The organism is Methylobacterium sp. 2A (genome assembly GCF_009806555.1).
Lineage (GTDB): Bacteria > Pseudomonadota > Alphaproteobacteria > Rhizobiales > Beijerinckiaceae > Methylobacterium.
Genome location: NZ_VUOK01000005.1, coordinates 54385 through 111429 on the forward strand (window position 1 = coordinate 54385; position 57045 = coordinate 111429).

Genomic DNA, 57045 nt, shown 5'->3' on the forward strand with positions numbered 1-57045 from the left:
CCGCTTCAGCCGCACGGGCGGCGCCGAGTAGATCCAGGCCAGCACCAGCCCGAACAGGGCGGCCCCGAGGATCCAGGGACCGAGCGCCGCGGCCACGGCCAGCGACAGCCCGGTCCAGGCGAAGGCGAGATAGAGGCCCCAGCGGCCGGGGATGCGCCCGGAGGGGATCGGCCGGTTCGGCTCGTTGATCGCGTCGACGTGGCGATCGAACCAGTCGTTGGCCGCCTGGCTGGTGGCGCAGACCAGCGGCCCGGCGAGCAGCACCCCGGCGGCGATCACCGGCCACTGGCCGTGCGCCGGCTGACCCGACGAGATCACGCCGCAGGCGAAGGCCCACATCGGCGCGAACCACGTGATCGGCTTGAGCAGCTCGATGACTGCGCTCGGGGCGGGCGTGGCGGCCATGCGGAGAAGGCTACCGGGCGCCGCAAAAGTGTCAAGACAGATTTACACGACGCGGCGGAACGTCCGAGCGGTTTGTCCTGCGAATACATCCAGAGATTGCGAATACAATATGCAGATGGTCGCGCGATCGCGTGTGCCGACGGGGAGGTCGATGCGGTCGGAGGGCGCGTCCATGGCGGCCGAGGGCGGCCAAGGGTGCGGTCCGAATCCGCGCGTCGCCGGCTTCTTTTGCGGCCCCCAGCTCCGTAGGTTCGCCGGCACGGAACGGCACCGCTTCTCTCCTTCAGGGAGATGCGTGCATCCGGAAGCCCGCACGGGAGAGGAGCCCCCCCGCGATCACTCCGCCTCGATCGGCCCGTCCAGATCGCCGACGCCGTAGCGGCGCATCTTGGCGTAGAGGCCCTGCCGACTGAGGCCCAGCATCTCGGCGGCCGAGGCCCGGTTGTCCCGGGTGATCCGCAGGGCCGCCTCGATGCACAATTTCTCGATCAGGTCGGTCGTCTCGCGCACCAGCGTCTTCATCGAGACCCGGCCGACCAGTTCCGCCATCTGCTCCACCGAGCGCGGCACCTCCCGCCCGCCGGCGAATCGGCCCTCGGCGATCCGGCGCGGGGCCGGACGGATCGCGAAGCCCAGGCAGGGGCGGGCGCCCGCCACCGAGACGGCGGCGACCTCCACATCCTCCAGGCCGCCATAGGCGCCGCGGATGACGGTCGCGAAGCGCCGCACCGCGCCGTGATCGGCGAGCGTCGCGAACAGGGCCTGCGCCTCGGTCTCGTCGCGGCCGAGCCAATGATCCACGGTCCGTCCGCGAACCTGCCCCTCGGTGGCGAGCTGAGCCAGTTCCAGGAAGGCGGCATTGGCGGTCAGGATCCGCCGGCCCGGATCGGTGACCACGAACCCCTCGGGCATCGCCTCGATCACCGTCTGGGTCGGCACCTCCTGGCCGGTCCCGGCCTCGGCGGTCGCCGTGTCGGCCACGAGGCGCATCAGGGCGCTGGCGCCACCCTCGCCCCGGAACAGCGAGACCGAGACGCAGACCTCGCCGCGCCCGTGCGGCAGGGCGGCCCGGATCTCCCCGGCCTGCCCGGTCGCCCGCAGGGCGGCGAACTGCGCCTCCAGGGCCCGCGTGCTGCTGGCGTCGAACAGCTCCACCACGTCCTGGCCGGCGACCCGCTTGGCGGGGCGGCCAAGCAGGCGTGCGGCGGCCGGGTTCGCCTCGGCCACCCGCCTCGTCCCGGCATCGACCACCAGAACCGGCTCGCCGGACATCTGGAACAAGAGACGGTAGCGGGTCTCGACCGCGCGCAGGCGCTCGTAATCCCGCTCCAGCGCCTGCTGAGTCTCCATCAGGCGGCGCTGGAGGGCCGCCACCGCCCGCATGTCGCGCCCCAGCACGAGGATCGGGCCGCCCTTCGCCGGGCGGATCGACGCGTAGCGGATCGGCAGGTCGATGCCGCTGGGGGAGGGATGGTTGACCTGGCGCCAGCGGGTGATGCCCTCGGGACCGGCGTCGCGCAGCAGGGCGTCGACCTTCGGCCGGCTCTCGACCGTCACGGTGTCGACCCAGCGCCGGCCCAGCCAGCCGGGGATGTTCTCCGCCTCGAGGTCGGTGCCGACCGAGGCGTCGCGGATCACGCCGTCAGCGTCGATCACAAGGGAGAGATCGGCGGACGCCGCGACGATGCGCCCGACCGCCTCGCCATCGAGGTGGCCGGCCACCTGGTCCAGGACCGCGGGCGGTCCCGGGGGGGTGGAGTGAGGCTGAAGCGTCACGATCACCGTGATGTGAGGGGGTGGATGACAACCCTTTCAACAGGCCAATGCCCGTCTGTCCAGCAAAGCTTCCGCGGCGGCGGGGGCTGAACATGCGTCGAGGGCGCAGGCATCGGCCCCCACGATGCTCGCCTCGCCGCCATGGCGCGCGAAATAAGGCCCTCCGACCAGGATCCGGACCCCCGGATTGCGGGAGGCGCGCCGCACCTCCGCCACGGTCTCAGACAGGGCGGGCAGGAGGACGTCGCAGGAGAGCGACAGGCCGACAACCTCGAACCAGTCGGTCGCCAGCAGGGCGAGGGGATCGAGGCCGGGTGCCGGCACCGCCGTGGTCACGTCCCAGCCGGCCTCCCGGAAGAAGCTCGCCACGACCGAGAGCCCGAATCGATGCGTCTCGCCGGGGCAGGGCAGGAGCAGCACGCTGCGCCCGCCGACCGGGGCCGCCTCGCTCTCCAGCTCAAGGCAGAGGTGCCGGCTGATGGCCTGCAGCCGCCCGAGGGCCTCGGTCACGGCCAGGAAATCGCAGGCATCCTCCTCCCACAGGGCTCCGAGATGCCGGGCCGCCGGGGCGAGCAGGTCGAGGAGCAGCCGCGCCAGCGGCAGGCCGCCATCCCGCAACGCCGCGATCTCGCCGTCGAGATCGACCGGCCCGGGAGCCAGGAGGAGGGTGCTGAAGGCGGCGATCTCCTGCGGCGTCACCGCGCGGTCGGCCGGCGCCCGGCGCCCGGCGCCCGGGCGGTGGGCCAGCATCAGCCGGGGCAGGATCTCGCCCTCGATCACCCGGGCGAGGACGTCGGGCAGCGGGCGCACCGGCTCGGACCATGCCAGGGGTTGGTCGCGGAAGGCCGGTGCGACATCGCCCACCGCGCCGCACCCGGCCGCAGCCAGTTCCAGGTGCTCGCCGAAATGCCTCCAGTGTCCCATCGGCACCCTCCCTGAAACGGCCCCGGTCCGACGAACCGGCAGCTCCGCTCACACCTTCGGGTGCGGGATTACTCGCCCGTCTATTCTTCGTCTTTGTCTGGCGCGCGACGCGATCTGCCAAGTCACCGGCCTATCGCCGGCCAATCTGTCGCCGAGCCAGACGATACGCTTCTTGACGAACTTGGCAATCATCTAGGACCAAGAAAAACATCACAGATCAGTGTCAGGACGCCGAAGCGTCAAGCGCACTTGACACTTCCGGGATCGGCGACCTAGCCTCTGACGACGGCGCGGCCCCGGGCTCCGCCGAGATCAGGGGAGCGGATGCATGGGTCCCGCGGACCGGCCGGCACGACCGCTCTACACGCAAGCCGAACGGCACCGGCGCGACACGTCGCCCTGGACCCTGGTGCAGGGCGTCCTGGCACCCCTGCAATTCGCGATCTTCCTGGTGAGTCTGGTGCTGGTGCTGCGCGCCCTGGCGACCGGCGCGGGGCTGGCCGCCGCCGAGACCTCGGTCGTGGTGAAGACGCTGGCGCTCTACGCGATCATGGTCACCGGCTCGATCTGGGAGAAGGCGGTGTTCGGCCGCTTTCTGTTCGCGCCGGCCTTCTTCTGGGAGGACGTGGTCAGCATGCTGGTGCTGGCGCTCCACACCGCCTACCTCGCCGCGCTCGCCACCGGCGCCCTCGGGGGCGACGCGCTCCTCGTCCTCGCGCTCGCGGCCTACGCGACCTACGTGGTCAATGCCGGCCAGTTCGTGCTGAAGCTGCGGGCCGCGCGCCTTCAGGGTTCCGGCACGGCCGCACCGCGCCTCGCGGAGGCGCTGTCGTGAACGCGCCGCTCACCCATTCGCCCGGCTGCGGCGGGATCGACCTGCATCAGGAGCAGGGCCAGCGGGCCGTGTTCTGCGGGCTCACCGGCATCGTCTGGCTGCACCGGAAGATCCAGGACGCGTTCTTCCTCGTGGTCGGCTCGCGCACCTGCGCACACCTGATCCAATCGGCCGCCGGCGTGATGATCTTCGCCGAGCCGCGCTTCGCGACCGCGATCATCGACGAGCGCGACCTCGCCGGCCTCGCCGACGCCAACGAGGAGCTCGACCGGGTGGTGACCCGGCTGATCGAGCGCCGGCCGGACATCAAGCTCCTGTTCCTGGTGGGCTCCTGCCCGTCGGAGGTGATCAAGCTCGACCTGTCCCGGGCGGCGCAGCGCCTCTCGGGGCGCCTGAACCCGGTGCGGGTGCTGAACTATTCGGGCTCCGGCATCGAGACGACCTTTACCCAGGGCGAGGATGCCTGCCTCGCGGCCCTGGTGCCGGACCTGCCCCGCGAAACCGAGACGGCCGCGCCGTCGCTCCTGATCGTCGGGGCACTGGCCGACGTCGTCGAAGACCAGTTTTTTCGGATTTTTGCCGTGATGGGCATCGGCGACGTCCGGTTCCTGCCCGCCCGCCGGGCCGGCGCGATGCCGGCGGTCGGCCGCAACACCCGCTATCTGCTGGCCCAGCCGTTCCTGACCGAGACCGCCCGCGCCCTCGACGAGCGCGGCGCCCGCCGGCTCGCGGCCCCGTTCCCCCTTGGCGCCGAGGGCACGACCGGCTGGCTGCTTGCCGCCGCCGAGGCATTCGGCGTCTCGGACGATGCGTTCGAGCGCGCCACGGCTCCGGGCCGCGCCCGCGCCGAGACCGCGCTGGCGCCCCATCGCGAAAAGCTCGGCGGCAAGCAGGTGTTCTTCTTCCCCGATTCGCAATTGGAGGTGCCGCTCGCCCGCTTCCTCGCCCGGGAACTCGGCGCCGCGCTCGTGGAGGTCGGGACGCCCTACCTGCACCGGGGGCATCTCGCCGCCGAGATCGAGCTCCTTCCCGCGGGCACGCGGGTGACCGAGGGGCAGAGCCTCGACGACCAGATGGACCGCTGCCGGGCGGCCCGGCCGGACCTGACCATCTGCGGCCTTGGGCTCGCCAACCCGCTGGAGGCGGAGGGGCTGTCGACCAAGTGGTCGATCGAGCTGCTGTTCACGCCGGTGCAGGGCTACGAGCAGGCCGGCGACCTCGCCGCGCTGTTCGTGCGCCCGCTCCGGCGCCGCGCCCTGCTGGAGGTGTAGCGCCATGCAGCTCACCCTCTGGACCTACGAGGGCCCCCCGCATATCGGCGCGATGCGCGTCGCCACGGCGATGTCCGGGCTGCACTACGTGCTGCACGCGCCGCAGGGCGACACCTACGCCGACCTGCTGTTCACGATGATCGAGCGGCGCGACACGCGCCCGCCCGTCACCTACACGACCTTCCGCGCCCAGGATCTCGGCCGCGACACCGCGGAGCTGTTCAAGAACGCCGTCGCGGCCGCCCATGCGCGGTTCCAGCCGCAGGCGATGATCGTCGGCGCCTCCTGCACCGCCGAGCTGATCCAGGACGATCCGGGCGGCCTCGCCAAGGCCCTCGACCTGCCGATCCCGGTGATCCCGCTGGAGCTGCCCGCCTACCAGAAGAAGGAGAACTGGGGTGCGTCGGAGACCTTTTACCGGCTGGTCCGCGCCCTCGCCGGCCCGCCCGCGCCGCGTCCGGTGCGGGAGCCCGGAGAACGTCCGCTCTGCAACATCCTCGGGCCGACGGCGCTCGGCTTCCGCCACCGGGACGACCTGATCGAGATCCGCCGGCTGCTGGATGCGCTCGGCGTCGGCGTGAACGTCGTGGCGCCGCTGGGGGCCACGCCCGCCGATCTCGGCCGGCTCCGGGAGGCCGACTTCAACGTCGTGCTCTATCCCGAGACCGCCCGGTCGGCCGCGGAGTATCTCAAAAAGAATTTCGGGCAGCCGTTCACGCACGCCATCCCGATCGGCGTCGGGGGTACCCGCCGGTTCGTGGAGGAGGTGGCGGGCCTCGCCGGGATCGATGCGGCGCCCGTGCTCGACGGCCCAGGCTCTCGCCTGCCCTGGTACGCCCGCTCGGTCGATTCGACCTATCTCACGGGCAAGCGCGTGTTCGTGTTCGGCGACGCCACGCACGCGATCGGCATCGCCCGGGTCGCCGCGAAGGAACTCGGCTTCACGATCGTCGGGCTCGGCACCTACGGCCGGGAATTCGCCCGCGAGGTCCGCGCCGAGGCGGCCGGGCACGGCATCGAGGCGCTGATCACCGACGATTACCTCGACGTCGAGGCGGCGATCCGCGCCGCCGCGCCGGAGCTGGTGCTCGGCACCCAGATGGAGCGCCACGTCGCCAAGCGGCTCGGCATCCCCTGCGCGGTGATCTCGGCGCCGATGCACGTCCAGGATTTCCCGGCCCGCTACGCCCCGCAGATGGGCTTCGAGGGCGCCAACGTCCTGTTCGACACCCTGGTCCATCCGCTGATGATGGGCCTCGAAGAACACCTCCTCGGCATGTTCCGGGAGGATCCCGAATTCCACGATGGCGTCGGCCCCTCGCATCTCGGCGGCAAGTCCTACGGGACTCCGGCGGACGCGGTGCCCGAGGCCGCGGAACGGGCGCCGGCCGGCCCCCCTCCGACGCCGGCGCCCGTTCCGATTCTTTTGGACCATGCGGCCACGTGGTCACCCGAGGCCGAGAAGGAATTGAAAAAGATCCCGTTCTTCGTGCGCGGGAAGGCACGCACCAACACCGAGACCTTCGCCCGGGAGCGGCACCTGCCGCTCATCACCCTTGAGACCCTCTACGACGCCAAGGCGCATTATGGCCGTTAGGGCGCTCCCCGCCGGCGCGGCCGGCCCGTCGAAGGCGGACGCCGCGCGGCGCCGGCCGCCGATCCGCGTCGTCATCGTCACGCTCGACAATCACTTGGCGAGCGCGGTGGAGCGGGCGCGCCTGCGCCTCCGGTCCGAGATGCCCGGGCTGGTGCTGGGCTTCCACGCGGCCGCCGAGTGGGACAACGATCCCGCGACGCTGGAGGCCTGCCGGGCCGACATCGCCAGTGCCGACATCGTGCTCTCGGCCATGCTGTTCATGGACGAGCATGTCCGGGCGATCCTGCCGGCGCTGGCGGCCCGGCGCGAGGCCTGCGACGCGATGGTCGGCTGCCTCTCGGCCGGCGCGGTGGTGAAGACCACGAAGCTCGGCCGCTTCGACATGAGCGGCACCAAGCGCAGCGCCCTCGACTTCCTCAAAAAACTGCGCGGCAAGCCCGGCCAGCAGGGCAATGCCGGCCGGCAGATGGCCCTGGTGCGCAAGCTGCCGAAAATCCTGCGCTTCATCCCGGGCTCGGCCCAGGACGTGCGCGCCTATTTTCTCACGCTGCAATACTGGCTTGCGGGCTCCGACGAGAACGTCGCCGCCCTGGTGCGCTTCCTCGTCCACCGCTACGCGGCCGGCGAGCGGGCGGCCTGGCGCGAGGGTCCGGCGGCGCCCGCGCCCCTCGATTACCCCGAGACCGGCCTCTACCACCCGCGCCTGCCCGGCCGGATCGGCGCCGATCCGTCGCGGCTGCCGCGCCTCGCGGGCGCCAAGGGCCGGATCGGCCTGCTGGTGATGCGCAGCTACGTGCTCGCCGGCAACACCGCCCATTACGACGGCGTGATCGCCGCCCTGGAGGCGCAGGGCCTCGACGTGGTGCCGGCCTTCGCCAGCGGCCTCGACAACCGCCCGGCGGTGGATTCCTTCTTCATGCGGGACGGGCGCGCCTGCATCGACGCGCTGGTGTCGCTCACCGGCTTCTCGCTGGTCGGCGGCCCCGCCTACAACGACGCCGCCGCCGCCGAAGCGATGCTGGCCCGGCTCGACGTGCCGTACCTCGCCGCCCAGGCGCTGGAATTTCAGACGATCGAGCAGTGGGAGGCGGGCGACCGCGGCCTGTCGCCGGTCGAGGCGACCATGATGGTCGCGATCCCCGAACTCGACGGCGCCACCGCCCCGATGGTGTTCGGCGGCCGCTCCGCCAATTCCGGCGCCGACAACGCAAGGGACATGCGGGTGCATCCCGAGCGGGCCGCGCGCCTCGCCGAGCGGGTCGCCCGGCTGGTCTCGCTCCGCCGGACCGCGAGGCCTGAGCGGAAGCTCGCCGTGGTGCTGTTCAACTTCCCGCCCAATGCCGGCGCCACCGGCACGGCGGCGTTCCTGTCGGTCTACGCCTCGCTGCTCAACACCCTGAAGGGCTTGGCGGCGGACGGCTACACGGTCGAAGTGCCGGAGAGCGTCGACGCCCTGCGCGAAAAAATCCTCGACGGCAATGCCAAGCGCTACGGCACCCAGGCCAACGTCCACGCCCGCATCCCGTCCGAAGACCACCTGCGGCGCGAGCCCTACCTCGCCGAGATCGAGGCGCAATGGGGTCCGGCGCCCGGCCGCCACCAGACCAATGGCGGCGAGATTTTTGTCCTCGGCGCGCAATTCGGGAACGTCTTCGTGGGTGTGCAACCCGCCTTCGGCTACGAGGGCGATCCGATGCGGCTGCTGTTCGAGCGCGGCTTCGCGCCGACCCACGCGTTCTCGGCCTTCTACCGCTACCTGCGCGAGGATTTTGGCGCCGATGCCGTGCTGCATTTCGGCACCCACGGGGCGCTCGAATTCATGCCCGGCAAGCAGACCGGCCTGTCCGAATCGTGCTGGCCGGAACGGCTGATCGGGGCGCTGCCCAACGTCTACCTCTACGCGGCCAACAACCCGTCCGAAGGGACGCTCGCCAAGCGCCGCTCGGCGGCGACGCTGGTGAGCTACCTGACCCCCAGCCTCGCGGCGGCCGGCCTCTATCGCGGGCTGCTCGACCTCAAGAGCTCGATCGAGCGCTGGCGCGGCCTCGGCCCCGAGGCGGGGGGCGAGCGCGAAACGCTGGCCCGCCTGATCCAGGACCAGGGCGCGGCGGTCGATCTCGTGGCGGCCGCGCCGGCCTGGAGTGGCGATCTCGGCGCCCATGTCTCCAGGCTCTGGACCGCCTTGCAGGAGCTGGAACAGACCCTGATCCCGCACGGGCTGCACGTGGTCGGGCAGGGGACGCCGGAGGAGGAGCGGATCGACCTGCTCCTCGCGCTCGCCGAGTCGGCGCACGGCGTGCGGCCCGAGCGGGCCGGGATCGCGGCGCTGGTGGCCGGGCAGGGCGCCGAGGCGGCGCTGAAGGCCTCCGGCCTCCCCGCCGACGAGACTGCGCGCGCAGCGTTTGCGAGCCTTGCTGAGACCGACCGGCTTCTGTCCGACGACCACGAGGTGCCGGCGCTGCTGCGGGCGCTCGACGGCCGCTTCGTGCCGCCGGTGGCCGGCGGCGACCTGCTGCGCAACCCGGCCGTGCTGCCGACCGGCCGCAACCTCCACGGCTTCGACCCCTACCGCCTGCCCTCGGCCTTTGCGGTGGCCGACGGCGCCCGGCAGGTCGCCCGGATCCTCGAACGCTTCGCCGCCGACGGGAAACCCTGCCCGGAGAGCGTCGCCCTGGTCCTGTGGGGCACCGACAACCTCAAGAGCGAGGGCGGCCCGATCGCCCAGGCGCTGGCGCTGATCGGCGCCGCACCGCGCTTCGACGGCTACGGACGGCTCAGCGGCGCCGAGCTGATCCCGCTGGACACCCTCGGCCGCCCGCGGATCGACGCGGTGGTCACCCTGTCGGGAATCTTCCGCGACCTGCTGCCGCTCCAGACCAAGCTTCTGGCAGAGGCGTCCTTCCTGGCAGCCACCGCCGACGAGCCGCTCGAACAAAACTACGTGCGCAAGCACGCTTTGGCGATCCAGGCCGAGCAGGGCTGCGACCTGGAGACGGCGGCGCTCCGGGTCTTCTCCAACGCCGAGGGCGCCTACGGGGCCAACGTCAACCACCTCGTCGATTCGGGGAACTGGGACGACGACGCGGAACTCTGCGAGACCTTCGCGCGCCGCAAGAGCTTTGCGTATGGCCGCACCGGCCGCCCGGCACCGCAGCGCGCCCTGATGCAGGCGGTGCTCGCCTCCGTCGACATGGCCTACCAGAACCTCGACTCGGTCGAGGTCGGCGTCACCTCGGTCGACCACTATTTCGACGGACTCGGCGGCATGGGCCGGGCGGTGGCCCGGGCCAAGGGCGCGTCGGTGCCGATCTACATCAGCGACCAGACCCGCGGGGAGGGGCGCGTCCGCTCCCTGGAGGAGCAGGTGGCGCTGGAGACCCGCACCCGGATGCTCAACCCGAAATGGTACGAGGGCCTGCTCGGCCACGGCTACGAGGGCGTCCGCCAGATCGAGACGCACCTGACCAACACGGTCGGCTGGTCGGCCACCGCCAACGCGGTCCAGCCCTGGATCTATGAGCGGATCACCGAGACCTACGTCCTCGACCCCGCCATGCGCGAGCGCATGGCGTCCCTGAACCCCACCGCCTCCGCCAAGGTCGCCCAACGGCTGATCGAGGCCCACCGCCGCGGCTTCTGGACCCCCGACGCAGCGATGCGCGACGCCCTCGACCGGGCCGAGGAGGAGCTGGAGGACCGCCTGGAAGGCGTCACCGCAGGAGTCGCCGCATGAACATCGCGATCCGTAATCCAGTCGTCGCCCGGAAGGAGGAGGGAAGCCTTCAGGTCGCCCTCGATCCCGACCTCAGAATCGAGACCGCCAAGGTCTTCGCGGTCTACGGCAAGGGCGGGATCGGCAAGTCGACCACCTCGTCGAACCTGTCGGTGGCGTTCTCGAAGCTCGGCAAGCGGGTGCTGCAGATCGGCTGCGATCCCAAGCACGACTCGACCTTCACGCTGACCAAGCGCCTCGCCCCCACGGTGATCGACGCTCTGGAGGCGGTGAACTTCCATTCGGAAGAACTGCGCGTCGAGGATTTCGTCGTCGAGGGCTACAACGGCGTGATGTGCGTCGAGGCCGGCGGCCCGCCCGCCGGCACCGGCTGCGGCGGCTACGTGGTCGGCCAGACGGTGAAGCTCCTCAAGGAGCACCACCTGCTGGAGGATACCGACGTCGTGGTGTTCGACGTGCTGGGCGACGTGGTCTGCGGCGGCTTCGCCTCGCCGCTCCAGCATGCCGACCGGGCGCTGATCGTCACCGCCAACGACTTCGACTCGATCTTCGCCATGAACCGGATCGTGGCGGCGATCCACGCCAAGTCCAAGAACTACGGCGTGCGGCTCGGCGGCGTCATCGCCAACCGCTCGGCCAAGACCGACGAGATCGACCGGTTCAACGACGCGGTCCGGCTCAAGCGGCTCGCGCACTTCCCCGATCTCGACGTGGTCCGCCGCTCGCGCCTCAAGAAGTCGACGCTGTTCGAGATGGAATCTTCGCCGGAACTCGACGCCGTGACCGCCGAGTACATGCGGCTCGCCGAGACGCTCTGGGCCGGCGCCGAGCCCTGCGAGGCGATCCCCATGAAGGACCGCGACCTGTTCGAGTTTCTGGGGTTCGACTGATGGCCAGCGCCAGCTACGAATCCCGCCGGGGCGAGCTCACCACCTATTTCGATCGCACCGCGGTCGAGGCGTGGTCGCGCCTGACCTCGGACGCCCCGGTGAGCCGGATCCGCGCCACCGTGCGGGCCGGGCGCGACGCCATGCGGGCGAGGCTGCTCTCCTGGCTGCCAGTCGACATGACCGGCCTGCGGCTGCTCGATGCCGGCTGCGGTACCGGGGCGCTCAGCGTCGAGGCGGCGCGGCGGGGGGCCGAGGTCGTGGCGATCGATGTCTCGCCGACGCTGATCGGGCTGGCGCAGGAGCGGCTGCCGGCGATGTCCGGCGCGGGGCGCATCGAGTTCCGGGTGGGGGACATGCTCGATCCCGGGCTCGGGCGGTTCGACCACGTGGTGGCCATGGACTCGCTGATCCACTACCGCGCCGCCGACATCGCCCGGGCACTGGCTGTGCTGGGTGCGCGCACGGATGGGTCGGTGCTGTTCACCGTGGCGCCGCGCACGGCTTTGCTGACGCTGATGCACGCGGCCGGAAAATTTTTTCCGCGCGGCGACCGCTCGCCGGCGATCGTGCCGGTGACCGAGGGCGGATTGCGGCGGCGGATCTCTTCAGAGCCTGCGCTCGACGGCTTCGTCTGGGCGCAGAGCCACCGGATCAACAGCGGGTTCTACCTGTCGAACGCGGTGGCGCTGACGCGCACTCTCCCTCCCCCCTCTGCGGGGGAGGGTACCCTGCGCAGCAGGGGGGGAGAGGGGAAGCCGGCTTCCGGAAGGGGAGAGTGCCTTCATGAAGGCCGCGCCGGTTCCTGCACCGTCGCTCCCCTCTCCCGACCCCTGCTGACGCAGGGGCCACCCTCCCCCGCAGAGGGGGGAGGGAGCCCATCGGGGGCGGGGGTGCGATCATGACCGCATCCCAAAACCTCACCCGCGCCCTGATGCGCCTCGGCCCGGCGGTGCTTCCCTTCGCGGATGCCGCCACCGTCGAGCTGCCGCTGGGGCGTCTGCTCCGCCTCGCCCTGTTCCAGGTCACCGTCGGCATGGCGGCGGTGCTGCTGATCGGCACCCTCAACCGGGTGATGATCGTCGAACTCGGCGTCCCGGCCTGGATCGTCGCGATGATGCTGGCGCTGCCGCTGGTCTTCGCCCCCCTGCGGGCGCTGGTCGGCTTCCGCTCCGACACGCACCGCTCGGTGCTGGGCTGGCGGCGCGTGCCCTATATCTGGTTCGGCACGCTGCTCCAGTTCGGCGGGCTGGCGATCATGCCGTTCGCCCTGCTGATCCTGTCGGGCGACACGACCGGGCCGCTCTGGGTCGGCGATCTCGCGGCGGCGCTGGCCTTCCTGCTGGTCGGTGCGGGCCTGCACACCACCCAGACCGTCGGGCTCGCCCTCGCCACCGACCTCGCCCCCGCGCATGCCCGCCCGAAGGTGGTGGCTTTGCTCTGCGCGGCTCTGCTGTTCGGCATGATGGCGAGTGCCGTGATGTTCGGCCTGTGCCTCGCCCATTTCTCGCCCGTGCGCCTGATCCAGGTGATCCAGGGCGCGGCGCTCGTCACCATCATCCTCAACGGCTTCGCCCTGTGGAAGCAGGAGCCGCGCGATCCGAGCCGCACCCGGGAGGCACCGCAGCGCGACTTCCGGGCCTCCTGGCGGGCCTATGCCGGGCAGGGCACCGCCCGGCGGCGCCTCGTGGCGATCGGTCTCGGCACGGCCGGCTTCTCCATGCAGGACATCCTGCTCGAACCCTATGGCGGCCAGATCCTGCACCTCTCGGTCGCCGCCACCACGGCGCTGACCGCGTTGCTGGCCGCCGGCGGCGGGCTCGGCCTGCTGATCGCCGCCCGCTGGCTCAATCGCGGCGGCGATCCGTTCCGCGTCTCGGCGGTCGGCGTCGGGATCGGCATCCTGGCCTTCTCGGCGGTGGTGTTCGCCGCCCCGCTCGCCTCGGCCGACCTGTTCGCGGCGGGCGTCAGCCTGATCGGGCTCGGCGGCGGCCTGTTCGCCCACGGCACGCTCACCGCCTCGATGAACCGCGCCGGCCCCGAGGATACCGGCCTCGCCCTCGGCGCCTGGGGCGCCGTGCAGGCGACCGCCGCCGGCCTGTCGATCGCGGCGAGCGGCCTCGTGCGCGACGTCGGCGGCGCCATCGCCCAGTCGGGGGTGCTCGGCGAGGGCATGAACGAGCCCGCCATCGGCTACCTCATCGTCTACCACATCGAGATCGCCCTGCTGTTCGCGGCCCTCCTCGCGCTCGGGCCGCTGGTGCGGGAGGACGCGCGGGCAGAGACGCAACTCCGGCTCGGCGGCGATCTTGCCGGCCGGGCGGCCTGAGACACGGGGAGGTCCACCATGCCAACCGGCGCACTTACGGGTTACGTCGACGTCGCCCAGGTCGTGCTCTACGCCTTCTTCCTGTTCTTCGCCGGGCTGGTCTTCTGGCTGCGCCGGGAGGACCGGCGCGAGGGCTACCCCCTGGAGAACGAGGCGGTCGGGCGCCGCAAGGCGGTCGATCCGATCCTGATCCCCCGCTCCAAGGCGTTCCACCTGCCGGGCGGCGAGACCACCTACGCGCCGCAGGCCGTGCATGGCCGCGACGACGTCGAGACCGGCATCCCGGCCCGCAAGGTCGAGCCCTGGCCGGGCGCCCCCTACGAGCGCACCGAGGCCTCGCTCCGGGCCGGCGTCGGCCCCGGCTCCTGGGTGCTCCGCCACGACGTCCACGACAGGACGTGGGACAACGAGATCCGGATCGTGCCCCTGCGGGTGGCGACGAATTTCGTCATCCACGAGGACGGCCCGAACCCGATCGGCATGACGGTGTTCGGCACCGACAACGCCGTGGCGGGAATCGTCAGCGACGTCTGGGTCGACCGCGGCGAGTCGCTGATCCGCTACTACGAGGTGGAACTGCCCACGGGCGGGCGCCGCCTGATGCCGACCACCTTCTGCCGGGCCGGCGGCTTCACCAAGACGGTCAAGTCCGAGGCGCTGCTCGCCAGCCAGTTCGCCGACATCCCCGAGACCCGCGACCCCGACAGCGTCACCTTCCTGGAGGAGGAGCGGATCATGTCGTATTTCGGCGCCGGCACGCTCTACGCCACGCCGGCCCGGGCGGAGCCCCTGCTATGAGCGGCGACTTTCTCCCCGAGGGCACCCCGCGGGGCCTGCCGGGCCCGCTGCCGGCGGGCGAACGCATCCTGTGGCAGGGCGCGCCCACCACCGCGGGCCTGCTGGTGCGGGTGTTCCACGCCCGCCTCGTGGTCGCGTGGTTCGCGGCCTGCGCCCTGGCCTTCGGCCTCGCCGCGGGGTCGTCCGGCGCGGCGCTGACGGTGGTGCTGCCGACCCTGGTGATCGGCGCGGGCGGCGTGGCCCTGCTCGGGCTGCTCGCGTGGCTGACCCACCGCACCACGCTCTACACGATCACCAACCGCCGGATCGTGCTGCAGGCCGGCATCGCCCTGCCGGTGACCCACAACCTGCCCTTCGCGCAGATCGACTCCGCGGCGATGCGCGCCTTCACGGACGGCACCGGCGACCTTCCCCTGCGGTTGCGGCCTGGGCTGCGCATCGCCTACCTTCAGCTCTGGCCGCATGCCCGGCCCTGGCGGCTCGCGCGGACCGAGCCCATGCTGCGCTCCGTGCCGGGGGCGGACGCGGTGGCGGCCCTGCTGGCGCAGGCGCTCGCCGCCCATGCCGACGGCGCTGCGCCGCCGGTCCGGGTGGCCCGTCTGGGCCAAGCGAACGAAAATGCCGGCCACCTCGTCGCGGCCGAGTAGGGAGGGGACGATGGGCGAGCGGGCGGATCACGCCGGCCAGACACCGGTTCGGGTTGCCGCGGGACCGGCGCCGGCCCTGCTGATGATCGGCGCCGGGGCGCTGATGGGCTTCTCCATGCTGGCGGTCCTGATCGGCAGGAGCGAGGGCGTGGGCCTCGTCGCCCTGCCGGCCGCCAAGCCGGTGGCGCAGCTCGAATTCCGCGCCGAGGACCAGGCCGACGGCTCGATCGCCCTGCGCAACGTCGCCGACCAAACGATCGTCGCCTGGATCCACCCCGGCGAGGACGGGTTCCTGCGCGGGACGTTGCGGGGCCTCGCCCAGGCCCGCCAGCGCGACGGCCTCGGTCCGGAAAAGCCGTTCAGCCTGACCCGCTACGACGACGGCCGCCTCGCGCTCGCCGACGAGGCCACCGGCCGCCGGGTGCCGCTCGAAGCCTTCGGGCCGACCAATGCCGGAGCCTTCGCCCGCCTGATGCCTGCGCCCGGCGCGCCGGGCTCGCCCGCCACGGAGACCCGGTGATGGGCCTGTTCGGCAGCCGCACCGTCACCGTGCCCTGCACGGTCGAGATCGAGCAGACGCCCGAGAGCCTGCACGCGCACGTGACCCTGGATGCCGGCTTCGAGATCGAACCCGGCGACGAAGTCCAGGTCCACGACGCGCCGACTTCCGTGCCTTACGGCGAGCGGATCACCGTGCGCCGCACCGCCACGATCACCCGGGCCGGGCCGCTGGAACGGGCCTGGACCAAGCTCATCGCCCATCTCGAACTGACCGAACTCTACGAGGTCAGTTTTTCCGAGCGGAGGAAGCTGTGAACGCACCCGTCCCGCCCCCATCCGGCCAGCCGCTCCCGAAAACGCCGATCAACGCATCGACCAAGGCCGCGCAGGAGACGACCTTCCTGTCGCCCCGCTTCTACACAACCGATTTCGACGAGCTCGACCGCACCGACGTCGAGCCGGTGCGGCGCGATTGGGACATCCTCATCGCCGAGCTGCGCGCCGACCCGAACAAGCGCCACTTCACCCGCAACGCGGAGTTCGACTGCGACCTGTCGCGGATGGAGCCCGAGCTGCGGAAGGAGTTCTTGGATTTTCTGGTCTCCTCGATCACGGCAGAGTTTTCCGGCTGCGTGCTCTACGCGGAGATGCGCAAGCGGGCGAAGAACAAGGACATCAAGGAACTGTTCGGCTTCATGAGCCGCGACGAGGCGCGTCATGCCGGCTTCATCAACGACACGCTCAAGGATTTCGGCATCGGCGTGGATCTCGGATTTCTGACGAAATCGAAAAAATACACGTTCTTCCGGCCGAAATTCATCTTCTACGCCACCTATCTCTCGGAAAAGATCGGCTACGCCCGCTACATCACGATCTTCCGTGAGCTGGAGCGGCACCCGGAGCGGCGTATCCACCCGATCTTCAAGTGGTTCGAATTGTGGTGCAACGACGAGTTCCGCCACGGCGAGGCCTTCGCGCTGCTGATGCGGGCGAACCCGAAGCTGACGAGCGGCGTGAACCGCTACTGGATCCGGTTCTTCCTGCTCGCCGTCTTCGCCACGATGTATGTGCGCGACCATCACCGCCCGGCCTTCCACGCGGCGCTCGGGGTCGATCCGAGCGACTACGACTTCAAGGTCTTCCGGATCACCTCGGAGATTTCCCGCCAGACCTTCCCGCTGGAGCTCGACCTCGACAACCCGAAGTTCAAGGCAGGGCTCGACCGGCTGCTCGCCTGCTCCCGGGCGATCGCCGACGCCAAGGCGCGGGGCGGCCTCTCCGGCAAGGCGCTGCAGGGCGTCCACGCCGCCCGGGCGGCCGTGACCTTCGCGCGGCTCTACCTCCTGCCCGTCAAGGCCAACGCCCTGCCGGCCGACATCCGACTCCAGCCGGTCTGGTAGCATGGCGACTTACGCCGCTCCGGTGCTCTACGCGGTGCTGCTCTGGTGGTTCTCCACCGGGCTGATCCTGCTGCTCGACCACGCCCCGCGGCGCACCCATCCGTGGAGCATGGCCGGGGCGACGCTGCTGCTCGCCGCCGCCCTGGTGGCGATCCGAACCAGCGCCGCGGATACGAGCGCGACGGGGGCCTATACGGCCTTCACGGCGGCGCTGATCGTCTGGGGCTGGCAGGAGATGAGCTACTATATGGGCTTCCTGTCGGGTCCCCGGCCGGTCGCCTGCGCGCCGGGTTTGCGCGGCCTGGACCGGTTCTTCGCCGCGCTCGCCACCAGCCTGTGGCACGAATTCGCCATCGTGATCGGCGGCCTCGCGATCCTGGCGCTGGTCTGGGGCAGCCCCAACCGCTTCGCCCTGTGGACCTACGGCACGCTGGTGGTGATGAACCTCTCGGCGCGGCTCAACCTGTTCCTCGGGGTGCGCAACCTCCACGCCGAGTTCCTGCCGGACCATCTCGGCTACCTCGCCTGCTATCTCTCGCGAAAACCGATGAACCTGCTGTTCCCGGTCTCGGTGAGCCTCGGGACCATCGCGGCGGCTTTGCTCGGCCGGGCGGCTCTGGGCGCCGACCTGCTGGAGCACGAGCTGATCGGCTTCACGGTCCTGGCGACGCTGACCGCGCTCGCCACCCTGGAACACTGGTTCCTGATGCTGCCGTTGCCCTCCGCGGAGCTGTGGCGCTGGAGCCTGCCGGCCCGGGAAGCCGAGGGGGCGGCGCGGCGGCAGGACTAGATCTGAGTCAATGCGGAGCGCGGACGCGGCCTCTAACGACCGGGCCGCCGGAGACGGACAGGAATTCGGCGATGGCGCGGATTGGTGGACACCAGATTTTCGTGATCGGCCTGCAATAGAAGACGCGAGAGCCGCGTCCCGGATCCGGTTTCCGGGATGTGGCATCGAAGGACGGACGTCCGGACCTCTACATCCGGGCGCGGCACGCGCATCGATCTGGAATTCGTCCAGTGCGAAATCCGGTGTCACAGGCGGGATCAACCCGCCCCAGGGGTTCGGGGAGAGGCGGCATGGATTACGAGACCTTCTTCGGGGCTGAGATCGCCGGGCTCCACCGGGAGGGCCGCTACCGGGTCTTCACCGACCTTGAGCGCCACGCCGGCAACTTCCCGCACGCCACCCACCACCACCCGGGCGGCACCCGGCCCGTGACGGTCTGGTGCTCGAACGACTATCTCGGCATGGGCCAGCACCCGGCGGTCACCGAAGCGATGCACGAGGCGATCGACCGCTGCGGCGCGGGCGCGGGCGGCACGCGCAACATCTCGGGCACCAACCACTACCACGTGCTCCTGGAGCGCGAGCTCGCCGACCTCCACGGCAAGGAGGCGGCCCTGCTGTTCACCTCCGGCTACGTGTCGAACTGGGCGGCGCTCGGGACGCTCGCCTCACGCCTGCCGAACTGCGCGGTTTTTTCGGACTCCGAGAACCACGCCTCGATGATCGAGGGCATCCGGTTCTCCCGCGCCGAGCGCCACATTTTTCGCCATAACGATCCCGAGGACCTGAATCGCAAGCTCGCCCTGGTCGATCCGGCCCGGCCGAAGCTGGTGGCCTTCGAGTCGGTCTACTCGATGGACGGCGACATCGCGCCGATCGCCGAGATCTGCGACGTGGCCGAGGCTCACGGGGCGCTCACCTATCTCGACGAGGTCCACGCGGTCGGCCTCTACGGCGCGCGCGGCGGCGGCATCTCGGAGCGGGACGGCGTCGCCCACCGGCTCGACGTGATCGAGGGCACGCTCGGCAAGGCGTTCGCGGTGCATGGCGGCTACATCACGGCCTCGGAAAAGCTCTGCGACTTCGTGCGCAGCTTCGCCTCGGGCTTCATCTTCACGACCTCGCTGCCGCCGGCGGTGGCGGCGGGCGCGGCGGCCTCGATCCGCCACCTGAAGGCGAGCGGCGCCGAGCGCGCCCGGCATCAGGAGCGGGTCGCGAAGGTCCGGCAGGCGCTGGAGGCGGCCGACATCCCGACCATGCCGAACGACAGCCACATCGTGCCGGTGATGGTCTGCGACCCCGTGCTGTGCAAGGGCATCTCCGACACCCTGCTCGACGAGTTCGGCATCTACGTGCAGCCGATCAACTACCCGACGGTCGCCCGCGGCACCGAGCGCCTGCGGATCACCCCGTCGCCGCTGCACAGTGATGCCGACATCGCGCATCTGGTCGAGGCGCTCAGCACGATCTGGGGGCGGATCGGGCTGCGGCAGAAGGCGGCGGAGTAGGGCACTCTTCCCTCCCCCTTGTGGGGAGGGGTAGGGGTGGGGGTGGTGCAGGAGGCACCGCTCCGCTCAATTCTGGACCACCCCCACCTCCGGCTCCTCCCCACAAGGGGGAGGAGAGGGGGCACAGTGCGAGTTCTGCGTGCCCACCTTCCCCTTCTCGGCCATTATCGGCCAGGACGAGATGCGCCAGGCGCTGCTGATCGCGGCGGTGGACCCGGCGGTCGGCGGCGTGCTGGTCTTCGGCGACCGCGGCACCGGCAAGTCCACGGCGATCCGGGCGCTCGCCGCCCTGCTGCCGCCGATGCGGGCGGTCGCCGGCTGCCCGTACAATTGCGATCCCGACAGCCCGGCGGAATCCTGCCCCCACTGCGCCGGAGGAGGCCCGCGCAAAAGTCACAAAAAACCGGTGCCGGTGGTGGACCTGCCGCTCGGCGCCACCGAGGATCGCGTCGTCGGCACCCTCGATCTGGAACGCGCCCTCGGCGCCGGCGTGAAGGCGTTCGAGCCGGGGCTGCTCGCCCGGGCCAACCGCGGCTTCCTGTACATCGACGAGGTGAACCTGCTGGAGGACCACCTCGTGGATCTCCTGCTCGACGTGGCGGTCTCCGGGGTCAACACCGTCGAGCGCGAGGGGCTGTCGCTGCGCCATCCGGCGCGGTTCGTGCTGGTCGGGTCCGGCAACCCGGAGGAGGGGGAGTTGCGCCCGCAGCTCCTCGACCGGTTCGGGCTGGCCTGCGAGGTCGCGACCCCGAAGGACATCCCGACCCGCATCGCGGTGGTGCGCGCGCGCGACGCCTACGAGCGCGACCCGGAGGGGTTCTGCGCGGCGCGCGCGGGGGATGAGCGGACAATCCAGAAACGGATTTTGCTGGCCCGGGAGCGCCTTCCATCGGTGACCGTGCCGGACGCCGCCCTGGAGCGCGCGGCGCGGCTCTGCCTCGCGCTGGGGACGGATGGCTTGCGCGGCGAGTTGACCCTGATGCGCACGGCCCGGGCGCTCGCCGCCCTCGACGGCGCCGAGACGGTCACCGACGATCACCTGCGTCGCATAGCCCCGGCCGCCCTGCGCCACCGGCTGCGGCGCAACCCGCTCGACGAATCCGGCTCGACCGCCCGGGTGGAGCGCGCGCTTGCGGAGGTGTTTGCGTGATGGGCGCGCCGCCTCTCCCTCCCCCCTCTGCGGGGGAGGGTACCCTTCGGAGCAGGGGGGGCCGGGACGAAGTCCCGCAAGAGGGGAGCAACGGCGCAGAATCTGGCGCCTGCCTGCACGCGGGGCCTGCTTCATCCGGAAGCCGCGCTCCCGTCTCCCGACCCGGCCTGACGGCCGGCCCTCCCTCCCCCGCAGCGGGGGGAGGGAGGACGCCCGATCCTTGGGCCGATGCCCATCGCGCCGCCCGCCTGATCGCCGCCGACCCGCCCGCTTTCGGCGGCGCAATCCTGCGCGCCGCCCCCGGCCCGGTCCGCGAGCGCTGGCTCGAAACCCTGCGCACCGCGCTCCATCCCAAAACACCCTGGCGCCGCCTGCCGCCCGGCATCGGCGACGACGCCCTGCTCGGCGGCCTCGACCTCGCCGCGACCCTGGCGGCGGGCCGTGCCATCGCCCGGCCCGGCCTGCTGGCGCAGGCCGATGGCGGGATCGTCGTCGTGCCCATGGCCGAGCGCCTGCCCCCCGGCACCGCCTCGCGCCTCGCGGCCGCCCTCGACACCGGCACCGCCTCGGACCGGCCCGCCCGGTTCGGCCTCATCCTCCTCGACGAGGGCGAGGGCGACGAGGCGGTCGCCGAGCCGCTGGCCGACCGGCTCGCCTTCCGGATCGACCTGAACGCGATCGGGCTCGCGGAGACGCAGGCCGAGCTCCCGGATCCTGAACCCGGCGCCGCGGCCCCCGATCCGGTCGGCGACCTCTGCGCGCTGGCCGAGGCCTTCGGCGTGGCGTCGCTGCGCGGCCCGATCCTGGCGGCGCGCGTGGCGCGCAGGCTCGCAGTGGACCGGCCGATCAGCCGGCAGGATATCGTCACGGCCGCGCGTCTCGTCCTGGCGCCGCGCGCCACGCGGCTGCCCGCCCCGGAGGAGCCGGCTCCGGAGAACGCGGCACCTCCGGAGGAGACGCGCGCAGAGCCCCCGCCGGACGGGGCGTCGGAACCCGCCGCCGCAGACCTGCCCGATGAGATCGTGCTGGAGGCGGTGCGGGCGGCGATCCCGCCGAACCTGCTCGACCAGCTGCTCGCCGGTGGGCCGCGGCTCACGGCGGCGAAGGCGGGCCGGGTCGGTCAGGCCGCGGCAGCGCGCACCGGGCGGCCGATCGGCAGCCGGCGGGGCGATCCGCGGCGCGGGCGCCTCGATCTGCTCGGCACCCTGCGGGCGGCGGCACCCTGGCAGGCCGTCCGCCGGGAAGAAGGAGAGACGCGCCGCATCGTGGTCCGGCGCGACGACCTGCGGATCCGGATCCTGCGGCAGCGGACCGAGACCACGACGGTGTTCTGCGTCGATGCCTCGGGCTCGGCCGCCCTGGAGCGGCTGGCCGAGGCCAAGGGCGCGGTCGAGCTGCTGCTCGCGGAGGCCTATGTCCGGCGCGACCGGGTGGCGCTGGTGGCGTTCCGCGGCACCGGCGCCGAGCTGGTCCTGCCGCCGACGCGCTCGCTCACCCGGGCCAAGCGTGGATTGTCGGGGTTGCCGGGCGGGGGCGGAACGCCGCTCGCCGCCGGCATCGACGCCGCGGTCGCGGTGGCGCTGGGGGTACGACGGGGCGGCAGCCGGCCGGCGATCGTGCTGCTGACCGACGGGCGCGCCAACGTCGCCCGCTCGGGGGAGGGCGGCCGTGCCCGCGCCGGCGCGGAGGCGCTACAGGCGGCCCGGGCCTTGCGGGCCGCCGGCCTGCCGGCCCTCGTGGTCGATACCGGGAGCCGGGGCGAGGAGGCCCGGGCGGTCGCGGACGCGATGGGCGCCCGCTATCTCAAACTGCCGCGCCCTGAGGCCGGACAGCTCAGCGCGGCGGTGCGGGCGGCACTCTGAGCGCCGCAGCCGGTGAGATCAGAGGTGGCCGGCGCCGCCGATATCGGCCACGCGCTGATGGTGGGCGAGCCACGCGTTCAGCATGTCGCGGACGATGGCGCGGAGGTTCCAGCCGCCGGAGGCCGGGGCCGCGATGTTCTGGGTCGAGGAGGTGAAGAGGATCATGGCCTGCTCCGAAGTCGGGGGGTGTCCGTTGTTCTTGCGCAACCGGAATATGCCGATTCTGCCGCAGCGCAGCAAACGCGTTCCGGTCAGCGGTGACATGCGGCGACCGCATGGAATTTCAATGTGTTACGAAATACTTCCGTGGCTGCACGATAGCTCACGGAGCCGGCAGATACCGGCGCGTCTTGGTGCGGTGCGGGAGGCGCGGGCGTGCTGAATTCCTTCGCGGCGGACCGTCCGGACTGGGCGGTCGACGGGCGGGACTGGCCCCACCGGGCGGCGAGCCGCTTCGTCGAGGCGGCGGGCCTGCGCTGGCACGTGCAGGAATTCGGCCGGCCCGACGCGCCGGAGCTGCTGCTGCTGCACGGGACCGGGGCGGCGACCCATTCCTGGCGCGGGCTGGCGCCGCTGCTGGCCGAAGATTTCCACGTGACCGCCCCGGACCTGCCGGGCCACGGCTTCACGGACCCGCTGCCGGATTCCGACCTGTCGCTGCCCGGCATGGCGCGGGCGGTGGCGGGGCTGGCGGCGGCGCTCGATCGGCCGCCGGTGCTCGCGGCCGGCCACTCGGCGGGCGCGGCCGTGCTGGCGCGGATGTGCCTCGACGGCGCCATCACGCCCCGGCTGCTCGCGGCCTTCAACGGCGCGCTGGCGCCGCTGCCGGGGGCGGCGAGCCTGCTGTTCCCCGGCATGGCGCGGCTGCTGTTCCTCAACCCGTTCACCCCAAAGATCTTCGCCTGGACGGCGGATCGCTCGGCGGCCAAGCGGCTGATCGAGGGGACGGGCTCGCGCCTCGACCCGCAGGGCGTCGAACTCTATCGGCGGCTCTTCGCCCGGGCCGGCCATGTCCGCGGGGCGCTGGGCATGATGGCGAACTGGGACCTCGAGAGCCTGCATCGGGCGCTGCCGGACCTGAAGACCCGCACCCTGCTGATCGTCGGCGGCGGCGACCGGGCGATCCGGCCGGATACCGCTTTCGAGGTGCGCGACCGCCTGTCCGACGCCCGGGTGGCCCTGATCCGCGGCCTCGGCCACCTCGCCCACGAGGAGGCGCCCGAACAGGTAGCGGCGGTGTTTCGCGCGGAGGTGCGAGCGCTCGGGATCCTGTGAGCGGTGTGCAGGCGCGCTGCCGGACGCAGGGCTGGCCTCATGGAGCCGCGGGCCGCGTCAGAGGTCGGGATTGCGGTTCGGGTGATCGTCCACCCGCTCCCGCGACCGGATTGCGCGACGCCGACCACACAGCGGATGCCCCCGGGCGCAGGTTTTCTGTATAATGCTGGTCGATCAGCATCGTCAGACCACGGCCGACCGCTCCGTCGCGTCAGCCGAGTCCATCCGCCACTTCGGCCGCTACCATGACGAGGCTCGTCGAGCGCCCCTGACCCTGACCAAGCACGGCCGGCCTTTCCTGGTGATGCTGTCGGCCGGCGCCGCCCCGTCTGCCTGCCAATCGCGGTGTCGGATCCGACCCAGGCTCAGACGCACTTGGTTCTCCTTGCCATCTCGGGGACCGAGCCGAACTCCGAACAGACCGCCCTCGAAATCCCGGCGCTGGAATTGCGCCGGGCCGGCCTCCCCACGCTGAAGCGTGGGTGGATCACGGTCAGCGAGTACAATGACGATGTGGCGGAGCGGTCGTTTCACCTCGATCCCAATCAGGTGCCGCGCGGTGCCTTCAGCCCCGGATTCATGAACCGCATCCGGGCCGCCATCCGGCGGCTCTTCGTGGCGGCACAGGGCCGGATCGACCGCACCCTCTGAGGCGGACACGCAGCGGACGGAAGGCGCTCTTCAGCCCGCCGCGGGACTGGCGCCGCCCTTGCCTGGGCCCTAAACCCCGCCGCGGACCTTCGCCCGCCGGATATCAAGTGAGGAGCAGCCGAAACGATGGCGAGACCCGTGATCGGCGTCATCGGCAATGCGCGCCTGCTCGACAACCGGTTCCCGGCGCAGATCGTCGGCGAGAACAACATGCGCGCGCTGGCCGACGTGGCGGGCGCCCTGCCGCTGATGTTCGCCGCCGCCCCGGCGATCACCGATCTCGGCGATCTCCTCGACACGGTCGACGGGATCCTGCTCACGGGCGGCCGCGCCAACGTCCACCCGACCCGGTTCGGGGCCGAGCCCTGCGCGGCGCACGAGCCCTACGACGAAGCCCGCGATGCCGTGGCGCTGCCGCTGATCGAGACCTGCGTAGCCCGGGGCGTGCCGCTGTTCGGCATCTGCCGCGGCTTCCAGGAGATGAACGTCGCCTTCGGCGGCAGCCTGCACCCCGAGATCCGTACCCTGCCCGGGCGCCTCAACCACCGGATGCCGCGCCTGGAGAATGGCGAGATCCACCCGGATCTGGAGGTGATCTTCGCCGACCGCCACGCGGTCCGCCTGACGCCCGGCGGCGCCTTCGCGCGGCTGCTCGACCGCGAGACGATCCGGGTGAACTCCCTGCACGGCCAGGGCATCCTGGAGCCCGGCGCGCGGGTGGTGATCGAGGGCGTGGCCGAGGACGAGACGATCGAGGCCATCCGGATCCGCGACGCGGCCGGCTTCGCCCTCGGGGTGCAGTGGCATGCCGAGCACGATCCCGCCACCAACCCGATCAACCGGGCGCTGTTCGAAGCCTTCGGGAACGCGGCGGCGGCGCATCGCCGGGCGCGGGTGTCGGGCCGAGGCTGAACACCCGCATTCCGGCGCTCCCGCAGAGTCGCGTCGGCCGGACGCTCAGTACAGCCGAGGACCCGCGAGAACAACATAGGTTCGTTTTTTGACCAACATATGTTGTTCCTCATGCATTGAGCCGCGCAACGTCTCGCGAGACTGCGAACAATGCTTGTGAGGATGTCGCCCGCATCGCCCTATCCACAGGACGCCCTGTCGCAGGTCGGAACAGCACCGCGAAGATCGAGTTGCCGGAGTCCCGCACCTCAGCTGCCCCTCGCGAGGCAGGCTTGCGCAGAATACGGGCACGGACCGCATGCAATTTCCCCGCGACGACCGAGAGCACCCAAGTGCCGAGGCCTTCCGCGCCTTCATCCGCAACCCGCCCTTCCCCTGCGTCGGCGCCAAGTCGGCCCTGTCGCGCGGGAAGATGACCATCGTGGTCGCCCGGGACATCACCTCGGGCTGGGACGACATGCGGATCTACCCGGCCCTGCTCGCCTTCGTGGCGCGCTACCGCCTGAATCCGGACCTGTTCCAGAGCTTCGCGGTGGTGTTCGAGGGTCCGGGCGATCTCTCGGAGGAGGGATTCGAGCGGAATCTCTGGGCCCGGGCGCAATCCCTTACCGACAAGGATGCGTGGCTCGGTCAGCCGCACGATGCCCGCGTGGCGGACGATCCCGACAACCCGCACTTTTCCTTGAGCTTCGGCGGCGAGGCGTTCTTCGTGGTCGGCCTCCACCCGAACGCGAGCCGCCCGGCCCGGCGCTTCGCCTCGCCGGTGCTGGTCTTCAACCTGCACGCACAGTTCGAGCGGCTGCGCGCGGAGGGCCGTTACGAGAAGCTGCGCGCCTCGATCCTGGAACGCGATCAGGCGCTCGCGGGCAGCGTGAACCCGATGCTGGCGCGCCACGGCGAGGCCTCGGAGGCCCGCCAGTACAGCGGCCGCGTGGTCGGACCGGACTGGCGCTGCCCGCTCCAGGGCCGCCCGGAGCAGAAGCCCGACGCCAGAAAACCCGACCCGGCCTGGCATCCGCCGGCCCTGCCCCTCGATCGGTCCCTGCCGGGAACCGGCGCATGAGGCGGGCGCTTGGCGCGGGAGCGAGGGAGATGACGGCGTGAGCGGAGCCAGCATGGATCAGGCGGCAGTGCAGCGGATCGCGCCACGCTCGGGCGTCGCCTTCACCCTCGACCGAGGCCAGCGCCTCACGGTGATCGACCCGAACGGCGAGCAGGTGGCCGATCTCGTGGCCTATAACCGCCACGACACGGGGGAGGTGATCTCGTCCGGGCGGACCCTCGATTATGCCAGCCGGATCTATCTCACCACCGGCGACCCGCTCTACTCGAACCGCTCGAACGTGCTGCTGCGCATCGTCGAGGACACGGTGGGGCGGCACGACTTCCTGCTGACGCCGTGCTCGGCCGACACGTTCCGGATCATCTACGGCGATACCGACCCGCATCGCGGCTGCTTCGGCAACCTCGCGGCGGCGCTCGCCCCCTACGGCATCGCGCCGGACGCGATCCCGGTGGCGTTCAACTGCTTCATGAACGTGCCGATCGACGGCGCGACCGGGGCGCTCACGGTAGAGCCGCCGCTCAGCCGGGCCGGCGACCGGATCGTGTTCGTGGCCGAGACCGACCTGATCATCGGCCTGACCGCCTGCTCGGCCCTGCAATCGAACAACGGCAGCTTCAAGCCGATCGACTACCGGGTGGAGGGCTGAGGGGAGCAAAAACCGGGCCGCTGCCCTTGTCATGGCGCGCCTTCACCGACGGCAAGCACATGACGACTGTAATCTCGATATTTAACCCAGGTTATGGCCGTCGGATCCTTCAATTACATCGAGCACAACCGGATCGACGGATTGAGGCACTGTGATGCAAGCGTCATCCGCCGGAATCCCGCATCGATGTTTGCTATTCACTAACCCGAATAGTCGATTTTGAACGGGCCCAGCGCATCGGCGGCCCCGTTCCGAGCCGGTGCGGGCGTTCCGACGGCCGCCGCCGTCCTCGTTTCGGTGCTCGGATGACCTCTACGCAAACAGACCAGATGTCCGCCGGACGCGTCGCGCCCTGGCGGAGCTTCGCGAACCTCAAGCTGCGCCACAAGCTCGCGGCGGTGATGGCCCTGGTGGTCATGGCCATGGGGGCCTTGAGCACGCTCAGCTTCCTCGACATCCGGTCCTCGGCGCTGGCTGACCGGGAACTCATGACGCGCCGCCTCTCCGAGGTGGCCCAGAGCCTGGTCGTCCATTACGAGGCGCTGGCGCAATCGGGCCAGATGCCGACCGAGGCTGCCCAGCAGGCCGCGCTCACGGCGATCAGCGCCCTGCGCTTCGGCAACGAGGATTACTTCTTCGTCCTGTCCTCCGACGGACGGCTGATCGCCAACGCCTTCAACGCCAAGAACGTCGGCAAGCATGTCCTTGATCAGACGGACGTCCCCGGCGGCAAGCGCTACTTCGCCGAGATGGTCGAGACCGCCCAGCGCGACGGGGCGGGCATCGTGAATTACCTGAAGCCGCGGCCCGGCGGGACCGAGCCGGTCGAGAAGATCGCCAGCGTGCAGATGTTCAAGCCCTGGGGCTGGATCGTCGCCACCGGCCTCTATCGCGACGACGTCTACGCGGATGTGCGCAGCCGCGCGACCGCGATCGCGCTGTGGTCCGCCGGACTCGCCCTGCCGGTCGTGGCCCTGCTCCTGCTGATCGGCAACAGCCTGTCGCGCCCGATCGGCCGCCTGACCGCCGCGATGCGCGGCCTCGCGGAGGGCGACCTCACCGTCGCGGTCGGGGATCAGGGCCGCGGCGACGAGGTCGGCGCCATGGCGCGCGCCGTGCAGGTGTTCAAGGACGCGCTGATCGCCAAGCGCGCGGCCGACGCCGCCACCGTGGCGGAGAACGCGGCCAAGATGCGCCGCGCGCAGGTGCTGCTGGACGCGGTCACGGCCCGGTTCGACGCGCAGGTGAGCACGCTCACCCAGGGACTGGCCTCGGCCGCCGTGGAGATGGAGGCCACCGCCCAGGAGATGACGCGCACCGCCGCGCGCACCACCGAGCAATCCGTGCGCGTGAGCGCGGCCTCGGAGCAGACCTCGAACAACGTCCAGACCGTGGCGGCCGCCAGCGAGGAGATGTCGGCCTCGATCCAGGAGATCGCGGCCCGGGTCGCCCAATCGTCGCTGATGGCCGACCGGGCCAGCACCGACGTCGCCCGGACCAATGAACTGATGCAGGTCCTGTCGCGGGGGACGGAGCAGATCAGCGAGGTGATGGGGCTGATCGCGGGGATCGCCGGCCAGACCAACCTGCTCGCCCTCAACGCGACCATCGAGGCGGCCCGGGCCGGCGAGGCCGGCAAGGGCTTCGCCGTGGTGGCGGGCGAGGTGAAGGCGCTGGCCAGCCAGACCGCCAAGGCCACCGAGACGATCGCCGGCCAGATCGCGGCGATCCAGGGCGAGACGCGGCACGCGGTCGAGTCGATGCGGGCGATCGGCAGCTCGATCGACGAGATGCGCACGGTGGCGCTGAGCGTGGCCGCCGCCATGGAGGAGCAGGGGGCGGCGACCAGCGAGATCGTCCGGAACGTCGCGCAGGCCGCGCAGGGCACCCAGGCGGTGAGCGCCGACATCGCCGACGTGCACAAGGCGGCCGGCGATACCGGGGCGGCCTCCGGGCAGGTGCTGAGCGCCGCGCAGGAGCTGGCGCGCTACTCGGCGAGCCTGGGGCAGGAGGTCTCGACCTTCCTCGCCGCCGTGAAGGCCGCCTGAGGAGCCCTCAACCGAGGGATGGTGGACAGCGCGAGTCCGACGGGAGACGCTTCGAATCAGCCAAGCCCGGGACGGGGCGAGCAGCCCCGCCCGCGTGAGAGATCCATCGATGCGCTTCGCCCATGTGGCCCTGTGGACGCGGGACCTCGACGCGGCCGCCGCGTTCTGGCGGGAGTATTTCGGCGCGGAGATCGGGCCGCCCTACCAAAGCCGGCGCCGGCCGGGCTTCGTGTCGCGGTTCGTGACGCTCCCCGGACCGGGCGCGCATATCGAGCTGATGACCGGCCCCTGGGTCGAGGCGGAGTCGGCACCGGAGCGCGTCGGCTGGGCGCATGTGGCCATCTCGCTGGGCTGCATCGCGGCGGTGGACGCGCTGGCCGAGCGCTGCGCGGAGGGCGGGTGCCTCGTGTCGCCGCCCCGCCGGACCGGCGACGGCTTCTACGAGGCCATCGTCGCCATGCCGGACGGGACGCCGGTCGAGCTCACGGTCTGAGCCGGGCCGCAGCCTGAATCGGTCCGACGCCCCTCATGCGATCCCGTCGATCGCCACCCGCAGATGCTCCGGTCCGCGCAACGCCGCGCCCTGGCGGTAGGGCGGCGGATCTTCGACGAGGCGCGGCGCCTTGAGCCGGCGGGCCAGAGCGGTGAGCGCCGCCTCGGCCTCGAACCGGGCGAGCGGCGCGCCGACGCAGTAATGCAGGCTGCCGCCGAAGCCGAGATGGCGGATGCCGGTCCGGTCCGGATCGAACCTTTCGGGCTCCGGGAACACCGATTCGTCGCGGTTGCCGGCGGCGAGCAGCAGCACGAGATCGGCGCCCTCGGGGATCGTCACGCCCGCGATGTCGATCGCCGAGAGCGTCCGGCGGGTCCGGAACTGCACCGGCGGCTCGTAGCGCAGCAATTCCTCGATCAGCCGCGGGGCGCGCATCGGGTCCTGGCGCAGGCGCTCCAGCTCGTCCGGATGGCGCAGCAGTGTCAGCAGGCCGTTGGTGATCAGGTTCACGGTGGTCTCGTGGCCGGCCACCAGCATCAGGATCGAGGTGGCGATCAGGTCGTAATCGCCCATCTTCACCCCGGCCGGGGTGGCGTGGTTGGCGAGCCCCGAGAGCATGTCGTCCTGCGGGTGCCGGCGCTTCTCCTTGATCAGGTCGGCCATGTAGCCGCCGATCGCGTCGAAGGTCCGGCTGTTCTTGGCGCGGATCTCGGGATTGGACAGGCTGTCGGGTTCGAGCGCGGTGGCGAGCTGCGTCGCCCAGCCGTGAAACTTCGGCTCGTCCTCGCGGGGCACGCCGAACAATTCGCAGATCACCGTCACGGGGAGCGGGTAGGCGAGGTCGTCGACGGCGTCGATCTCCCGGGCGTCGCGCTTCTCGTCGAGCAGGTCGGCCACCAGCCGGTCGGAGCGGGCGCGCATCGCCTGCACGCGCTCGCGGGAGAATTGGTGCATCACGGCCGAGCGCAGGGCGTCGTGGTCCGGCGGGTCCCGGAAGATGAAGACCCGGTGGCGGTCCATCATCCAGTCCTTGAGCGGCTTCACGATCAGGTCGGTGAGCGGGTTGCCGGTGCGCGGGCGGTCGGCGGGGGGCAGCGTGTCGGAACTCACCCGCGGGTCCTGCAGCAGGCGCGCGATGGTGCCGTGGGTCGAGGCCACCCAGGTCCCGTCTTCGGTGCCGTCGTCCTGGCGCGAGACGGGGTTCCGCCGCAGCTTGGCGTAGATCGGATAGGGGTTCGGCCGGTTGGCGAAATCCTTGACCTGATCGAGGAGGCTTGAATCGGGCATCGATGTCCTCAGGAAAAGCCCGGGTCGAAGATCGCGATGCCCTTCGGCCGGTCGGTGGCGGCCCCCTCCGGCGGGAAGGGCGCGCCGGTGGCGACCATCTCGGCATGGGCCGGCAACCAGCGGGCGGAATCCACCGAGACGGCCGCGATGCAGCGCCCCGCGCGGCCGTAGAGGGCGATGAAGCGGCCGTCGGCCGGATTGCCCTGCGTGATCGCCACCGCGTCGGCCCCCTCGGTCAGGCCGGCGGATTTCACCACGAGATCCCCTTGCGTCGACCAGAAGGTCGGCAGGGCACCGTAGGCCGCGTCGGGCGGCGCGCCGGCCAGCAAGCGCCCGGCATGGGCGGCCTGCGCCACGGCGTGGCTCCAGTGCTCCAGGGCGACGCGCCGCCCGTCGTAGAGCGGATGGGGGAAGCGCGCGACGTCGCCCGCCGCCGCGATCTGCGGATCGGGATGGCCCTCCGCGTCGAGGACGTAACCGGCGCCGTCGCACTCGACGCCGCCGGGATCCGCCGACAGGCCGGCCCCGTCGAGCCATTCGGTGTTGCGCACGGCGCCGAGGGCGACGACCGCGAGCTCGGCCTCGATCCGGCTGCCGTCGGTGCAATGCGCGCGGACCAGCCGGCCGCCTTCGCCCTCCAGCCACTCGACCTCGCTGCCGCAGCGCAGGTCGACCCCGTGGCCCGCGTGGATCGCCCCGATGAACGCGCCGATCGTGCGGCCGAGGACCCGGGCCAGCGGCGTCGGACTGGGCTCCACCAGGGTCACGGGCAGGCCGAGCTGCCGGCACAGGCTCGCGACCTCGCAGCCGATGAAGCCGCCGCCGATCACCAGGACGCGCCGCGGGCCGGCGGCGAGCGCCCGCCGCAGGGCGGCGGCGTCGTCCCGCCCGCGCAGGGTGAAGACGCCGGCAAGCCGCCCCTCGTGCGGGTTCGGCCAGGGGCGGGCCCGGGTGCCGGTGGCGATCAGCAGGCGGTCGTAGGGGAGGGCGCGTCCGTCCGCGAGCCGCACCGTGCCGGCCTTCCGGTCGAGGCCGGCGGCCGGGGTGCCGAGCTGCCAGTCCACATCCGCGCCGAGACCGTGCGGCAGGGTGGTGGCATGCGCGGGGATGGCGCCGGCCAGGACGTGCTTGGACAGGGGCGGCCGATCATAGGGGAGGTGGGGCTCGGCCCCGACGATCGTCAGCGATCCGGAAAAACCCGCCTCCCGCAGGGCCTCGGCGCCGCGCAAGCCGGCGAGGCCCGCGCCGACGACGACCGCGCGTTCGGCGGGCGCCATCAGACCCCCCGCCCCGGATCCTCGACCCGGATCGCCTGGACCGGGCAGGCGACGCGCGCCCGCTCGATGTCGTCCCGGTCCTCGGCGGCGGGCGCCGGATCGTAGAACAGGGCCTCGTGCCCCTCGATGCGGAAATGCCGCGGCGCCGCGTAGCAGCACTGGGCGTAGGCCTGGCACAGATTGAGATCGACGCTCACCCGAAGGCCGGGTGGGGATCCGGATGACGCATCGGCACGGGTCGACATGGCGAAGCAACCGCGCGGAACGCCCGAGGTTCCGCGCTGCGAAACCGGCGCGTCAGACGTGCAAAACTGTACGCGGCACTCTGGACCGACAGGGCGGGGCACAATTCCCCTGGCGCGCGGTTCGCCCTAGTGTTGCGCCGCCTCGCGGGCCCACCCGACGCACCGCGATCCCAGGAGGGCACCATGCCGTACGGTGCACGAACGACCCTCGCCGCCCTCGTCCTGCTGCTCGGCGTCGGCGGCGCCACCGCCGAGCCCGCCGCGGGCACGACCTGGACGGACCCGCCAACCCACAAACCCGCCGCCGAGGCACCAGCAGCCGACCGGAAGGCGGCAGCGTCCACGCCCGCCGCGGCGCCGACCGCGCCCTCGACCGCCTCGACACCCGCCGCCGTCGCCGGGGAGGCCCGGATCGCGGCGCGGCGCCCGGCGCCGAAGCGGCTGGCCGCCTCGACCCATCGGTCGCGCCGTGCCGCGGCGGCGGCGGGGGCGATCGCCGGTCCGCGCATCGCCGCGGCGCCGCCCCCGCCGCCGGAGGGCTATGTGCGCGGCCGGCCCTTCTACGGATATGGCCCGGGCTACGGCGCCGGCTACGCCGACGAGCGCCTCGACCGCCTGAGCAGCGCCGCGGCCGCCGGCTACGTCGTGGTGCGCCGCCGGACGGTGGTGTTCCCCGACGGCCGGACGCTGCGCGTCTACCGCCCGGACGAGGGCGAGCCGTTCTGATCCGGGGGTGGCGCGAACACCGACCGCAGCGGCGCACGCAGAACCTTCCCCGCGGGGTTGCGGGGCAGGAGCCCGTCCCAGACCACGATCCGCACCGGCACCTTGAAAGCCGCCAGCCGCTCCGCCGCGAAGGCCCGGATCGCCTCCGGGCTCGTCTCGGCGCCCTCCTCCAGCGCCACGATGGCACCGGGCTCCTCGCCGAGCGTCGGATGGGGCACGGGCAGCACCACGGCGTCGATCACGTCGGGATGTTCGTAGAGGACGTTCTCGACCTCGCAGCAATAGATGTTCTCGCCGCCGCGGATCAGCATGTCCTTGATCCGGTCGACGATGGTCAGGAAGCCCTCGTCGTCCACCCGGGCGAGGTCGCCCGTGCGCAGCCAGCCCTCGGACAGAACCTCGGCGGTCGCCTTCGGATCGTCCCAGTAGCCGCGGACCACGTTCGGCCCCTTCACGCAGAGCTCGCCGACCGCGCCCGGCGGCAGGTCCTGCCCGAGGGGATCGAGGATCCGCACCTCGCAGACCGGCAGCGGCGGGCCGCAGGAATCGGGATGCGCCAGGTAATCCTCGGCCTGGTGATGGGTGAAGGTCGCCGAGGTCTCGGTCATGCCCCAGCCGGTGCCGGGCACGACCTTTGGCAAAACCACGCCCAGCGTCCGCACGAGGTCGCCGGCGGCCGGCGCACCGCCGTAGGTGACGGCATCGAGGGTCGGCAATGTGCGCCCGGCCTCCCGGGCCGCGGTGGCGAGCTGCCACGCGATGGTCGGCACGCCGCCCGCGCTGGTGCAGCCCTCCCGCTCGATCAGGTCGAGCGCTTCGGCCGCATCCCAGCGGTGCATCATCACGAGGCGGTGGCCACCGTAGAGCGCCGACCCCAGGCTCGCGTGGCAGCCGGTGACGTGGAACAGCGGGATCACCAGCAGCGCCACCCGCTGCGGCGCGGCCGGGTCGGGCTTCGGCGGGCTCTCGCCCCGGCGCAGGAGGCTGCGCGCCGCCGAGTAGGGATAGGCCATCACCGTGGTGGCGGCCGCCCGATGGGTGCCGACGGCTCCTTTCGGCTTGCCCGTGGTGCCCGAGGTGTAGAACAGGGTCGCGTCGTCCTCCGGATCGAGGGCGATGTCGGGCAGGGGCAGGTCGGGCAGGGCGGCCCATTCGGTCACCGGCCCGAGGATCTCGGCCAGCGGGCTCGCCCGGGGATCGGGCTCCGTCCGGGTGGTGAAGACCCGCTCCAGGGCCGGGCACTCGGACAGGTGCGGGGCGATCCGCGCGAAGCGCTCGCCGTCGGCGATCAGCATCCGCGCCCCGGAATGCCGCAGGCCATAGGCGAGTTCGGGGCCGGTCCACCACGCGTTGAGCGGCGTCGCGATGGCGCCGGCGAGCAGGGCGCCGAAATAGCTCACCGGCCATTCGGGCAGGTTGCGCATCGCGATGGCGACGCGGTCGCCCTTGCGGATACCGGCCTCCGCCAGCGTCCGCGCCAGATTGGTCGCGGCCCGGGCGAAGCCCGTGAAGGTCACGCGCTCGTCGCGGTAGACCACGAAGGTCTTGTCCCCGTGGCCCCGCGCGATCCCAAACAGGTCGCGCAGCGTCGGCGGGGCTTTTTCCCAGATCCGGGTCGGCACACCCCGGATGTCGATCGTCGTGATTGCGAAGGGCGCGCCCGGGGCGGTGAGCCGCGCCTCGGCCTCGCGGAAGGGCAGGGCCGGCCAGCCGGCGGGGATGCGGGGATCGGGGCTCATCGGGCGATCGTCACGCCGCCGTCGATGACGAGCGCCTGGCCGGTGACGAACCGGCCGGCCGCGGAGGCCAGGAACACGGCCGCGCCCGCGATCTCGTCGGGCTCGCCGATCCGGCGCAGGGGGGCGGCGTCCGTGGTGGCGGCGAGCATCTCGGGATCCTCCCACAGGGCCCGGGCGAAGTCGGTGCGGATCAGGCCCGGGCAGAGGCAGTTCACCCGCACGTTGGCGGGGCCGTATTCCACCGCGTAGTTGCGGGCGAGCTGGAGGTCGGCGGCCTTCGAGACGTTGTAGGCACCGATCACCGGCGAACCCTTGAGCGCCCCGATCGAGGAGACGATGACGATCGCCCCATCCTGCCGCTCGACCATGCCGGGCGCGACCCTCTGGATCAGCCAGTGGTTCGACAGGACGTTGTTCTCGAGGATCTTTCGGAATTGGGCGTCGGAGATGTCGGCGAGCGGCCCGTAATAGGGATTGCTGGCCGCGTTGCAGACCAGCACGTCCACCGGACCGAGCCGCTTCTCGGTCTCGGCGACGAGGTGTTCCAGCTCCTCCTTCACCGAGATGCTGGCCGGGATCGCCACGGCGCGGCCGGCCCCGTGGGCGGCCTCGATCTCGGCGACGACCGCCGCGCAGGCGTCGCGCTTGCGCGAGGAGATCACCACCCGGGCGCCGTGCTCGGCCATCCGCAGGGCGATCGCCCGCCCGATGCCCCGGGACGAGCCGGTGATGAGGGCGATCTTGCCGGTCAGGTCGAACAGGGACATGGCGAGGTCTCGCTCAGGGTAAATTGACGCGCGCCCTCCCTCCCCCCTCTGCGGGGGAGGGTGGCCCCCGAAGGGGGTCGGGAGAGGGGAGCGACGGCGCAGAATGAAGCTTTGTGCTGCGTGACGGTCGCGGTCCTTGCGGAAGCGTCGCTCCCCTCTCCCGAGACCTGCTGACGCAGGCGCCACCCTCCCCCGCAAAGGGAGGAGGGGACCCGCCGGCGTCGCGATCCCTCCGTCCCCCGCCCATCCTCACGCCCCCGCCATCATCGACCGGCGCAGGCGCGCCATGCCGGCGAGCCAGCGCTCGGGATTCTCGGCCCGGCGGCGGGCATATTCCGCCACCTGCGGGTGCGGCAGGATCAGGAAGCGCCCCGCCGCCAGCCCGTCGAAGGCGGCCTCGGCCACGGCCTCCGGGGCCAGAACGCCGTCGCGCGACGCGGCGCTGGCAGCCCCCAGCATGGCGGTGTCGACGCCCTGCGGGCACAGGGCGGCGATCCGGATCCCGTCCTCGGCATGGGCGATGGCGAGATGCTCCAGGAAGGCGAGCGCCGCGTGCTTGGTCGCCCCATAGGCGGCGCTGCCGATCTGGCTGAGCAGCCCCGCCGCCGAGACCGTCCCGAGGAACGCGCCACCGCCCCGGGACAGCCAGAGCGGGACCAGCACCCGCGCCGCGTGGACATGGCCCATCACGTTCACCGCGAAGGCACGCGCCCAGCTCTCCGGGTCGGCGGAGGTGGCGAGATCCGGGTCGGGGTCGCGCTCCAGGATGCCGGCGTTGGAGCAGTAGAGCGCGATCGGCCCGATCTCGGCCTCGATGCGCGCCAGGATCGCGGCGACCGCCGCCGCATCGCCCACATCGAGCGCGTAGGCGTGCCCACCGATTTCCGCCGCCACGGCCTGCGCCCCGGCGCCGTCCCGGTCGAGGGCGACCACGGTCGCGCCGCGCGCCCGCGCCGCCGCGGCCAGCGCCCGGCCGATGCCCCGGGCGGCCCCGGTAACGGCGACGATGCGGCCGGAGAACTCCATGCTCAGGCCCCCGCCCGCTCGGCGAAGCCCCAGGCCGCGGCGGCGAGTTTCGGCACCCGCGCCGCCATGGCGGCGGCGTGCTCGCTCGCGGCGTTGCCGGCCTTGGCCCGGGCCGCCACACCCTGGAGGATGCCGACCAGCCGGAACAGGTTGTAGGCGAAGTACCAGTCGAGCTCGGGCAGCTCTTCGCGGTCCGCCGCCCGGCAGTAGAGCGCCACCGCCTCGTCCCGGGTGGGGATGCCGAGCGCCGGCAGGTCGAGCCCGCCCAGCCCGCTGCGGCCGTCCGCCGGCAATTCCCACTGCATCAGCAGGTAGCTGAAATCGGCGAGCGGATCGCCGAGGGTCGACAATTCCCAGTCGAGCACGGCGCTGACGCCGCCATCCGTCGAAAAAATCAGGTTGTCGAGGCGATAATCGCCGTGGACCACGCAGGCGCCCTGCTGCTCCGGCACGGTCCGGGGCAGCCACGCGATCAGCCGCTCGACATCCTCCAGGCGCCCGTCCTCGGCGGCGCGGTACTGGCGGGTCCAGCGATCGACCTGCCGCGCGAAGTAATTGCCGGGCCGGCCGTAATCGGAAAGCCCCGCCGCCTCCGGGTCGATGGCGTGGAGGCGCGCCAGCGTGGCGATCATGCCGGCATAGTGCCGGTGACGGGCATGGGGATCGAGCCCCGGCAGCGCCCCGTCCCAGTGAACGGCGCCGCCGACCGCCTCCATCACGTAGAAGGCCGCGCCGATCACTTCTGGATCTTCGCACAGCGCGAAGGGCCGCGGCACCGGAAAGCCCTCGCCGTAGAGGGCGCCGATCACCCGGAACTCCCGCTCCACCGCGTGGGCCGAGGGCAGGAGCGGGCCGAAGGGCTTCCGGCGCAGCACGTAGGCCTGGCCCGGCGTGTCGAGCCGGTAGGTCGGGTTCGACTGGCCGCCGCGGAACTGCTGCACGGTGAGCGGGCCGGCATAGCCGCGGACGTGCTCCGCCATCCAGGCGGACAACCGCGCCTCGTCGATCCGGTGGCGCGGCTCGACCGGCTTCACGCCGGAGAAGACGTCGGGCTCGCTCATGCCTGCTCCGCCTCCGGGGCTCCCGGCCGGACATTGGTGTAGCGCCCGAATTCGAGCCGGGCGATCGAGCGATTGTGCACCTCGTCCGGCCCGTCGGCGAGGCGGAGGGTGCGGATATGGGCGTACATTTTCGCGAGCCCGAAATCCTCCGAGACGCCGGCCCCGCCATGGGCCTGGATGGCGTCGTCGATCACCTTCAGGGCCATCCGGGGCGCCGCGACCTTGATCATGGCGATCTCGAGCTTGGCGCCCTTGTTGCCGACCTTGTCCATCATGTCGGCGGCCTTCAGGCAGAGGAGGCGGGTCATCTCGATGTCGATCCGCGCCTCCGCGACCCGCTGCTCCCAGACCGATTGCTCGGAGATCCGCTTGCCGAAGGCGACGCGCGAGACCAGCCGGCGCGCCATGGCCTCCAGGGCCACCTCCGCGACCCCGATGGTGCGCATGCAATGGTGGATGCGGCCGGGCCCGAGCCGCCCCTGCGCGATCTCGAAGCCGCGCCCCTCGCCGAGGATCAGGTTCCCGGCCGGCACGCGGACATTCTCCAGCACCACCTCGCCGTGGCCCTTCGGCGCGTCCTCGTAGCCGAAGACCGGCAGCAGCCGCTCCACCCGCACACCCGGCGTGTCCATGGGGACGAGGATCTGCGATTGCTGGCGGTGACGGGGCGCCTCCGGGTCGGTCTTGCCCATCAGGATCGCGATCTCGCAGCGCGGGTCGCCGACGCCGGTGGACCACCATTTGCGGCCGTCGATCACGTAATGGTCGCCGTCCCGGCGGATCGACGTGGCGATGTTGGTGGCGTCCGAGGAGGCGACCTCCGGCTCGGTCATCAGGAAGGCGGAGCGGATCTCGCCCGCCATCAAGGGCTTCAGCCATCTCTCCTTCTGGGCCGGGGTGCCGTAGCGGTGCAGCACCTCCATGTTGCCGGTATCGGGCGCCGCGCAGTTGAACACCTCCGAGGCGATCCCGACCCGGCCCATCGCCTCGGCACAGAGCGCGTAGTCGAGGTTGGTCAGGCCGGCGCCGCGGTACTCCTCCGTGTCATGCTCGGGGGAGGGCGGCAGGAACAGGTTCCACAGGCCCTCGGCCTTCGCCGTCTCCTTCAGCCGCTCCATGGTGGGCGAAGGCTCATGGCTCGCAGCGCGCTCGGCCGCGACCGCGGCGGAGGCCGGCAGGATCGCGTCTTCGATGAAGGCGCGGACGCGGGTCAGCCAGTGCGACTGGGATTGAGAGAGGTTGAAATCCACGGTGTCCGCTCCGCTCACATCTGTCGCTGCGGGCCACTCTCCTCCCCCTTGTGGGGAGGAGTTGGAGGTGGGGGTGGTTCAGGATCAAGCGGAGCGGTGTCTTCTGCACCACCCCCACCCCTGACCCCTCCCCACAAGCTCGAGCGATCCCGGGCAGGCCCGGGATCGCCAGGGGAGGGGACAACACCTGCCCTCACAGATAGGCCGATCCCATCTCGCTGGCGAAACGCTGCGGCGGCCCTTCCCAGACGATCCGTGCCTGCTCCAGCACGTAGACCCGGTCGGCGTGGGGCAGCGCGAAGGTGACGTTCTGCTCGCCGAGCAGCACCGTGATCGGCGTGGTCTGGCGCAAGCGCTCCAGGGCCTTCGACAGAAGCTCCAGGATCACCGGGGCGAGGCCCAAGGTCGGCTCGTCGAGGATCAGCAGGCGCGGGCGCATCATCAGCGCCCGGGCGATGGTCAGCATCTGCTGCTCGCCCCCCGACAGGGTCCGGGCGCTCTGCGCCTCGCGGGCCTTCAGGATCGGGAACAGGTCGTAAAGTTCTTCGCGGCGCTTGGCGCTCTCGGCCTTCGGGAAATGCTGGCCGCCGAGGTCGAGATTCTCGCGCACGCTGAGATCGCCGAACAGCTCGCGGGTCTCGGGCACCTGGACGATGCCGGCGCGCGCGATGGCGGCGGGCTTCATCCGGGTCAGATCCTGCCCGTCGAACCGGATCGTGCCGCTATGTGGCACGAGGCCCGAGATGGCGTTGAACAGGGTGGTCTTGCCGGCCCCGTTCAGGCCCACCACCGAGACGAACTCGCCCTCATGGACATGGATCGAGGCGGAGCGCAGGGCCTGCGCCTTGCCGTAGAGCACGTCGACGCCCTCGACACTCAGGAGCGAGTCGGGCTTGAACGCGGCTTCCGGCCGGGCCGCCGTCTCGATGCTGCCACCGAGATAGACCCGGCGCACGGTCGGGTCGGCCATCACGGATCCGGCCGAGCCCTCGGCGATGCGCTCGCCGAGATACATGGCGAAGACCCGGTCCACGAGGGCCGAGACGCTCTTCACGTTGTGATCGACGAGGAGCACGGCCTTGCCCTCGTCGCGAAACCCCCGGATCAGCTCGGAGAAGGCCGCGACCTCGCCGCCGGTGAGACCCGCGAAGGGCTCGTCGACCAGCACCACCCGGGGATCGCGGGCGATCGCCTTGGCGAGCTCCAGCCGGCGCAGATCCGCGAAGGGCAGGGTGCCGGGGCGCCGGTCGGCCACCGCGCCGAGGCCGACGCGCTCGGCGATGTCTTTGGCACGGCGCGTCACATGGGGGTCGGCGGCGAGCCGGATCAGGCTGTCGGGCAGGAGCGCGAGGCTGATATTCTCCAAGACCGTCTGCCGCTGGAGCGGCCGCGCGTGCTGGAACACGAGGCCGATCCCGGAGCGCGCCACCCGGTGGGCCGGCATGCCGCCGATCTCCCGGCCGTCGAGGCGGATCGAGCCGGCGCTCGGGCGCTCCAGCCCCATGATCAGCTTCATCACGGTGGATTTGCCCGAGCCGTTCGGGCCGATCAGCCCCAAAATCTCGCCGGGGCGCAGATCGAGGTCGATGTTCTTGACGGCGACGAGGCCGCCGTAGCGCTTGGTCAGGCCGCGCACGGCGAGGCAGGGCTCGGCCGCGACGGGGGACACGGCCAGCGGGGGTGCCACGGCGACGGTCATCGCGCTCTCCGGAAGGAAGCGAGGCCGAGCAGCCCCGAGGGCACGAACAGGATCACGAGGAGCGCCACCGCCGAGACCACGAAGGTGGAGAGGGCGCCAAGCGGGCGCAGCAGCTCGCCCGCCGCGATCAGGAACACGGCGCCCAAAGCCGCGCCCACGATGGTGCGCCGGCCGCCCAGCACCGCCGCGATGATCACCTGCACGCCGACCGCGGTGTCGATCAGCGTGCCGACCGAGGCGGTGCCCATGTAGAAGACCACCAATCCGCCCGCGAGGCCCGAGAAGGCGGCGCTCACCGCGAAGGCCGCGAGCTTGTGCTTGGCGACGTTGAAGCCGAGCGCCCCGGTCACCACCGGATCCTGGCCGGCGGCCTGGAGGATCAGCCCGGCCGGCGAGCGCGCGATGGCGGTGAGGATCAGGCCGGAGACAGCCATGAAGCCCAGCGCCAACCAGTAATTGGTGTCGGCGTCGATCGAGATGACGTCGGGAACGGTGAGGCCGATCTCGCCGCCGGTGAGGCCGGAGAACACCACGATCATGTTCTGGAGGAGCAGAACCGCCACCAGGGTGATCAGCCCGAAATAGGGGCCCCGTACCTTCAGCGCCGGCAGCGCCAAAGCGAGCCCGCCGACCACGGCGAGCACGGTCCCGGCCGCGAGGCACCAGGGGATCGGCAATTCGTAGCGGTTGTTGAGGATGCCGGCGCCGTAGGCCCCGAGACCGATCAGAAAGGTCGGGCCGAAATTCACCTCGCCGGCGAAGCCGAAGAGCAGGTCCCAGGCCATGGCGAACACGCCGAAATAGTAGGCGATGGTGAGCAGGCCGAGGATGTAGCCGGACACATACCAGGGGAGGGTGGCGGCCGCCGCGACGGCGAGGATCGCGATCCAGAAGCCGGGGTTGGTGAGGAGCTTCATCGGGTTACACGAACTCCGCGCGTTTCCCTCCCCCCTCTGCGGGGGAGGGTGGGCCCCGAAGGGAGTCGGGAGAGGGGAACACGGCTTCCGGACGGGGCGCGGCCTTCATGAAGGCCAGTGTGCCTTCCTGAACCGTCGCTCCGCTCTCCCGACCCCTGCTGATGCAGGGGCCACCCTCCCCCGCAGAGGGGGGAGGGAGCGCGGCGGCGCGGGACAGCCATGAAACGAACCATCACCGCCGCCCCAGCAGGCCCTGCGGGCGCAGGTACATGACGGCGACCAGCAGCAGCAGAGCCGGGATCACCCGATAGGCCGGCGAGATCAGGTAGGCGGTGGCGGTCTCCAGATACCCCACCACGTAGGCGGCGATCAGCGAGCCGGTGACGCTCCCCAACCCGCCCAGCACCACGATCGAGAAGGCGCTCGCGGTGAGCGGCCCGACCGAATACGAGGACACCCCCAGGAACATCCCGAGCAGGACCCCGGCGATGCCGGCCAAGAGCCCGTAGATCGCCCAGACCGCCACGTAGATCCGGCCCATGTCGTGGCCGAGCAGCGTCACGCCCCGCGGGTTCATGGAGGCGGCGAGCAGCACCTTGCCGGCCCGCGCCCGGTTCACGAACAGCCAGAGCAGCCCGATCACCACCCAGCAGATCACCGCGGTGAAGATCTCGTTCTGCGGCGTGCGCACGCCCGCGATCTCGATCACGCCTTCGACGATCGGCAGCACCGTCTTCGGGTTGTCGGTGAAGAAATAGGCCACCAGCTCCTGGATCATGATCCCCCAGAGCAGCGTGCCGGTGAGCACGAAGATCTCTTTCTCTTCGCGCGGGATCGCGCGGCTGCGCTCGATCGGCGCCACGATGGCGAAGTAGGTGATCAGGGCGGCGGCGAGCCCGCACACGATGCCGATCGCCGCCCCCGCGTAGGAGCCGAGCCCGAACAAAGCCGAGGCCGCCCAGGCCGCCACGGCGGCCATCACCATGATGGCGCCGTGGGACAGGTTGAGGACGCCCGAGACCCCGAAGATCAGGGTGAAGCCCATCGCGCCGAGCGCGTAGAGGGCCGAGATCGCGAAACCGTCGACGAGGATCTGGAGGCCGATCACCGCGCTCTCCCCGCCCGCCTACTGGACCGCCGGCTTGACGGCGGGCGGCAGCACCAGGGTCCCGTTGGCCACCCCCGCGGGCCAGATCGCGACCTGCTTGCCGTTCTGCCACTGGCCGAGCACGCTGGTCATCAGGCCGGGGCCGTACTGGATCGAGTGCGTGAACGGCTCGTCCTTGCCGTAGAACGTGATGTGGCCGACGGTGCCGACATAGTCGGTCTTCTCCAGGGCCTCCACGAGCTTGTCGGCCTCCGTGGAGCCGGCGCGCTTGACGGCCTCCGCGGTGTAGTAGGTCGCGTCGTACGCCATGAAGCCCGCATAGGAGGGCGCGCCGCCGAAGCGCTTGGCGAAGGCCTCGGCGAAGGGAATCGTCTTCCCGGTGAGCGCCACGCCGGGCAGCGCCACGCTGTCGAACAGCACGCCCTGCGTGCCGCCGTTGGTGTTGGCCCAGAAGGTCGAGGAGGTCGCCTGCCCGCTGATGCCGGTCATGGCGATCGGCACCTGCTGGTTCTGCCACTGCACGGTCGGCTGCACGCCGACATGGGCGATGCCGGTGACGATGAGATCGGGCTTGGCCGCCTCGATCTTGTTGTAGATCGGCGTGAAATCGCCCGTATCCGGCGAGAAGCGGACGTGCTCCACCACCTTCAACCCGGATTTCGGCAGGCATTCCTCGTAGGCGGCGTCGAGGGGACGGGTCCAGGCCGCGTCCTCGCTCATGATCGCCGTCGTCTTGGCCTTGAGCTTGTCGACCAGCACGTCCTTGGCCGAGTCGCACACCGCCTGCGCCAGGGCGTGCGAGGTCAGGTAGCCGTGGAAGGTGTACTTGTTGCGCGCGTAATCCTTGTGGACGTTCACGCTGATCTCATTGGAGGCCGCGCCGGGGGTGATCAGCGGCGTCTTGAGCCGGGCCGCCCAGGGCATCAGCGCCAGCACGACCTCGGAGATGTAGCTGGCGATGACGAGGTTGACCTTGTCCTCGGACACCGCCCGCTGGAACGCACGCACCGCGTCGGAGGCGGAGGACTTGTCGTCGTAGGTGACGACCTGGATCTGCCGCCCGTCGATCCCGCCCCTGGCGTTGATCTCGTCGGCGGCGAGCTGCACCGCCTGCGGGATCGAGGCCCCGGCCACCGACTGCGCCTCGGCGATCACCCCGATCCGGATCGGGTCCGCGGCATGGGCCGGCCCCGCCAGCAGGGCGCCGGCCGCCAGCAGCGCGGGCAGCCTGTGCCGGATCGGGGCGCGCCGGATGGCGGCGGTCTCGGACATCGGCGTTTCCTCAAATCTCGGTGCCCGCATTCTGTATTCGCGGACTTGAACGCGACTGTAGCCGGGGCCTGACGGATCACAAGGGGCACGCGGCGCGCGGCGGGTGACGTTTCCGGCGCTTCGTTCGCAGGCGGGGCTTCCGGGCTCCGCAGCTCGGGCCTAGGCTCGCACCCGGCACCGCGCGAAGCGGGCCCGACGGCCTCGAAGAAGGGCGGATCATCCGGTGAGGAACACACGCTTGTCCGGGACCGTCCCGGGCCGGGGCCCGACGCCATGACCCTGCGCTGGACCCGCCGGCCCGAGGGCTCGACCTGGGGCGATTTCGGCCCCGACGACGAGCGCGGGCGCCTCAACCTCCTCACCCCCGAGAAGGTGCGCCAGGGCGTCGCCGAGGTGCGGGAGGGCCTGACCTTCTGCCTCAGCCTGCCGCTGGACCTGCCGGGCGGCAACGTCCTGAACCCGCGCCGCCACCCGCCGCGGATCACCCCGACCCGCCGGGCCAACGGCCGGCCGAACATGAACTTCCCGGTCTGCGAGGAGGTCGACGGCGCCACAGACGTGATCTGCGACGACCGGGCGCTGATCCACCTGCAATACTCGACGCAGTGGGATTCGCTCGCCCATGTCGGATCGCTGTTCGACGCGGACGGCTCCGGCCCAGGCCCGACCTTCTACAACGGCTTCCGCGGCGGCCGCGACATCGTCGGGCCGAGCACGCCAGAGGCGACCGACCAGCCCTCGCGGGCGAAGCATCTCGGGATCGAGCGTCTGGCCGAGGCCGGCATGCAGGGCCGGGCCGTGATGATCGACCTGCGCGCCCATCTCGGCGATGCCAAGACCAAGGTCGGCTACGACCAGCTCGCCCGGATTCTGGAGGCCGACGGCGTCGTGGTCGAGCCCGGCGACATGGTCTGCCTGCATACGGGCTTCGCCGAGCGCCTGATCGCCATGGGCGGGGAGCCCGATCCGAAGCAGGTCCACAACCTCTGCGCCGGGCTCGACGGGCGGGACCCACGGCTCCTCGACTGGATCACCCGCACCGGGCTCTGCGCGCTGATCGCCGACAATTACGCCGTGGAGGCCTATCCGGCGGGACCCGGACCCGCCTGCTGCGCGACGCTGCCGCTGCACGAGCACTGCCTGTTCAAGCTCGGGGTCAATCTCGGCGAGCTGTGGCACCTGACGCCGCTGGCCGACTGGCTGCGCGCGCATGGCCGGAACCGCTTCCTGCTCACCGCGCCGCCGCTGCGCCTGCCCGGGGCGGTCGGCTCGCCGGTGACGCCGATCGCCACGGTGTGAGGGCCTGACAGCATGCCCGTTCGATCCAGCCCACGCCCTCATCCGGAGGCGCCGCAGCGCAGCGGAGGCCTCGAAGGAGCCCTCCAGGGATCGCGCGGCCGGCCGGAGGACTCCTTCGAGGCCCGCTGGCGCGGGCACCTCAGGAAAGGGTGGCGGATGGGATGGCGACGCGCTGGGAGGACTCGAACCGCATGAGCGAGATCGCGATCGTCGGCGGCGGCCTGATGGGGCACGGCATCGCCCTGGTGCTGGCGCTCCATGGGCACGCCGTGCGGATCACCGACACGTCGGCTGAAACCCGCGCCCGCTTGCCCGGCCTCATGGCCTCCGCGCTCGCGACCCTGCGGGAGGCCGGCGCCGCCCCGGAGGGCTGGGATGCCGACAGGCTCGGCCAGGCGGTCCGGATCGAGGCCGATCTGGATGCCGCGGTGGCGGGCGCCGACCTCGTCATCGAGGCGATCACGGAGAACCCGGAGGCCAAGCGCGCGCTCTTCACCGAACTCGACCGCCTCTGCTCAGCCGACACGGTCCTGGCCAGCAACACCAGCTACCTCGACGTCTTCCCGCTGATCCCCGCATCCCGGCAGGCCCGGGCGCTGATCCTGCACTGGTACACGCCGCCCTACATCGTCGATCTCGTCGACGTGGTGCCCGGCCCCGGCACCGATCCGGCCATCGTCGCCGCGATGGCCGATCTGGTGCGCGGCCTCGGCCAAGTGCCGATCGTGCTGAAGCGCTTCATCCCCGGCTACATCGCCAACCGGATCCAGTCGGCGATCAGCGCCGAGGTGTACAGCCTGCTCGACGACGGGATCGCCTCGCCCCGGGAGATCGACGACGCCATCATCCACGGGCTGTCCCTGCGCATCCCGATCCTCGGCCACCTCGCCAAGGCCGATTTCACCGGGCTGGAGCTGACGCAGCGTGCGATGGCGAATGCGAGCTACGTGCCCGCCCGGCCCCGGGCGCGCTCCGAGACCCTGGACGCCCTCTGCGCCGAGGGCCGCACCGGCGTGATGGCCGGCAAGGGCTATTTCGACTGGGGCGGGCGCCCGCCCGAAGAGCTGTTCCGCGAGCGCGACCGCAAGCTCCTGGCGCTCAAGGCCGCGATGGCCGGGATCGGCCGGATGGAGGGGACATGATCGGGGCGGATTTTTCCGGACGGCGCGTCCTCGTCACCGGGGCCTCGTCGGGCATCGGCCTCGCGACGGTGGAGATGTTTGCGCGCAACGGCGCCACGGTGGCGCTGAACCACCTGCCCGACGATGCCCGCGGCCCCGCCGAGGCCGAACGGCTCGCCGGCGAAGGTTTCTCCGTCATCGCCCTACCCGGGGACGTGTCCGAGCCCCGCGCCGCCGAGGGGATGGTGGCGGCCGGGATCGCGCGGCTCGGCGGCCTCGACGTGCTCGTCAACAATGCCGGCACGGCGGGCACCACCACGCCCATCGCGTTCGAGGACCTCGACGCGATGACCGAGGATTTCTGGGCCACCATCCTGGCCACCAACCTGCTCGGGCCGTTCCGCTGCGCCCGGGCCGCGGCGCCGACGTTGAAGGCGAGCCGGGGCGCCATCGTCAACACCGCCTCGGTCGCCGGGCTCGGGCGGCGCGGTTCCTCGGTGGCCTACTCGGCCAGTAAGGCCGGGCTGATCAACCTCACCCGCAGCCTCGCCCGGGCCTTGGCCCCCGACGTGCGCGTCAACGCGGTGGCGCCGGGCCTCGTCGCCACGCCCTGGACCGAGCCCTGGCCGGAGGCCCGCAAGGCCGCGACGGTGCAGCACACGATGCTCCGCCGCATGGCCCGGCCGGAGGACATCGCCGAGACGATTTTTTTCCTCGCGGCGGGAGCGGCCTACATCACCGGTGAGACCCTCACGGTCGACGGTGGAGCGATGTGAGTTCAGGGACACCAGCGATGTCGAGCACCACCGTCATCACCTGCGCCCTCACGGGCTCGTTCGATACGCCGAAGAAGAACCCGGCCGTGCCGGTGAGCCCCGAGACGATCGCCCGATCCGCCCTGGAGGCCGCCTCTGCGGGCGCCGCGGTGGTCCACATCCATGTCCGCGATCCCGCGACCGGCGCGCCCAGCATGGCGCTCGCCCATTACCGCGAGGTGGTGGAGCGGATCCGCGAGAAGAACGACGCCGTCATCCTCAACCTGACCACGGGGGCGGGGGGCCGGTTCGTGCCGGGCGATCCCGACCCGGCGACGGCCGGCCCCGGCACCACCTTCGTCAGCCCGGAGGCCCGCACCCGGCACGTGGCGGCGTTGCGGCCGGAGATCTGCACCCTCGACATCGCCACGATGAATTTCGGCGAGCACCTGTTCCTCAACACCCCCGCCCACCTGCGGGCCATGGCGGGGCAGATCCGCGAGGCCGGCGTGAAGCCCGAGATCGAGGTGTTCGACCTCGGCCAGATCGAGCTGGCCCGGCACCTGATCGCCGAGGGGCATCTCGCGCGCCCGCCCCTGTTCCAGATCTGCCTCGGCATCCCCTGGGGGGCGCCTGCGACGCCCGAGGCGCTGGTGGCGATGCGGGCGCGGCTGCCGGAGGACGCGATCTGGTCGGCCTTCGGCATCGGGCGGCAGGAATTCCCGATGCTCGCGGTGGCGGCCGGGATGGGCGGCAATGTCCGGGTCGGGCTGGAGGACAACCTGTACCTGTCTAAGGGCAAGCTCGCGCCGAGCAACGCCGCTTTGGTGGAGAAGGCGGTGAGCCTGCTCGCCCATCTCGATCGCGAGCCGGCCACACCCGATCAGGCGCGGGCGATGTTCGGATTGGCGCCGCTTGGGTAGAGCGCACGGATACCGCGCCCGTCCCTCTCCCCTTTGCGGGAGCGGGTGGCCCCCGCAGGGGCTACCGGATGCACACATCTCCAGCGAACATCGACGCCGGCGGCAGAGCGCGACAGGCCCCTCTTCCGAGCGGGGGAGGGACCCGCGTTCCGTTCTGAAGCCGCAGGACGAAACACGATGTGTGAATCCGATAGCCCGCAGAACGGGGAGGGAGGGCGCAGTTCCTGACGGATCGCGCGCATCTTCATGCATACCCGATTGAGCCGTCATCGCGGATCGATATTCTGCATTCGAAAGCCCGAGCGCCGGTCAACGCCGCCGGGTGGATACGCCAGGGAGAGAAACATGATGGTCCGCCATCTCGCCGCGCGGCTGCTCGGGAGTCTGTGCGCGCTCGGCGCCGGCGCGGCGCTCGCCGCCGACCTCGTGCCGGTGAAGATCGGCGTCCTGAACGACCGGTCCGGGGTCTATTTCGATTCCGGCGGCGAGGGCTCGGTGGTCGCCGCCCGCATGGCCGTGGAGGATTTCAAGCCGGAGGCCAACGGGCTGAAGGTCGAGGTGATTGCCGCCGACCACCAGAACAAGCCCGATGTCGGCGCCGCGATCGCCCGGCAATGGTACGATCGCGACGGGGTCGACGCGATCTTCGACGTACCGACCTCCTCGGTGGCGCTCGCCATCGCGCAGATCACCAAGGAGAAGAACAAGGTCTTCGTCAATTCGGGCGGCGGCACGGCGGATCTCACCGGCCCGGCCTGCACGCCCAACACGGTCCACTGGACCTACGACACCGCCGCCATGGCCAACGGCACCGGCAAGGCCATCCTCAAGCGCGGCGGCAAGAGCTGGTACTTCATCACCGCCGATTACGCCTTCGGCCTCGCCCTGGAGCGCGACACCAAGGCCGTGGTCGAGAAGAACGGCGGCACGGTGCTGGGCGCCGTGCGCACCCCGTTCCCGAACCCGGACTTCTCCTCGTTCCTGCTCCAGGCGCAGGCTTCCAAGGCGCAGGTGATCGGGCTCGCCGATGCCGGGCTCGACGCGGTCAACGCGATCAAGCAGGCGCACGAATTCGGCATCCGGGAGGGCGGCCAGACGCTGGCGGGGCTGCTGATCGCCGAGACCGACATCCACGCCCTGGGCCTCGACGTGGCGCAGGGGCTGGTGTTCACCGCCTCGTTCTACTGGGATCTCAACGACGCCACCCGCGCCTTCGCGGCCCGCTACGAGCAGCGGATGCCCGGCAAGAAGCCGACCTCCTATCACGCGGGCGTCTATGCCGGCACGCTGCATTACCTGAAGGCGGTGGCGGCCCTGCACTCGGCCAAGGACGGCGCCGCGGTGGTGGCCAAGATGAAGGCGATGCCCACCGACGACCCCCTGTTCGGCAAGGGCACGATCCGGCCGGACGGGCGCAAGATCCACCCGATGTACCTGTTCGAGGCGAAGACGCCCGCCGAGTCGAAGGGCGAGTGGGACCTCTACAAGGTGCTGGAGACGATCCCGGCCGAGCAGGCCTTCCGGCCGATGAGCGAGGGCGGCTGCCCGCTGGTCGCCCACCTGACGGCGAAGTAGCGGTATCGGGGCATCCCACTCATCCCCCTCATCCTGAGGTGCCGCGCAGCGGCCTCGAAGGAGGGCTCCAGGGATCGCCGTGCGGTCTGGAGGGCTCCTTCGAGGCCTGCGCTACGCTCCGGCGCCTCAGGATGAGGTCGGTGGGTGGGATGCCTTCCCTCACGCCGCCTCGATTTCATTGAGCGTAGCCATCGCGTCGTCCGGCAGCCGGAGTTCGGCCGCCGCGAGGTTCTCGCGCAGGTGGCCGAGCGAGGAGGTCCCCGGGATCAGCAGGATATTGGGTGCCCGGCGCAGCAGCCATGCCAGCGCCACCTGCATCGGCGTCGCCCCGAGCCCGGCCGCCACCTCCGACAGGGTGTCCGATTGCAGCGGGCTGAACCCGCCCAGCGGGAAGAACGGCACGTAGGCCGTGCCGGCCGCCGCCAGTTCGTCGATGAAGGCGTCGTCGCCTCGGTGCGCGAGGTTGTACTGGTTCTGCACGCAGACGATGTCGGTGATCCGCCGCCCCTCGGCGACCTGACGCGGCGTGGCGTTGCTCAGGCCGATCCGGCGGATCAGCCCCTGCCGCTGGAGATCCGCCAGCACGGTGAGCGGCGCCTCGATCGATCCCTCCGCGGGGCCGTGGACGTCGAACATCAGGCGCAGGTTGACGACGTCGAGGGCATCGACGCCGAGATTGCGCAGGTTGTCGTGGACCGCCTGGGTCAGCTCCGCGGCCGAGAAGGCCGGGTTCCACGAGGCGTCGGCCCCGCGCTTGGCGCCGACCTTGGTGACGATCACGAGCCCGTCCGGATAGGGGTGGAGCGCCTCGCGGATGATCTGGTTGGTGACGTGCGGCCCGTAGAAGTCGCTGGTGTCGATATGGTCGATGCCCGCCGCGACCGCAGCGCGCAGCACCGCGACCGCGCCGGCGCGGTCCTTCGGCGGACCGAACACGCCGGGTCCGGCGAGTTGCATGGCCCCGTAGCCGAGCCGCTTCACAATCCGGTCGCCGAGCTGGAACGTGCCGGCCTGCGCAATATCCGTCATGGCGAACCTCCTGTTGGCGCCCCCGATGTAGACAGCACCCCTTGCACCGATAAGCCGTGACGATCGGCACGGGCCGATGGTTTTCGCGATGGCGGCGCGTCGAGCCTGAGCGAGGCGGTGCGCCGCCGTGGATTTCGTCAGTGGCCGGCCGGCGCCGGATCCGGCAGTTCGAACACCGTGAGCTGCCCACCGGGCGCCGTGTATTGCGACAGCGCCGCGTAGCCGCCCACCGCCCCGGAGCCGTCGGCCGGATCGGTCAGCCCGGCCGCCAGTCCGATTCCCGCCCAGCCGCCGATTCCGGAGAGCACCGCCACGTATTGCTTCCCGTCATGCAGGTAGGTGGTGACGTTGCCCACGATCCCGGACGGCGTCTTGAACCGGTAGAGCTCGTGCCCGTCCCGGGCATCCACCGCCTTCAGATAGCCTTCGAGCGTGCCGTAGAAGACCACGTTGCCCGCGGTGGCGAGCGCCCCCGACCAGACCGAGAAGGGCTCGGGAATCGACCACGCGATCCGCCCCTTCGCCCCGTCCCAGGCGATGAACGCCCCGGTCCGGTCCGACCCCTCCGGCGGGTGGAGGGTCAGCGTCGCGCCGACATAGGGCTGGCCGGGCGTGTAGGTGACGCGAAACGCCTCGTAATCCATGCACATGTGGTTGGTCGGCACGTAGAACAGCCGGGTCAGCGGCGAATAGGCCGCCGGCTGCTGGTTCTTGGCGCCGAGAGCCCCGGGACAGATGTTCTTCGTGGTTTCGTCCTCGTCGGCCTCGCCCGGAGCATAGCGCTTGTCGACCACCGGGCGGCCGTAATCGGGCGCGGCCGGGTCCATCGCCACCCGGCTCGCCCAGTTGACGCTCGGATCGAATTTTTCCGCCGCCAGCAATGCGCCCGTGGCCCGGTCGAGCGTGTAGCCGAACCCGTTCCGGTCGAAATGGGTCAGCACCTTCCGGGAGCGCCCGCCGATCTCCTGCTCGGTGAGGATCATCTCGTTGACGCCGTCATAGTCCCACTGGTCGTGGGGGGTCATCTGGTAGACCCAGCGGGCGATTCCCGTATCGGCGTCGCGGGCGAGGATCGCCATCGCCCAGCGGTTGTCGCCGGGGCGCTGGGCCGGGTTCCAGGTCGAGGGATTGCCGGTGCCGTAATAGACGAGGTTCAGATCCGGATCGTAGGCGAACCAGCCCCAGCTGCAGGCGCCGCCGGTCCGCCACTGGTCGCCCTCCCAGCTCCTGAGCGAGGAATCCTTCCCGATCGGGCGGCCGAGTTCGGTGGTCCTGTCCGGATCGACCAGCATGTCGGCATCCGGCCCGGTGGCGTAGGCGCGCCAGAGCCGTTTCCCGCTGGCCTGATCGTAGGCCGTGACGTGGCAGCGCGCCCCGTATTCGCCGCCGGCCAGCCCGACGATCAGCTTGCCGTGCACCGGCAGGACCGTGGCGGTGTTGGTCTCGCCCCGGGCGGGATCGCCGTTCTTCACCGACCACAGCACCCGGCCGGTCTCCGGGTCGAGGGCGACGACCGTCGTGTCGGCCTGCTGCAGGAACAGCCGCCCCTCCGCGTAGGCGAGCCCCCGGGAGACCGTGTCGCAGCACATCACGGCGATCACGCCCGCATCCTGCCGGGGGGCGTAGCGCCACAGGATCCGGCCGTCCTGGTCGAGGTCGAGGGCGTAGACGATGTTGGGGAAGGGCGTGTGGACATACATGACGTGCCCGACCACGATCGGCGCGCCCTCGTGCCCGCGCAGCACGCCGGTCGAGAAGGTCCAGGCGACCCTCAGGCGCGCGACGTTGCCGGCATTGATCCGGTCGAGGTCGGAATAGCGGGTATTGGCGTAGTCCAGGGTCTGGAGGACCGGCCCGCCGGCCGCGGAGCCGGGGCCTGCCGAGAGCGCCGCCGCCAGCGCCGCGAAGATCCGAACGCGCAATCCCAACATCCCTCGCCCGACACGCCTCGCCCGAAACCGCCATGGCCTACAGGGCGCGCCCGGCGGAATCGCGGCACGATCGGCCCCCGGCGCCGCCGTCCCCAAGGGTCGCGCGTGGCTCGGACCGGGACGGCATGCATTGATCTATCGCAATGAAACTCCGTCTCTTTGCCCAAATATTGCTCCGTCACGCGAAATTGAATGAACAAGAACAGACAATCCAAACAATATCAGTGGATCTATACACGATAACAAGATCATCATTCCACTTAACATGAACTTACTCGGCCGATCGGAGCGGCCAAATCATGAATATCAAGCTGAAAATCGGGGCGAAATTTGGCATCTCGGCGGTCGCGGCCTGCCTCCTGGTGGTCGCAATGGTCGCCAGCCAGTGGCTCAGCAACCGGACCATCGTCGCGGGCATCGAGGCCATCGGCCGCGAGCAGACGATCCTGAACGGCATCGTGGGCGCGCAATCGGCCCTGACCCAGATGCGGTCCGGCTACCGCGACCTCGTCGATGCGGAGATGAAGGCCGAGGAGCGCGACAAGCGCGTGGCGGCGATCGGCGAGCAGGCCCGGGCGGGGGCCGCGGGCCTCGACCGGCCGATCGCGATCGCGCTGATCCCGGACGTGCTGAAGCGCACGCAGGCGAATCTCCTGCGCTTCGCCGAGATCGTCCAGACCCGGTGGAGCGAGCGTTCGTCGCCCGACGAACTGAAGGCGGTCCGCGCCACCCTGCGCGACCTCACCACGGAAACCGACGCCATCATCCGCGAGTCGGTCGAGAACGCGCAGCGCTTCACCCGGGAGGCGACCGAGAACGCCGTGGCCCAGGCCGACCTGGCGACGCGCTACGGCCTGATCATCGGGGCCCTCGCCTTGGCGGTCAGCCTCGGCACCGTCCTGTTCCTGACCCTCGACATCGCGCGCCCGGTCCGCCGCATGGGCGAAGTCCTCCTCCAGATCGCCGAGGGCCGGACCGACATCGCGATCCCCTATACGGGCCGCTACGACGAGATCGGGGCGGCGGCCCGGTCCGCCCAGGTGTTCGAGGACAGCCTGGTCCGCACCCAGGCCCTCGAAGCCGAGGCCGCCCGAACCCGCGCCGAGAACGAGTCGCAACGCCAGGCGGCCATGCGGGCGATCGCCGACGGGTTCGAGAGCCGAATCGGCGGGATCATCCGGATCGTCACCGACGCCGCCTCGGAACTCCAGGCCACCGCCCAGGGCATGACCGGAACGGCCGCCGAGACCGCCACCCAGTCGGCCACCGTGGCCTCGGCCGCCGAGACCGCCTCCGGCAACGTGCAGACGGTCGCCTCGGCGGCCGAGGAACTCGGAACCTCCGTGCAGGAGATCGGGCGGCAGGTGGCCGGGGCGGCCGACCTGGCCCGGGGCGCGGTGACCGAGGCGGACCAGACCACCGGGTTCGTCCAGGCGCTCAGCGCGGCGGCAAACCGGATCGGCGATGTCGTCGTCCTGATCTCCAGCATCGCCGGGCAGACCAACCTGCTGGCGCTCAACGCCACCATCGAGGCCGCGCGCGCCGGCGAGTCGGGCCGCGGCTTCGCGGTGGTGGCCGCCGAGGTCAAGGAACTGGCCGCCCAGACCACGCGGGCCACGGAAGAGGTCGCCACCCAGATCGGGCAGATCCAGGGGATGACCACGCAGACGGTGGCGGCGATCGACACCATCTCCAACCGGATCCGCGAGATCAGCGGCGTGGCGGCGACCATCGCGGCGGCGGTGGAGCAGCAGGGTGCGGCCACGCAGGAGATCGTCCGCAACGTCGCGGAGGCGGCGGTCGGCACCGGTGCCGTCACCGCGACCATCGCGGGGGTGGCGGGCGCGGCCGAGGGCACCGGGGCGGCGGCCAGCCAGGTGCTCGCCTCCGCGTCGGCCCTGTCGCACCAGTCCGAGCGCCTCAAGGTCGAGGTCGACCGCTTCATCGCCGACGTGCGGGCGGCCTGAGCGTCCCCGCGGGCCGGGCTCACATCCGCTGCTGGACGATGTCCTCGGCCTCGGGGTCCGGCTCGTGGCCGGTGGCGCGCAGCATGGGCACCACCTCGGCCGCCTCGCGGGCGACGTGGTAGCTCAGGTCGAGGCCGTCGCGGATGAAGCCGTGGCCGCGCATGTGCTCGAACAGGGCGAGGAGCGGCGCCCAGAACTCCGCCACCGAGACCAGCACCACCGGCTTCCGGTGGCGCCCGAGCTGCGCCCAGGTGAGCTGCTCGACCAGCTCCTCCAGGGTGCCGATGCCGCCCGGCAGGGTCACGAAGGCGTCGGACCGCTCGAACATCAGGCGCTTGCGGGTGTGCATGTCGGGCACCACCACGGTCTCCTGCACCTCCGCCAGCATGTGCTCGCGCGCCTGGAGGAAGTCCGGGATGATGCCGGTGACGTGGCCGCCGGCTTCGAGCGCGGCGCGGGCCACAGCGCCCATCAGGCCGACATCGCCGCCGCCGTAGACGAGGCGCATCCCGGCCTGCGCGATGGCCGTCCCGAGCCCCTCCGCGGCCGCGCGGAAGGCGGGGTCCCGCCCGAAGCCGGAGCCGCAATAGACACAGACTGTCCTCACCGGGGCCATCCGGCACCCTCCATCGCGCATCCGTTGCGAGCCGTCCGAGACCTGCCCCGCCCGCCCCTCCCAGGGCCAAAGTGCTGAAGTCGCGGGGGATTCACCCGCCGGAGCGGCGGGACGGCTTGGTGTCGGGACCATGTACGGTATTATGCCGTGCCCCGTCGACGGTTTTTCCCGCACCGGGGCGGGATCGAGGGAGGCTCGGGTGGCGATGTCGGGACAGGTGCGGCGCAGTCTCGCCCTGGCGCTCGTCGGCCTCCTCGGCGGCCTCGGCCTCGTGGCGGCCCTGTTCGGCGGAGAGTCCCTGCGCCAGCTGACCGGCCGCTCCGCGCAGCAGGAGAGCGAGGGCCGGGCGCTGGCGTCACGCCAGGATCCGTCCATCGTCCCGTCCCTCGACCGCCGCGACGATAAGCCCGTCGAGGCCGGGGCGCCAGCGCGGGTGGAGGCCCCGTCCGGAGCCCCGGGCGATGCCCGCCCGGCCGGATCCGCCAAGCCGGCCACGGCGGCGCCGCGCTTCGACATCGTCCGGGTCGAGCCGAACGGCGACGCCGTGGTGGCCGGCCAGGGCGCGCCGGACGCCGTCGTGGAGCTGCTGGTCAACGGCAAGCCGGTGGCCCGGGCGACCGCCGATGCGGGCGGGCAATTCGCCGTCGTGCCGCCGGCCCTGCCGGCGGGATCGAGCCAGATCCGGCTGCGCATGACCGGCAAGGACGGGCGGGCGGCCGAATCCGAGCAGAGCGTGGCGGTGGAGGTCGCCCCCGGGCGCGACCGCCAGCCCCTCGTCGCGCTGACGGCGCCGGACGCGGCGACATTGGTGCTGTCGCAGCCGGGCGCGCCCGGCTCCAGGGCCGCGGCGGCGGCAGCATCCGGAGCCCCCGGGCCGGGGCAGCCGACCCGGATCGCGAGCGTGGACGTGCAGGAGAACGGGCGGCTGTTCGTCACGGCGACCGGCACCCCTGGCGCGGCGCTGCGGCTCTATCTGAACGACACGCTGATCGCCCCGGGACGCGTCGGCCCGGACGGGCGGGCGAGCTTCACCATCGGACGCGGCATGAAGCCCGGCCCGTATCGGGTGCGGATCGACCAGATCGATCCGGCCACCGGCAAGGTGGAGGCCCGCGCCGAGGTCCCGCTCGCAGTGCCCGAACCGACCCGGATGGCGGCCCGCGACCCCGCCGGATCGCATCCGGTGACAGTCCGGGACAAGGCCCGGACGAACGCTCCGACGAACAGCGCGTCGAACACCCCGGCCGGCGCCCGCACGGGCGGCGGGCAAGGTGGCGCGACCGGCAGCACGCGCGCGACGCCCGATCGCGCCGAGGCAACCCCGCCCCAGGGGCCGGCGCAGACATCGCAGGCGCAGACATCCGCCGTCCCCGATCCGCGGCTCATGGCGGCGGAGGCCGGTGCCGACGCCGCGGACGGCGCGGTCTACGTGCCGGAGATCAACACCGCCAAGATCACCCGCGGCGACAACCTCTGGCGGATCAGCCAGCGCACCTACGGCCGCGGCGAACGCTACACGGTGATCTACGACGCCAACCAGACCCAGATCCGCGATCCCGACCTGATCTATCCGGGCCAGATCTTCGTGCTGCCGGCCGACAAGCGGGGCTGAAGGCGGTTCTGCCGGTCGTGCGTGCGGGAGGCGAAGCGGCGGTGAGGGGGTCTCCGGATGCGTCGCCTTCCGAGCAGCCCCTCACCCCGGGCTGCCGCCTCGCCCCGATTGCGGAACACGCGGCGCTCTCCCCGCAAGCGGGGCGACGGGTTTTCGGTCCCACACTGCCGTGCAACCGGCACAGCGTCGCGTGAAGCTGCCGATCCCTCCGCGGAGGAGGAACGCCGGTTGGCGTGGTGGATCCGCGGCCCCAGCGTGCCCGTCAGGACTCCGCGCAGCGCGCCGCCGCCTCCCCCGCCTTCGCGCGCAGGTGCAGCTTCGAGCCGACCTCGACGATCG

Annotated in this window: 51 protein-coding genes (2 of these 51 cut by a window edge); 31 read left to right on the forward strand and 20 right to left on the reverse strand. The window is 71.5% G+C overall.

Annotated elements, in window-relative coordinates; translation table 11 throughout:
* The 3 genes from chlG to FVE89_RS03565 form a co-directional block, all read right to left on the reverse strand.
* On the reverse strand, window positions 1-405 hold the start of the coding sequence (gene chlG, locus FVE89_RS03555) for a chlorophyll synthase ChlG (RefSeq protein WP_160532757.1). It extends 480 nt beyond the left edge of the window; only the first 405 of its 885 coding nucleotides appear in the window; the start codon lies at window positions 403-405; the stop codon falls past the left edge of the window.
* 336 nt (window positions 406-741) lie between these two features.
* On the reverse strand, window positions 742-2187 hold the full coding sequence (gene ppsR, locus FVE89_RS03560; RefSeq protein WP_342389974.1) for a transcriptional regulator PpsR: 1446 nt from the start codon (window positions 2185-2187) through the stop codon (window positions 742-744).
* Window positions 2188-2217: 30 nt separating this feature from the next.
* Window positions 2218-3105, reverse strand: a complete 888-nt coding sequence (locus FVE89_RS03565; protein ID WP_160532758.1) for a cobalamin B12-binding domain-containing protein — start codon at window positions 3103-3105, stop codon at window positions 2218-2220.
* Window positions 3106-3433: 328 nt separating this feature from the next.
* Between FVE89_RS03565 and bchF the strand changes: the two genes are divergently transcribed.
* The 16 genes from bchF (at window position 3434) to FVE89_RS03645 (ending at window position 22413) form a co-directional block, all read left to right on the forward strand.
* Window positions 3434-3940, forward strand: a complete 507-nt coding sequence (bchF, locus tag FVE89_RS03570; RefSeq protein WP_160532759.1) for a 2-vinyl bacteriochlorophyllide hydratase — start codon at window positions 3434-3436, stop codon at window positions 3938-3940.
* On the forward strand, window positions 3937-5211 hold the full coding sequence (locus FVE89_RS03575) for a ferredoxin:protochlorophyllide reductase (ATP-dependent) subunit N (protein ID WP_160532760.1): 1275 nt from the start codon (window positions 3937-3939) through the stop codon (window positions 5209-5211). Before bchF ends, FVE89_RS03575 begins: the two co-directional genes overlap by 4 nt.
* A 4-nt stretch (window positions 5212-5215) precedes the next feature.
* Window positions 5216-6808: a ferredoxin:protochlorophyllide reductase (ATP-dependent) subunit B gene (bchB, locus tag FVE89_RS03580; RefSeq protein ID WP_160532761.1), complete on the forward strand. Its 1593-nt coding sequence runs from the start codon at window positions 5216-5218 to the stop codon at window positions 6806-6808.
* On the forward strand, window positions 6798-10541 hold the full coding sequence (locus FVE89_RS03585) for a magnesium chelatase subunit H (protein ID WP_160532762.1): 3744 nt from the start codon (window positions 6798-6800) through the stop codon (window positions 10539-10541). Before bchB ends, FVE89_RS03585 begins: the two co-directional genes overlap by 11 nt.
* Complete coding sequence (gene bchL, locus FVE89_RS03590) at window positions 10538-11431, forward strand: ferredoxin:protochlorophyllide reductase (ATP-dependent) iron-sulfur ATP-binding protein (RefSeq protein ID WP_160532763.1); 894 nt, start codon at window positions 10538-10540, stop codon at window positions 11429-11431. Before FVE89_RS03585 ends, bchL begins: the two co-directional genes overlap by 4 nt.
* A complete protein-coding gene (bchM, locus tag FVE89_RS03595) occupies window positions 11431-12333 on the forward strand; it encodes a magnesium protoporphyrin IX methyltransferase (RefSeq protein WP_160532764.1) in 903 nt (300 codons plus the stop codon). The genes bchL and bchM overlap by 1 nt, the downstream gene beginning before the upstream one ends.
* Window positions 12330-13757 (forward strand): BCD family MFS transporter, encoded by a 1428-nt coding sequence (locus tag FVE89_RS03600; RefSeq protein ID WP_160532765.1) that lies wholly within the window; start codon window positions 12330-12332, stop codon window positions 13755-13757. The genes bchM and FVE89_RS03600 overlap by 4 nt, the downstream gene beginning before the upstream one ends.
* Before the next feature lie 18 nt (window positions 13758-13775).
* Window positions 13776-14555, forward strand: a complete 780-nt coding sequence (gene puhA / locus FVE89_RS03605) for a photosynthetic reaction center subunit H (protein WP_160532766.1) — start codon at window positions 13776-13778, stop codon at window positions 14553-14555.
* Window positions 14552-15202, forward strand: coding sequence for a photosynthetic complex putative assembly protein PuhB (gene puhB, locus FVE89_RS03610; protein ID WP_160532767.1), 651 nt, complete (start codon window positions 14552-14554; stop codon window positions 15200-15202). The genes puhA and puhB overlap by 4 nt, the downstream gene beginning before the upstream one ends.
* Window positions 15203-15212: 10 nt before the next feature.
* A complete protein-coding gene (gene puhC, locus FVE89_RS03615) occupies window positions 15213-15722 on the forward strand; it encodes a photosynthetic complex assembly protein PuhC (protein WP_160532768.1) in 510 nt (169 codons plus the stop codon).
* Window positions 15722-16018, forward strand: a complete 297-nt coding sequence (locus FVE89_RS03620) for a hypothetical protein (RefSeq protein WP_160532864.1) — start codon at window positions 15722-15724, stop codon at window positions 16016-16018. Before puhC ends, FVE89_RS03620 begins: the two co-directional genes overlap by 1 nt.
* Window positions 16015-17103 (forward strand): magnesium-protoporphyrin IX monomethyl ester (oxidative) cyclase, encoded by a 1089-nt coding sequence (gene acsF, locus FVE89_RS03625; protein WP_160532769.1) that lies wholly within the window; start codon window positions 16015-16017, stop codon window positions 17101-17103. The genes FVE89_RS03620 and acsF overlap by 4 nt, the downstream gene beginning before the upstream one ends.
* Before the next feature lies 1 nt (window position 17104).
* Window positions 17105-17893: a putative photosynthetic complex assembly protein PuhE gene (gene puhE, locus FVE89_RS03630; RefSeq protein WP_160532770.1), complete on the forward strand. Its 789-nt coding sequence runs from the start codon at window positions 17105-17107 to the stop codon at window positions 17891-17893.
* Between the two features lie 290 nt (window positions 17894-18183).
* Entirely contained in the window at window positions 18184-19401 is a 1218-nt protein-coding gene (gene hemA, locus FVE89_RS03635) for a 5-aminolevulinate synthase (RefSeq protein WP_160532771.1), read from the forward strand.
* Window positions 19402-19540: 139 nt separating this feature from the next.
* Window positions 19541-20551, forward strand: a complete 1011-nt coding sequence (gene bchI, locus FVE89_RS03640) for a magnesium chelatase ATPase subunit I (protein WP_160532772.1) — start codon at window positions 19541-19543, stop codon at window positions 20549-20551.
* Window positions 20551-22413, forward strand: coding sequence for a magnesium chelatase subunit D (locus tag FVE89_RS03645; protein WP_246730480.1), 1863 nt, complete (start codon window positions 20551-20553; stop codon window positions 22411-22413). Before bchI ends, FVE89_RS03645 begins: the two co-directional genes overlap by 1 nt.
* A gap of 18 nt (window positions 22414-22431) precedes the next feature.
* On the opposite strand, the gene FVE89_RS30435 is transcribed toward FVE89_RS03645, so the two are convergent.
* A complete protein-coding gene (locus FVE89_RS30435; RefSeq protein WP_202130569.1) occupies window positions 22432-22578 on the reverse strand; it encodes a hypothetical protein in 147 nt (48 codons plus the stop codon).
* 210 nt (window positions 22579-22788) lie between these two features.
* Between FVE89_RS30435 and bchO the strand changes: the two genes are divergently transcribed.
* The 7 genes from bchO to FVE89_RS03680 all read left to right on the forward strand — a co-directional run bounded on the left by bchO (window position 22789) and on the right by FVE89_RS03680 (window position 29504).
* Complete coding sequence (bchO, locus tag FVE89_RS03650) at window positions 22789-23688, forward strand: alpha/beta fold hydrolase BchO (protein WP_160532773.1); 900 nt, start codon at window positions 22789-22791, stop codon at window positions 23686-23688.
* 375 nt (window positions 23689-24063) lie between these two features.
* Window positions 24064-24339: a hypothetical protein gene (locus FVE89_RS03655; RefSeq protein WP_202130570.1), complete on the forward strand. Its 276-nt coding sequence runs from the start codon at window positions 24064-24066 to the stop codon at window positions 24337-24339.
* A 126-nt stretch (window positions 24340-24465) separates the two neighbouring features.
* On the forward strand, window positions 24466-25251 hold the full coding sequence (locus tag FVE89_RS03660; protein WP_160532774.1) for a gamma-glutamyl-gamma-aminobutyrate hydrolase family protein: 786 nt from the start codon (window positions 24466-24468) through the stop codon (window positions 25249-25251).
* A 298-nt stretch (window positions 25252-25549) separates the two neighbouring features.
* The gene (gene gntA, locus FVE89_RS03665; protein WP_160532775.1) at window positions 25550-26314 is read left to right on the forward strand and encodes a guanitoxin biosynthesis heme-dependent pre-guanitoxin N-hydroxylase GntA; all 765 of its coding nucleotides are present in this window, start codon (window positions 25550-25552) and stop codon (window positions 26312-26314) included.
* 52 nt (window positions 26315-26366) lie between these two features.
* Complete coding sequence (locus FVE89_RS03670; RefSeq protein WP_160532776.1) at window positions 26367-26963, forward strand: urea carboxylase-associated family protein; 597 nt, start codon at window positions 26367-26369, stop codon at window positions 26961-26963.
* Between the two features lie 329 nt (window positions 26964-27292).
* The gene (locus tag FVE89_RS03675; protein ID WP_246730481.1) at window positions 27293-29011 is read left to right on the forward strand and encodes a cache domain-containing protein; all 1719 of its coding nucleotides are present in this window, start codon (window positions 27293-27295) and stop codon (window positions 29009-29011) included.
* A 109-nt stretch (window positions 29012-29120) separates the two neighbouring features.
* Window positions 29121-29504 carry a VOC family protein gene (locus FVE89_RS03680; protein ID WP_160532778.1) on the forward strand — a complete coding sequence of 128 codons (384 nt, stop codon included), beginning with the start codon at window positions 29121-29123 and terminating at the stop codon, window positions 29502-29504.
* A gap of 33 nt (window positions 29505-29537) precedes the next feature.
* Here FVE89_RS03680 and FVE89_RS03685 read toward each other — a convergent pair whose 3' ends face one another.
* Genes FVE89_RS03685 through FVE89_RS03695 form a run of 3 tightly spaced genes read right to left on the reverse strand, consistent with a single transcriptional unit; the run spans window position 29538 to window position 32313 of the window.
* On the reverse strand, window positions 29538-30791 hold the full coding sequence (locus tag FVE89_RS03685; RefSeq protein ID WP_160532779.1) for a cytochrome P450: 1254 nt from the start codon (window positions 30789-30791) through the stop codon (window positions 29538-29540).
* A gap of 8 nt (window positions 30792-30799) precedes the next feature.
* Window positions 30800-32068 carry an FAD/NAD(P)-binding oxidoreductase gene (locus tag FVE89_RS03690; RefSeq protein ID WP_160532780.1) on the reverse strand — a complete coding sequence of 423 codons (1269 nt, stop codon included), beginning with the start codon at window positions 32066-32068 and terminating at the stop codon, window positions 30800-30802.
* Window positions 32068-32313: a ferredoxin gene (locus tag FVE89_RS03695; protein ID WP_160532781.1), complete on the reverse strand. Its 246-nt coding sequence runs from the start codon at window positions 32311-32313 to the stop codon at window positions 32068-32070. Before FVE89_RS03695 ends, FVE89_RS03690 begins: the two co-directional genes overlap by 1 nt.
* Before the next feature lie 183 nt (window positions 32314-32496).
* Here FVE89_RS03695 and FVE89_RS03700 point away from each other — a divergent pair, with 183 nt between their 5' ends.
* Entirely contained in the window at window positions 32497-33039 is a 543-nt protein-coding gene (locus FVE89_RS03700) for a hypothetical protein (protein ID WP_160532782.1), read from the forward strand.
* Here FVE89_RS03700 and FVE89_RS03705 read toward each other — a convergent pair.
* The 9 genes from FVE89_RS03705 to FVE89_RS03745 all read right to left on the reverse strand — a co-directional run bounded on the left by FVE89_RS03705 (window position 33009) and on the right by FVE89_RS03745 (window position 43878).
* Window positions 33009-34778 carry a class I adenylate-forming enzyme family protein gene (locus tag FVE89_RS03705; protein WP_160532783.1) on the reverse strand — a complete coding sequence of 590 codons (1770 nt, stop codon included), beginning with the start codon at window positions 34776-34778 and terminating at the stop codon, window positions 33009-33011. The genes FVE89_RS03700 and FVE89_RS03705 overlap by 31 nt on opposite strands.
* Window positions 34775-35545: an SDR family oxidoreductase gene (locus tag FVE89_RS03710; protein WP_160532784.1), complete on the reverse strand. Its 771-nt coding sequence runs from the start codon at window positions 35543-35545 to the stop codon at window positions 34775-34777. Before FVE89_RS03710 ends, FVE89_RS03705 begins: the two co-directional genes overlap by 4 nt.
* A gap of 249 nt (window positions 35546-35794) precedes the next feature.
* A complete protein-coding gene (locus tag FVE89_RS03715; protein ID WP_160532785.1) occupies window positions 35795-36571 on the reverse strand; it encodes an SDR family NAD(P)-dependent oxidoreductase in 777 nt (258 codons plus the stop codon).
* Between the two features lie 2 nt (window positions 36572-36573).
* On the reverse strand, window positions 36574-37632 hold the full coding sequence (locus FVE89_RS03720; RefSeq protein ID WP_160532786.1) for a phosphotransferase family protein: 1059 nt from the start codon (window positions 37630-37632) through the stop codon (window positions 36574-36576).
* The gene (locus FVE89_RS03725) at window positions 37629-38882 is read right to left on the reverse strand and encodes an acyl-CoA dehydrogenase family protein (RefSeq protein WP_160532787.1); all 1254 of its coding nucleotides are present in this window, start codon (window positions 38880-38882) and stop codon (window positions 37629-37631) included. Before FVE89_RS03725 ends, FVE89_RS03720 begins: the two co-directional genes overlap by 4 nt.
* Before the next feature lie 193 nt (window positions 38883-39075).
* A complete protein-coding gene (locus tag FVE89_RS03730; RefSeq protein ID WP_160532788.1) occupies window positions 39076-40581 on the reverse strand; it encodes an ATP-binding cassette domain-containing protein in 1506 nt (501 codons plus the stop codon).
* Window positions 40578-41498: a branched-chain amino acid ABC transporter permease gene (locus FVE89_RS03735; RefSeq protein ID WP_160532789.1), complete on the reverse strand. Its 921-nt coding sequence runs from the start codon at window positions 41496-41498 to the stop codon at window positions 40578-40580. The genes FVE89_RS03730 and FVE89_RS03735 overlap by 4 nt, the downstream gene beginning before the upstream one ends.
* 232 nt (window positions 41499-41730) lie before the next feature.
* Window positions 41731-42606: a branched-chain amino acid ABC transporter permease gene (locus tag FVE89_RS03740; RefSeq protein WP_160532790.1), complete on the reverse strand. Its 876-nt coding sequence runs from the start codon at window positions 42604-42606 to the stop codon at window positions 41731-41733.
* Window positions 42607-42624: 18 nt separating this feature from the next.
* On the reverse strand, window positions 42625-43878 hold the full coding sequence (locus tag FVE89_RS03745) for an ABC transporter substrate-binding protein (RefSeq protein WP_160532791.1): 1254 nt from the start codon (window positions 43876-43878) through the stop codon (window positions 42625-42627).
* Between the two features lie 273 nt (window positions 43879-44151).
* On the opposite strand from FVE89_RS03745, the gene FVE89_RS03750 reads away from it, so the two are divergent.
* The 5 genes from FVE89_RS03750 (at window position 44152) to FVE89_RS03770 (ending at window position 49551) form a co-directional block, all read left to right on the forward strand.
* Window positions 44152-45177 carry a cyclase family protein gene (locus tag FVE89_RS03750; protein WP_160532792.1) on the forward strand — a complete coding sequence of 342 codons (1026 nt, stop codon included), beginning with the start codon at window positions 44152-44154 and terminating at the stop codon, window positions 45175-45177.
* 191 nt (window positions 45178-45368) lie between these two features.
* The gene (locus FVE89_RS03755; RefSeq protein WP_160532793.1) at window positions 45369-46319 is read left to right on the forward strand and encodes a 3-hydroxyacyl-CoA dehydrogenase family protein; all 951 of its coding nucleotides are present in this window, start codon (window positions 45369-45371) and stop codon (window positions 46317-46319) included.
* Window positions 46316-47074 carry an SDR family oxidoreductase gene (locus FVE89_RS03760; protein ID WP_160532794.1) on the forward strand — a complete coding sequence of 253 codons (759 nt, stop codon included), beginning with the start codon at window positions 46316-46318 and terminating at the stop codon, window positions 47072-47074. The genes FVE89_RS03755 and FVE89_RS03760 overlap by 4 nt, the downstream gene beginning before the upstream one ends.
* A 17-nt stretch (window positions 47075-47091) precedes the next feature.
* Window positions 47092-47976 (forward strand): 3-keto-5-aminohexanoate cleavage protein, encoded by an 885-nt coding sequence (locus FVE89_RS03765; protein ID WP_160532795.1) that lies wholly within the window; start codon window positions 47092-47094, stop codon window positions 47974-47976.
* Between the two features lie 345 nt (window positions 47977-48321).
* The gene (locus FVE89_RS03770) at window positions 48322-49551 is read left to right on the forward strand and encodes an ABC transporter substrate-binding protein (protein WP_160532796.1); all 1230 of its coding nucleotides are present in this window, start codon (window positions 48322-48324) and stop codon (window positions 49549-49551) included.
* A 159-nt stretch (window positions 49552-49710) separates the two neighbouring features.
* Here the strand turns inward: FVE89_RS03770 and FVE89_RS03775 are convergent, their stop codons facing one another.
* The gene (locus FVE89_RS03775) at window positions 49711-50580 is read right to left on the reverse strand and encodes an aldo/keto reductase family oxidoreductase (protein WP_160532797.1); all 870 of its coding nucleotides are present in this window, start codon (window positions 50578-50580) and stop codon (window positions 49711-49713) included.
* 137 nt (window positions 50581-50717) lie between these two features.
* Entirely contained in the window at window positions 50718-52511 is a 1794-nt protein-coding gene (locus FVE89_RS03780) for a methanol/ethanol family PQQ-dependent dehydrogenase (RefSeq protein WP_160532798.1), read from the reverse strand.
* Window positions 52512-52810: 299 nt separating this feature from the next.
* Between FVE89_RS03780 and FVE89_RS03785 the strand changes: the two genes are divergently transcribed.
* On the forward strand, window positions 52811-54478 hold the full coding sequence (locus tag FVE89_RS03785; protein WP_246730482.1) for a methyl-accepting chemotaxis protein: 1668 nt from the start codon (window positions 52811-52813) through the stop codon (window positions 54476-54478).
* Window positions 54479-54497: 19 nt separating this feature from the next.
* Here FVE89_RS03785 and FVE89_RS03790 read toward each other — a convergent pair whose 3' ends face one another.
* Window positions 54498-55094 (reverse strand): TIGR00730 family Rossman fold protein, encoded by a 597-nt coding sequence (locus FVE89_RS03790; protein WP_160532799.1) that lies wholly within the window; start codon window positions 55092-55094, stop codon window positions 54498-54500.
* A gap of 205 nt (window positions 55095-55299) precedes the next feature.
* On the opposite strand from FVE89_RS03790, the gene FVE89_RS03795 reads away from it, so the two are divergent.
* On the forward strand, window positions 55300-56706 hold the full coding sequence (locus tag FVE89_RS03795; RefSeq protein WP_160532867.1) for a LysM peptidoglycan-binding domain-containing protein: 1407 nt from the start codon (window positions 55300-55302) through the stop codon (window positions 56704-56706).
* A gap of 262 nt (window positions 56707-56968) precedes the next feature.
* Here FVE89_RS03795 and FVE89_RS03800 read toward each other — a convergent pair whose 3' ends face one another.
* Window positions 56969-57045, reverse strand: partial view of a helix-turn-helix domain-containing protein gene (locus FVE89_RS03800; RefSeq protein ID WP_246730483.1) — the final stretch only. It continues 238 nt past the right edge of the window; the window shows 77 of its 315 coding nt (coding positions 239-315); its start codon lies beyond the right edge, outside the window — the gene reads right to left on this strand; it ends in the stop codon at window positions 56969-56971.

Coding starts and splice junctions, on each gene's coding strand:
- FVE89_RS03565 (WP_160532758.1), bottom strand. CDS start 3,105: ATGGGACACTGGAGGCATTTCGGCGAGCACCTGGAACTGGCTGCGGCC.
- bchF (WP_160532759.1), top strand. CDS start 3,434: ATGGGTCCCGCGGACCGGCCGGCACGACCGCTCTACACGCAAGCCGAA.
- bchB (WP_160532761.1), top strand. CDS start 5,216: ATGCAGCTCACCCTCTGGACCTACGAGGGCCCCCCGCATATCGGCGCG.
- FVE89_RS03585 (WP_160532762.1), top strand. CDS start 6,798: ATGGCCGTTAGGGCGCTCCCCGCCGGCGCGGCCGGCCCGTCGAAGGCG.
- bchL (WP_160532763.1), top strand. CDS start 10,538: ATGAACATCGCGATCCGTAATCCAGTCGTCGCCCGGAAGGAGGAGGGA.
- bchM (WP_160532764.1), top strand. CDS start 11,431: ATGGCCAGCGCCAGCTACGAATCCCGCCGGGGCGAGCTCACCACCTAT.
- FVE89_RS03600 (WP_160532765.1), top strand. CDS start 12,330: ATGACCGCATCCCAAAACCTCACCCGCGCCCTGATGCGCCTCGGCCCG.
- puhA (WP_160532766.1), top strand. CDS start 13,776: ATGCCAACCGGCGCACTTACGGGTTACGTCGACGTCGCCCAGGTCGTG.
- puhB (WP_160532767.1), top strand. CDS start 14,552: ATGAGCGGCGACTTTCTCCCCGAGGGCACCCCGCGGGGCCTGCCGGGC.
- puhC (WP_160532768.1), top strand. CDS start 15,213: ATGGGCGAGCGGGCGGATCACGCCGGCCAGACACCGGTTCGGGTTGCC.
- FVE89_RS03620 (WP_160532864.1), top strand. CDS start 15,722: ATGGGCCTGTTCGGCAGCCGCACCGTCACCGTGCCCTGCACGGTCGAG.
- puhE (WP_160532770.1), top strand. CDS start 17,105: ATGGCGACTTACGCCGCTCCGGTGCTCTACGCGGTGCTGCTCTGGTGG.
- hemA (WP_160532771.1), top strand. CDS start 18,184: ATGGATTACGAGACCTTCTTCGGGGCTGAGATCGCCGGGCTCCACCGG.
- FVE89_RS03645 (WP_246730480.1), top strand. CDS start 20,551: ATGGGCGCGCCGCCTCTCCCTCCCCCCTCTGCGGGGGAGGGTACCCTT.
- FVE89_RS30435 (WP_202130569.1), bottom strand. CDS start 22,578: ATGATCCTCTTCACCTCCTCGACCCAGAACATCGCGGCCCCGGCCTCC.
- FVE89_RS03660 (WP_160532774.1), top strand. CDS start 24,466: ATGGCGAGACCCGTGATCGGCGTCATCGGCAATGCGCGCCTGCTCGAC.
- gntA (WP_160532775.1), top strand. CDS start 25,550: ATGCAATTTCCCCGCGACGACCGAGAGCACCCAAGTGCCGAGGCCTTC.
- FVE89_RS03670 (WP_160532776.1), top strand. CDS start 26,367: ATGGATCAGGCGGCAGTGCAGCGGATCGCGCCACGCTCGGGCGTCGCC.
- FVE89_RS03675 (WP_246730481.1), top strand. CDS start 27,293: ATGTCCGCCGGACGCGTCGCGCCCTGGCGGAGCTTCGCGAACCTCAAG.
- FVE89_RS03680 (WP_160532778.1), top strand. CDS start 29,121: ATGCGCTTCGCCCATGTGGCCCTGTGGACGCGGGACCTCGACGCGGCC.
- FVE89_RS03685 (WP_160532779.1), bottom strand. CDS start 30,791: ATGCCCGATTCAAGCCTCCTCGATCAGGTCAAGGATTTCGCCAACCGG.
- FVE89_RS03690 (WP_160532780.1), bottom strand. CDS start 32,068: ATGGCGCCCGCCGAACGCGCGGTCGTCGTCGGCGCGGGCCTCGCCGGC.
- FVE89_RS03695 (WP_160532781.1), bottom strand. CDS start 32,313: ATGTCGACCCGTGCCGATGCGTCATCCGGATCCCCACCCGGCCTTCGG.
- FVE89_RS03700 (WP_160532782.1), top strand. CDS start 32,497: ATGCCGTACGGTGCACGAACGACCCTCGCCGCCCTCGTCCTGCTGCTC.
- FVE89_RS03705 (WP_160532783.1), bottom strand. CDS start 34,778: ATGAGCCCCGATCCCCGCATCCCCGCCGGCTGGCCGGCCCTGCCCTTC.
- FVE89_RS03710 (WP_160532784.1), bottom strand. CDS start 35,545: ATGTCCCTGTTCGACCTGACCGGCAAGATCGCCCTCATCACCGGCTCG.
- FVE89_RS03715 (WP_160532785.1), bottom strand. CDS start 36,571: ATGGAGTTCTCCGGCCGCATCGTCGCCGTTACCGGGGCCGCCCGGGGC.
- FVE89_RS03720 (WP_160532786.1), bottom strand. CDS start 37,632: ATGAGCGAGCCCGACGTCTTCTCCGGCGTGAAGCCGGTCGAGCCGCGC.
- FVE89_RS03730 (WP_160532788.1), bottom strand. CDS start 40,581: ATGACCGTCGCCGTGGCACCCCCGCTGGCCGTGTCCCCCGTCGCGGCC.
- FVE89_RS03735 (WP_160532789.1), bottom strand. CDS start 41,498: ATGAAGCTCCTCACCAACCCCGGCTTCTGGATCGCGATCCTCGCCGTC.
- FVE89_RS03745 (WP_160532791.1), bottom strand. CDS start 43,878: ATGTCCGAGACCGCCGCCATCCGGCGCGCCCCGATCCGGCACAGGCTG.
- FVE89_RS03750 (WP_160532792.1), top strand. CDS start 44,152: ATGACCCTGCGCTGGACCCGCCGGCCCGAGGGCTCGACCTGGGGCGAT.
- FVE89_RS03755 (WP_160532793.1), top strand. CDS start 45,369: ATGAGCGAGATCGCGATCGTCGGCGGCGGCCTGATGGGGCACGGCATC.
- FVE89_RS03760 (WP_160532794.1), top strand. CDS start 46,316: ATGATCGGGGCGGATTTTTCCGGACGGCGCGTCCTCGTCACCGGGGCC.
- FVE89_RS03765 (WP_160532795.1), top strand. CDS start 47,092: ATGTCGAGCACCACCGTCATCACCTGCGCCCTCACGGGCTCGTTCGAT.
- FVE89_RS03770 (WP_160532796.1), top strand. CDS start 48,322: ATGATGGTCCGCCATCTCGCCGCGCGGCTGCTCGGGAGTCTGTGCGCG.
- FVE89_RS03775 (WP_160532797.1), bottom strand. CDS start 50,580: ATGACGGATATTGCGCAGGCCGGCACGTTCCAGCTCGGCGACCGGATT.
- FVE89_RS03780 (WP_160532798.1), bottom strand. CDS start 52,511: ATGTTGGGATTGCGCGTTCGGATCTTCGCGGCGCTGGCGGCGGCGCTC.
- FVE89_RS03785 (WP_246730482.1), top strand. CDS start 52,811: ATGAATATCAAGCTGAAAATCGGGGCGAAATTTGGCATCTCGGCGGTC.
- FVE89_RS03790 (WP_160532799.1), bottom strand. CDS start 55,094: ATGGCCCCGGTGAGGACAGTCTGTGTCTATTGCGGCTCCGGCTTCGGG.
- FVE89_RS03795 (WP_160532867.1), top strand. CDS start 55,300: ATGTCGGGACAGGTGCGGCGCAGTCTCGCCCTGGCGCTCGTCGGCCTC.